Annotated in this window: 43 protein-coding genes (2 of these 43 only partly in view); 28 read left to right on the top strand and 15 right to left on the bottom strand. The window is 75.4% G+C overall.

Annotated features, from left to right (window positions below; translation table 11 throughout):
• The 10 genes in view from LPA42_RS12710 to LPA42_RS12755 are tightly spaced (at most 46 nt apart) and all read left to right on the top strand, a layout consistent with a single transcriptional unit that may run on beyond the window.
• Positions 1-724: the 3' portion of an SDR family NAD(P)-dependent oxidoreductase gene (locus LPA42_RS12710; protein WP_077939774.1), read on the top strand. It extends 17 nt beyond the left edge of the window; the window shows 724 of its 741 coding nt (coding positions 18-741); the start codon falls outside the window, past its left edge; its stop codon occupies positions 722-724.
• A gap of 17 nt (positions 725-741) precedes the next feature.
• Complete coding sequence (locus LPA42_RS12715; RefSeq protein ID WP_077939775.1) at positions 742-2,106, top strand: M20/M25/M40 family metallo-hydrolase; 1,365 nt, start codon at positions 742-744, stop codon at positions 2,104-2,106.
• Positions 2,103-2,927, top strand: a complete 825-nt coding sequence (locus LPA42_RS12720; RefSeq protein ID WP_077939776.1) for an alpha/beta fold hydrolase — start codon at positions 2,103-2,105, stop codon at positions 2,925-2,927. The genes LPA42_RS12715 and LPA42_RS12720 overlap by 4 nt, the downstream gene beginning before the upstream one ends.
• Before the next feature lie 9 nt (positions 2,928-2,936).
• Positions 2,937-3,917, top strand: coding sequence for an EamA family transporter (locus LPA42_RS12725; RefSeq protein ID WP_077939777.1), 981 nt, complete (start codon positions 2,937-2,939; stop codon positions 3,915-3,917).
• A gap of 46 nt (positions 3,918-3,963) precedes the next feature.
• Entirely contained in the window at positions 3,964-4,776 is an 813-nt protein-coding gene (locus tag LPA42_RS12730) for an IclR family transcriptional regulator (protein WP_077939778.1), read from the top strand.
• 5 nt (positions 4,777-4,781) lie between these two features.
• A complete protein-coding gene (locus LPA42_RS12735) occupies positions 4,782-5,996 on the top strand; it encodes a CaiB/BaiF CoA-transferase family protein (protein WP_228986568.1) in 1,215 nt (404 codons plus the stop codon).
• A gap of 33 nt (positions 5,997-6,029) precedes the next feature.
• A complete protein-coding gene (locus LPA42_RS12740; RefSeq protein ID WP_077939782.1) occupies positions 6,030-6,869 on the top strand; it encodes a cyclase family protein in 840 nt (279 codons plus the stop codon).
• Positions 6,862-8,310, top strand: coding sequence for an MmgE/PrpD family protein (locus LPA42_RS12745; RefSeq protein ID WP_228986569.1), 1,449 nt, complete (start codon positions 6,862-6,864; stop codon positions 8,308-8,310). Before LPA42_RS12740 ends, LPA42_RS12745 begins: the two co-directional genes overlap by 8 nt.
• Positions 8,307-9,770 carry a dihydroorotase family protein gene (locus LPA42_RS12750; RefSeq protein ID WP_077939783.1) on the top strand — a complete coding sequence of 488 codons (1,464 nt, stop codon included), beginning with the start codon at positions 8,307-8,309 and terminating at the stop codon, positions 9,768-9,770. The genes LPA42_RS12745 and LPA42_RS12750 overlap by 4 nt, the downstream gene beginning before the upstream one ends.
• A 4-nt stretch (positions 9,771-9,774) precedes the next feature.
• Positions 9,775-10,629, top strand: coding sequence for a CoA ester lyase (locus LPA42_RS12755; RefSeq protein ID WP_077939784.1), 855 nt, complete (start codon positions 9,775-9,777; stop codon positions 10,627-10,629).
• Between the two features lie 13 nt (positions 10,630-10,642).
• On the opposite strand, the gene LPA42_RS12760 is transcribed toward LPA42_RS12755, so the two are convergent.
• Complete coding sequence (locus LPA42_RS12760) at positions 10,643-12,967, bottom strand: glycoside hydrolase family 3 N-terminal domain-containing protein (protein ID WP_228986570.1); 2,325 nt, start codon at positions 12,965-12,967, stop codon at positions 10,643-10,645.
• Positions 12,968-13,109: 142 nt separating this feature from the next.
• Between LPA42_RS12760 and LPA42_RS12765 the strand changes: the two genes are divergently transcribed.
• The 3 genes from LPA42_RS12765 to LPA42_RS12775 all read left to right on the top strand — a co-directional run bounded on the left by LPA42_RS12765 (position 13,110) and on the right by LPA42_RS12775 (position 15,215).
• Complete coding sequence (locus tag LPA42_RS12765; protein WP_158229493.1) at positions 13,110-13,709, top strand: DUF5134 domain-containing protein; 600 nt, start codon at positions 13,110-13,112, stop codon at positions 13,707-13,709.
• 129 nt (positions 13,710-13,838) lie between these two features.
• Positions 13,839-14,672 (top strand): alpha/beta fold hydrolase, encoded by an 834-nt coding sequence (locus LPA42_RS12770; RefSeq protein WP_077939786.1) that lies wholly within the window; start codon positions 13,839-13,841, stop codon positions 14,670-14,672.
• A gap of 75 nt (positions 14,673-14,747) precedes the next feature.
• Positions 14,748-15,215, top strand: a complete 468-nt coding sequence (locus LPA42_RS12775; protein WP_077939787.1) for a Dps family protein — start codon at positions 14,748-14,750, stop codon at positions 15,213-15,215.
• 152 nt (positions 15,216-15,367) lie between these two features.
• Here LPA42_RS12775 and LPA42_RS12780 read toward each other — a convergent pair whose 3' ends face one another.
• Positions 15,368-16,090: a hypothetical protein gene (locus LPA42_RS12780; RefSeq protein ID WP_077939788.1), complete on the bottom strand. Its 723-nt coding sequence runs from the start codon at positions 16,088-16,090 to the stop codon at positions 15,368-15,370.
• A 345-nt stretch (positions 16,091-16,435) separates the two neighbouring features.
• Between LPA42_RS12780 and LPA42_RS12785 the strand changes: the two genes are divergently transcribed.
• The 5 genes from LPA42_RS12785 to LPA42_RS12805 all read left to right on the top strand — a co-directional run bounded on the left by LPA42_RS12785 (position 16,436) and on the right by LPA42_RS12805 (position 21,554).
• The gene (locus tag LPA42_RS12785; RefSeq protein ID WP_198956743.1) at positions 16,436-17,290 is read left to right on the top strand and encodes an ABC transporter permease; all 855 of its coding nucleotides are present in this window, start codon (positions 16,436-16,438) and stop codon (positions 17,288-17,290) included.
• On the top strand, positions 17,287-18,009 hold the full coding sequence (locus LPA42_RS12790) for an ABC transporter ATP-binding protein (RefSeq protein ID WP_077939789.1): 723 nt from the start codon (positions 17,287-17,289) through the stop codon (positions 18,007-18,009). The genes LPA42_RS12785 and LPA42_RS12790 overlap by 4 nt, the downstream gene beginning before the upstream one ends.
• A gap of 88 nt (positions 18,010-18,097) precedes the next feature.
• Positions 18,098-19,120, top strand: coding sequence for an ABC transporter substrate-binding protein (locus LPA42_RS12795; protein WP_158229494.1), 1,023 nt, complete (start codon positions 18,098-18,100; stop codon positions 19,118-19,120).
• Between the two features lie 7 nt (positions 19,121-19,127).
• A complete protein-coding gene (locus LPA42_RS12800; protein WP_077939791.1) occupies positions 19,128-20,615 on the top strand; it encodes an MFS transporter in 1,488 nt (495 codons plus the stop codon).
• 36 nt (positions 20,616-20,651) lie between these two features.
• Positions 20,652-21,554 (top strand): ABC transporter substrate-binding protein, encoded by a 903-nt coding sequence (locus LPA42_RS12805; protein WP_077939792.1) that lies wholly within the window; start codon positions 20,652-20,654, stop codon positions 21,552-21,554.
• A 91-nt stretch (positions 21,555-21,645) separates the two neighbouring features.
• On the opposite strand, the gene LPA42_RS12810 is transcribed toward LPA42_RS12805, so the two are convergent.
• The 12 genes from LPA42_RS12810 to LPA42_RS12865 form a co-directional block, all read right to left on the bottom strand.
• Entirely contained in the window at positions 21,646-23,703 is a 2,058-nt protein-coding gene (locus LPA42_RS12810; RefSeq protein WP_158229495.1) for a hypothetical protein, read from the bottom strand.
• Positions 23,704-23,738: 35 nt separating this feature from the next.
• Positions 23,739-24,809 (bottom strand): glycosidase, encoded by a 1,071-nt coding sequence (locus LPA42_RS12815; protein WP_077939793.1) that lies wholly within the window; start codon positions 24,807-24,809, stop codon positions 23,739-23,741.
• A gap of 2 nt (positions 24,810-24,811) precedes the next feature.
• Positions 24,812-25,672, bottom strand: a complete 861-nt coding sequence (locus LPA42_RS12820; protein ID WP_077939794.1) for a carbohydrate ABC transporter permease — start codon at positions 25,670-25,672, stop codon at positions 24,812-24,814.
• Between the two features lies 1 nt (position 25,673).
• Positions 25,674-26,636, bottom strand: a complete 963-nt coding sequence (locus LPA42_RS12825) for a carbohydrate ABC transporter permease (protein ID WP_077939795.1) — start codon at positions 26,634-26,636, stop codon at positions 25,674-25,676.
• A complete protein-coding gene (locus LPA42_RS12830) occupies positions 26,636-27,919 on the bottom strand; it encodes an extracellular solute-binding protein (protein ID WP_077939796.1) in 1,284 nt (427 codons plus the stop codon). The genes LPA42_RS12825 and LPA42_RS12830 overlap by 1 nt, the downstream gene beginning before the upstream one ends.
• Before the next feature lie 105 nt (positions 27,920-28,024).
• On the bottom strand, positions 28,025-29,056 hold the full coding sequence (locus LPA42_RS12835; protein ID WP_228986571.1) for a LacI family DNA-binding transcriptional regulator: 1,032 nt from the start codon (positions 29,054-29,056) through the stop codon (positions 28,025-28,027).
• A gap of 281 nt (positions 29,057-29,337) precedes the next feature.
• Positions 29,338-29,661, bottom strand: coding sequence for a CU044_2847 family protein (locus tag LPA42_RS12840; protein ID WP_077939801.1), 324 nt, complete (start codon positions 29,659-29,661; stop codon positions 29,338-29,340).
• A 20-nt stretch (positions 29,662-29,681) separates the two neighbouring features.
• Positions 29,682-31,052 (bottom strand): ABC transporter substrate-binding protein, encoded by a 1,371-nt coding sequence (locus LPA42_RS12845; RefSeq protein ID WP_077939802.1) that lies wholly within the window; start codon positions 31,050-31,052, stop codon positions 29,682-29,684.
• Entirely contained in the window at positions 31,049-32,164 is a 1,116-nt protein-coding gene (locus tag LPA42_RS12850) for a hypothetical protein (RefSeq protein ID WP_077939803.1), read from the bottom strand. Before LPA42_RS12850 ends, LPA42_RS12845 begins: the two co-directional genes overlap by 4 nt.
• On the bottom strand, positions 32,161-33,594 hold the full coding sequence (locus LPA42_RS12855; RefSeq protein ID WP_077939804.1) for a VWA domain-containing protein: 1,434 nt from the start codon (positions 33,592-33,594) through the stop codon (positions 32,161-32,163). The genes LPA42_RS12850 and LPA42_RS12855 overlap by 4 nt, the downstream gene beginning before the upstream one ends.
• An 11-nt stretch (positions 33,595-33,605) precedes the next feature.
• A complete protein-coding gene (locus tag LPA42_RS12860; RefSeq protein WP_228986572.1) occupies positions 33,606-35,822 on the bottom strand; it encodes a serine/threonine-protein kinase in 2,217 nt (738 codons plus the stop codon).
• The gene (locus LPA42_RS12865) at positions 35,822-37,483 is read right to left on the bottom strand and encodes a serine protease (protein WP_158229497.1); all 1,662 of its coding nucleotides are present in this window, start codon (positions 37,481-37,483) and stop codon (positions 35,822-35,824) included. Before LPA42_RS12865 ends, LPA42_RS12860 begins: the two co-directional genes overlap by 1 nt.
• A 174-nt stretch (positions 37,484-37,657) precedes the next feature.
• On the opposite strand from LPA42_RS12865, the gene LPA42_RS12870 reads away from it, so the two are divergent.
• The 6 genes from LPA42_RS12870 (at position 37,658) to LPA42_RS12895 (ending at position 46,734) form a co-directional block, all read left to right on the top strand.
• Positions 37,658-38,899, top strand: coding sequence for an MFS transporter (locus tag LPA42_RS12870; protein WP_077939807.1), 1,242 nt, complete (start codon positions 37,658-37,660; stop codon positions 38,897-38,899).
• A 105-nt stretch (positions 38,900-39,004) separates the two neighbouring features.
• The gene (locus LPA42_RS12875; RefSeq protein WP_228986573.1) at positions 39,005-42,967 is read left to right on the top strand and encodes a non-ribosomal peptide synthetase; all 3,963 of its coding nucleotides are present in this window, start codon (positions 39,005-39,007) and stop codon (positions 42,965-42,967) included.
• Positions 42,968-42,969: 2 nt separating this feature from the next.
• Positions 42,970-44,349, top strand: a complete 1,380-nt coding sequence (gene glyA / locus LPA42_RS12880) for a serine hydroxymethyltransferase (protein ID WP_077939809.1) — start codon at positions 42,970-42,972, stop codon at positions 44,347-44,349.
• An 85-nt stretch (positions 44,350-44,434) separates the two neighbouring features.
• A complete protein-coding gene (locus LPA42_RS12885; RefSeq protein WP_077939810.1) occupies positions 44,435-45,118 on the top strand; it encodes a flavodoxin family protein in 684 nt (227 codons plus the stop codon).
• Positions 45,119-45,123: 5 nt separating this feature from the next.
• Positions 45,124-45,888: a thioesterase II family protein gene (locus LPA42_RS12890; protein WP_077939811.1), complete on the top strand. Its 765-nt coding sequence runs from the start codon at positions 45,124-45,126 to the stop codon at positions 45,886-45,888.
• A gap of 300 nt (positions 45,889-46,188) precedes the next feature.
• Positions 46,189-46,734, top strand: a complete 546-nt coding sequence (locus tag LPA42_RS12895) for a peptidase inhibitor family I36 protein (protein WP_158229500.1) — start codon at positions 46,189-46,191, stop codon at positions 46,732-46,734.
• Between the two features lie 111 nt (positions 46,735-46,845).
• Here LPA42_RS12895 and LPA42_RS12900 read toward each other — a convergent pair whose 3' ends face one another.
• A complete protein-coding gene (locus tag LPA42_RS12900) occupies positions 46,846-47,691 on the bottom strand; it encodes an alpha/beta fold hydrolase (protein WP_096761726.1) in 846 nt (281 codons plus the stop codon).
• A gap of 316 nt (positions 47,692-48,007) precedes the next feature.
• On the opposite strand from LPA42_RS12900, the gene LPA42_RS12905 reads away from it, so the two are divergent.
• The 4 genes from LPA42_RS12905 to LPA42_RS12920 all read left to right on the top strand — a co-directional run.
• Complete coding sequence (locus LPA42_RS12905; protein WP_077939814.1) at positions 48,008-53,890, top strand: non-ribosomal peptide synthetase; 5,883 nt, start codon at positions 48,008-48,010, stop codon at positions 53,888-53,890.
• Between the two features lie 100 nt (positions 53,891-53,990).
• The gene (locus tag LPA42_RS12910; RefSeq protein ID WP_144082792.1) at positions 53,991-54,905 is read left to right on the top strand and encodes a VOC family protein; all 915 of its coding nucleotides are present in this window, start codon (positions 53,991-53,993) and stop codon (positions 54,903-54,905) included.
• Positions 54,902-56,965, top strand: a complete 2,064-nt coding sequence (locus LPA42_RS34420; RefSeq protein ID WP_228986574.1) for a prolyl oligopeptidase family serine peptidase — start codon at positions 54,902-54,904, stop codon at positions 56,963-56,965. The genes LPA42_RS12910 and LPA42_RS34420 overlap by 4 nt, the downstream gene beginning before the upstream one ends.
• A 24-nt stretch (positions 56,966-56,989) precedes the next feature.
• On the top strand, positions 56,990-57,671 hold the 5' portion of the coding sequence (locus tag LPA42_RS12920) for an MFS transporter (protein ID WP_077939816.1). The gene runs 665 nt beyond the window's last position; the window shows 682 of its 1,347 coding nt (coding positions 1-682); the start codon lies at positions 56,990-56,992; its stop codon lies beyond the right edge, outside the window.

A 57,671-nucleotide genomic window follows, 5' to 3' on the forward strand; every position in this document is an offset into this window, starting at 1 on the left:
CGTCAACCGCTTCGACGGCCGGGTCGCCCTGGTCACCGGCGCGGCGCGGGGCATCGGCGCGCGGATCGCCGCCACCCTCGCCGCGCGGGGCGCGGTCGTCGCCCACGCCGACCTGGCCGACGTCGACGACCCCGGCGGGCCGCACAGCCGCCACCGGGTCGACATCCGCTCGGCGCGCTCCTGCGCGGGCCTGGTCGCCGGGGTCCTCGACCGGCACGGCCGGCTCGACCTGCTGGTCAACAACGCCGGCGTGGTCCGCCGGGGGCCGGCGGCCACGATGACCGAGGAGGACTTCACCACCGTCCTGGACGTCAACCTCACCGGCACGTTCCGGATGTGCCAGGCGGCGTACCCGGCGCTGCGCGCCGCCCGGGGCGCCGTGGTGAACCTCGGCTCCACCAACGGGCACATCGCCGTGCTGAACACCGTCGGCTACTGCGTCAGCAAGGCCGGGGTGCTGCACCTGACCCGGGTGCTGGCCCTGGAGTGGGCGCGCGACGCCATCCGGGTCAACGCGGTCGGCCCGACCATCGTCCCCACCGACATGACCACCGACGTGCGCGGCGACGCCGCGTACCTCGCCGAGAAGCTGGCCACCATCCCGCTCGGCCGGATGGCGCACCCCGACGACGTCGCCAACGCCGTCGCCTACCTGCTCAGCGACGCCGCCGCGATGGTCACCGGCCAGACCGTCTTCGTCGACGGCGGCGTCACCATCCACTGAGCCCCGCGGAGGAACCCATGCCCCACCCGGACACCGCCGCCGCGCTCGCCGCGGTGGACACCCACTTCGACGAGTTCGTCGCCGAACTCCAGCAGCTCTGCCGCATCCGCAGCCGCCGGCAGGAGCCCGACCAGATGGCGGCCACCGCCCGGTTCATCGCCGACTCCGTGCACCGCTGGGGCGGCCAGGCCGAGATCATCGAGTGGGAGCAGTCCCACCCGTACGTGCTGGCCGAGATCCCCGGCGCGGGGCAGCGCCGGCTGCTGCACTTCACCCACTACGACGTCGAGGTCGAACCGGCCGGCGACGACGCCGACTGGATCAGCCCGCCGTACGCGGCCGAGATCCACGACGGCCGCCTCTACGCCCGGGGCGTCGCCGACGACAAGGGCGCGCTGATGTCGCGCATCCACGCGGTGGCCGCCTGGCGGCTGGCGGGCCTGACCCCGCCGGTGACCAGCCGGTTCATCTTCGAGGGCAAGCAGTGGCTGCACAGCCCCGGCCTCGGCTCGTTCTGCGCGGCGTACGCCGACCGGCTGGCCAGCGACGCGGCGCTGTGGGAGAACTCGTGGCGCGACGGGCAGGACCGGCCGCTGCTCAAGCTCGCCGAGAAGGGCGTGCTCTACCTGCGGCTCACCGTCCGTACCCTGCCCCGCGACCTGACCAGCCAGAACACCGCGCTGCTGCCGGCCGCGACGGCCCGGCTCGCCGCCGCCCTGGCGCAGTTGCAGCGCCCCGACGGCACGGTCACCGTGCCCGGCTTCGCCGACGACGTCCGCCCGCTCACCGACGCCGAGCGTGACCTGCTCGCCGAGGTGGAGTTCGACGGCGACTTCCTGCGCGAGCGGGCCGGCGTGCGCGGCTTCACCGGCGGTCTCGACGACCGGCAGGCCGCCGTGGCGATCCGCACCGTGCCGACGCTGACCGTCGCCGGCATCGCCGGGGGCGACATGCGCGACGACGTCACCCTCGGCATCCCCGCCACCGCCGCCGCGAAGGTCGAGATCCGGCTGGTGCCCGGCCAGGACCCGCAGCGGGTGCTCGCCGCCGTCCGCGACCACCTCGCCGCCACCGGCTTCGGCGACGTCGACATCGAGGTGATGGCGACGAGCCGGCCGAACATGACCGACCACCGCGACCCGTTCGTCGCCCTGGTCGCCGACGCCGCCCGCCGCGCGTACGGCACCGAACCCGTGATCGAGCCGTACACCCAGTGGATCGGCAACCAGGGGGCCCTCGCCGCCCGGCCCATCGTCGGCGTCGGCGTGTCCCGCGCCGACTCCGGGGTGGACGGGCCCAACGAGAACATCCGCCTCGACGACTACCGCGACGGCATCAGGCACGTCATCGAGGTCATGGCCGCCCTGGCGGTGACCGAGTGACCCGGGTGCGGGGCCACGCCACGCGCGGCTACGTCGACCTGCCCTGGGGCCAGGTCCACTACCGCCACGCCGGGACGCCGGGACACCCGACCCTGCTCGTCGTGCACCAGTCGCCGCTGTCGTCGGCGACCTACGACGTGGCGCTGGCCCCGCTGGCCCGGCGCGGGCTGCGCGTCGTCGCCGTGGACACCCCCGGCTTCGGGATGTCCGACGCCCCGCCGCAGCCGTGGACGATCCCGCAGTACGCCGCCGCGCTCTGGCAGACCGCAGACGCCCTCGGCCTGGACCGGGTGCACCTGCTCGGCCAGCACACCGGCGCGGTGATCGCCGCGGAGGCGGCCCTGCGGGCCCCGCACCGGGTCCGCCGGCTCATCCTGCAGGGGCTGCCGCTCTACGACGACGCCGAACGCGCCCAGAAGAAGGCGACGTACGCCCCCGGCTACACGCCGGAGCGCGACGGGTCGCACCTGCGGGTGATCTGGGACCGCGTCTGGGGGCTCTACCCCCGGCTCAGCCCCGACGAGGCGGACCGGCAGGTCGCCGAGTACCTGCTGACCGGGCCGGACTACGCCACCGCGTACCGGGCCGTCTTCGACCACCGGCTGGACACGGCCGCCCTGGCGGCGGTGCCGACCGTGCTGCTGCACGGGGCCGACGACCTGGTCGACCGGATGACGCCGCAGGTGCGGGCCGCCCTGCCGCACGCCCCGCTGGTCACCATTCCCGGCGGCACCGACTTCGTGGCGGACGAGCAGCCCGAGGCGTTCGCCGACGCCGTGGCCGCCCAGTGCGACCTCGACGCCCCGGCGGTGACCCCGTGACCCGGTCCCATGTCCGGCGCTGAACCCGCCGCCGCGGCGGCGCCACCGGTGGTGGGCCCACCACCGGTGGAACCGGCCGCGCTCGCCGCCGGGCTGGGCGCGGTCTACCTGCTGTGGGGCTCCACCTACCTGGGCAACCGGGTGGCCCTGGAGAGCCTGCCGCCGATGGTCTCCACCGCCGGCCGGTTCCTCGCCGCCGGGGCCCTGGTGCTCGCGGTGGTCGCGGCCCGCAACGGAGCGGACCGGCTGCGGCTGCCCCGCGACCGGTGGCCCGGCGTGCTGGCCGGCGGCCTCCTCATGGTCGGGGCGGGCAGTGCCCTGCTCGCCGTCGGCCAGCAGTACGTGTCGTCCGGCCTGGCCTCCCTGCTCGTCGCCGCGATGCCGCTGTGGGTGCTGGCGATCCGCCTCGGCGGCGGGCAGCGCCCCCGGCCGGCGGCCGTGGTGGGGGTCCTCGGCGGACTCGCCGGGCTGGCCCTGCTGGTGCTCGCCGGTGACCAGCGCCTGCACCTGGCCGGGATCGCCACCATCGTGGCGTCCACCATGGTCTGGGCGGCCGGCTCGACGCTGACCCAACGGCTGCCCGCCCCGGCCGACCACCTGGTCGGCACCGGCTGGCAGATGCTCGCCGGCGGCGCGGCCGTGGCGGTGGCCGCCCTGCCCGCCGGCGAGTGGCATCGCCTGCGCCTGGCCGAGGTCACCGGCCGTTCCTGGGTCGCCTGGACCTACCTGATGCTGGTCTGCACCGTCGTCGGGTTCAGCGTCTACACCTGGCTGCTGCGCCGCGCGCCCCTGCAACTCGTGGCCACGTACGCCTACGTGAACCCGGTGATCGCGGTGCTGCTGGGCATGGTGGTGCTCGACGAGCGGCTCACCGGCCGGCAGGTGCTCGCCGGTGCCGTCGTGCTCGCCTCGGTGGCGCTCGTCGTCGCCGTGGAACGGCAGCGGCAGTTGCGAGGATTGCCGCCGGGCACCCCCGCGACACCACCGTGACCGGCGGTGACCCTTCCGCCCGCGTCCGCCCACAGTGAGGACAGACATGACCACCACCCCCCTCGCCGCACCCGATGACCGGCGGGTCCGCTCCGGCCTCGGCCGGGCCCTCGACGTCATCAACATCATCGCCACCCGGGCACCGGAGACCCTCGGGGTGTCCACCATCGCCCGCGAGCTGGGGCTGCCGAAGGCGGTCGCGTACCGGATCCTGAAGGAGCTGGCCGCCGACGAATTCCTCGACTTCGACGAGGACACCAAGCGCTACCGGCTCGGCGCCGGGGCGCTCGCGGTGGGCCTGGCCGCCCTGCGCGCGCTGGACGTCCCGGAGATCGCCCGCCGGTACCTGGTCCGGCTGGTCCGTCGCACCGGCGAGACCGCCACCCTGTCGGTGCGGCAGGGCTCGATCCGGGTCTACATCGACCAGGTGCTCTCCCCGCACGAGGTCCGCATGTCGGTGTCCCTGGGCACCAGCCACCCGCTGCACTCCGGCTCGTCGTCCAAGGCCATCCTCGCGGCGCTGCCCGCCGTGGAGCTCGACGAGTACCTGGCCCAGCCGCTGGAGCGGGTCACCCCCTCGACCATCACCGATCCGGCCGTGCTGCGCGACGAGCTGGCCCACATCCGCCGGCAGGGCTACGCGGTGAGCATCGGGGAGCGGCAGAACGGCGCGGGCAGCGTCGCCGCCGCCATCCGGTACGGCACCGGCCAGGTCTTCGGCTCCATCTCCCTGTGCGGGCCGCAGGACCGGTTCACCCGGCAGGTCTGCGCCGACCACGGGGCGCTGGTGGCCGCCGCAGCCGCCGACATCTCCGCCGAGCTGGGCTACCACCCGCCGGCCGACCGGGCAGAGGGGTGACCGCCGTGACCACACCGACCACGCCCGCCGACGGCCCGCTCGCCGGGCTGCGCGTGCTGGACGCCTCCACGATCCTCGCCGGGCCGCTGTGCTGCCAGATCCTCGGCGACTTCGGCGCCGACGTCGTGAAGATCGAGCACCCGACCGCCGGGGACAGCATGCGCGGGCACGGCAAGGCCAAGGACGGCCACCCGCTGTGGTGGAAGGAGATCTCCCGCAACAAGCGCACGATCGGGCTGAGCCTGTCCGCCCCGGAGGGCGCGGCGCTGCTGCTGCGCCTGGCCGCCCGGGCCGACGTGCTCGTGGAGAACTTCCGCCCCGGCACCCTGGAGCGCTGGGGGATCGGCCCGGCGCAGCTGCACGCGGTCAACCCCGGCCTGGTCATCGCCCGGATCACCGGCTTCGGCCAGACCGGCCCGTACGCCTCCCGCGCCGGCTTCGGCACCCTCGCCGAGGCGATGAGCGGCTTCGCCCACCTCACCGGCGCCGCCGACGGCCCGCCCACCCTGCCCGCGTTCGGCCTGGCCGACAGCATCTGCGGCATCGCCGCCTCCTCGGCGGTGCTGATGGCGCTGCGCCACCGCGACCGCACCGGCGAGGGTCAGGTCGTCGACCTGAGCCTGCTGGAGCCGATCATGACGGCGGTCGGTCCCGGCCCGACCGTCTACGACCAGCTCGGCGTCGTCGAGCAGCGCAACGGCAACCGGTCGGTCAACAACGCGCCCCGCAACACCTACCGCACCAGCGACGGGGCGTGGGTCGCCGTCTCCACCAGCGCCCAGGCCATCGCCGAACGGGTGCTGCGCCTGGTGGGCCACCCCGAGGTCATCGACGAGCCCTGGTTCCGCACCGGCGCCGGCCGCGCCGGGCACGCCGACGAACTCGACGGGTACGTCGGCGGGTGGATCGCCCAGCGCACCCGCGACGAGGTCAGCCGCGCGTTCGCCGAGGCCGGCGCGGCCGTCGCCCCCGTCTACAGCGCCCGCGACATCGCCGAGGACCCGCACGTGCGGGCCACGGAGATGCTCACCACCGTCGACGACGCCGACCTCGGGCCGGTGCGGATGCACAACGTGATGTGGCGGATGTCCGCGACCCCCGGACGGATCCGCTTCACCGGGCGCGCCCTCGGGGCCGACACCGAATCCCTGCTGATCGACGAACTCGGCTGCGACCCGGCCGAGATCGCCGATCTCCGAGCCCGCCACATCGTCGCCTGACGGCGTGGCCGAACCGCTGAAACGTGAGGAACCGTGACGACCACCGCCCGCCACGCCGACCGGCTGCTCGACGCCGTCCGCGCCGGAGTCGAGATCTACGACCTCGGCCGGCTGCTCTCGATCGGCATGCCCCAGTCGCCGAACCACCCGCCGTTCTGGCTGACCATGCCGCGCCGGCACGGTGACATGGTCCGCGCCGACGGCGGCTCGGCGGCCAACGACCTGCTGGTGATGGGCACCCACGTCGGCACGCACGTCGATGCCCTCGCCCACGTCTCCCACGACGGGCTGCTGCACGGCGGCGCGGACGCCGCCGCCGCCCAGTCCGGCGGGCGGTTCACCGAACTCGGCGTGCACACCGTCGCGCCGATGGTCCGCCGGGGCGTCCTGCTCGACGTCCCCGCCGCCCTCGGTCGGCCCGACTGCCCGGCCGGCTACGAGATCACCCCGGCCGACCTGGACGCCGCCGTCGACCGGCAGGGCACCCCCGTGGAGCCCGGCGACGTGGTGCTGATCCGCAGCGGCTGGGGCCGGCACTTCGACGACCCCGACCGCACCCGCTACGTCGGCCACGACTCCGGCGTGCCGGGCGTGGGTGCCGACGGGGCGCGGTGGCTCGCCGCGCACGGCGTGCACGCCGCCGGGGCCGACACCATCGCCTTCGAGTGCCTGCGCCCCGGCCAGGGGCACAGCAGCCTGCCCGCGCACCGGATCCTCCTGGTCGAGCACGGCGTCTACCTGATCGAGGCGATGGCGCTGGAGGAACTCGCCCGCGACGCGGTGCACGAGTTCACCTTCGTGCTGGCCCCGCTGCCCCTGTACGGGGCCACCGGCTCGCCGGTGCGCCCGCTGGCGGTGGTCGGCCGTGGCTGAGCCGACCCTCGGGCGGGCCCTGGCCGCGTTCGCCGCCGACACGCCCGCCGCCGCGCTGCCCGCCGCCGTCGTCGACAGCGTCCGCCAGCGGGTGCTCGACGTCGTCGGGCTCTGCGTGGCCGCCGTCGACCTGCCGAGCAGCCGGGCCGCCCTGGCGTACGTCCGCGACCAGGGCGGGCGGGGGCAGGCCCGGGCGATCGGGGTGGCCGGCCCGGTGCCCGCCGCGCTGGCCGCGTTCGCCAACGGGGTGCTCGCGCACTCGCTGGACTACGACGACACCCACCTGCCGTCGGTGCTGCACCCGAGCGCGTCGGTGGTGCCTGCCGCGCTCGCCGCCGCCGAACTCACCGGCGCGTCCGGCCGGGAGACCGTCGCCGCCGTCGCGGTGGGCCTGGAGGTGTGCGTGCGGCTCGGCATGGCCGGCTACGACCGCGCCGCCGGCAACTCGGTCTTCTTCGAGCACGGCCAGCACGCCACCTCCATCTGCGGCACCCTCGGCGGGGCGGTCGCCGCCGCCCGGCTGTTCGGGCTGGACGCCGGGCGCACCCTCGACGCGCTGGGCGTGGCCGCCTCCATGGCGGCCGGGCTGATCGAGGCCAACCGCACCGGCGGCACCGTCAAGCGGATCCACTGCGGCTGGGCGGCGCACTCGGCGGTGAGCGCGGCGGCCCTGGCCCGGCACGGCATCACCGGCCCGCCCACCGTCCTGGAGGGCCGGTTCGGTTTCTTCGAGGCGTTCCTGCGCGGCGAGTACGACCCGGCGGAGATCACCGCGGGGCTGGGCGTCGACTGGGCCGTGCCGGACATCTTCTTCAAGCCCTACCCGGCCAACCACTTCACCCACGCGGCCATCGACGCGGCCCTGGCGCTGCGGCGACGCGGCGTACGCCCGCCCGACGTCGAGTCGGTCACCCTCGGCGTGCCCACCCCGGTCATCCGCACCATCGGGCAGCCCATCGACCGCAAGCGCCGCCCCACCACCGGCTACGAGGCCCAGTTCAGCGGCCCGTACGCGGTCGCCGCCGGCCTGCACGGCGGCGGGGTGCTCGGCGTCGGCCCGGACGACTTCACCGACGCCCTCGCCGTCGAGGAGTCCCGCCGGGCCGTGATGGCGCGCGTCGACGTGGTGCCCGACGAGCGCTGCGACGCGATCTTCCCGCACCAGTTCCCGGCCGTGCTGCGCGTGGTCACCCGCGACGGCCGGGAGTGGACCGAGGAGGTCCTGGCCAACCGGGGCGGGCCGGCCCGCCCGCTGACCACCGCCGAGCTGGCCCTGAAGTTCCGGCACAACGTCGCCGGCCGGCTGCCCGCCGACGTCGCCGGGGCCGTCGAGCGGGAGATCGCCGCCCTCGACACCGCCACCGACGTGCGACGACTGGCCGACCTGCTCGCCGCCGCCGCGGCACCCGACACCCGACACCCGACAGGAGTGAGCGCATGACCACCTTCGACCTGCTGCTGCGCAACGTGCGCCTGGTCCGGCACGACCGGCCCGACACCGAGACGGTGGACATCGGCGTCACCGCGGGCACGGTCACCCGCGTCGCGCCGGGCCTCGACCCGGCCGACGCCGCGACCGTGCACGACGGGCAGGGGAAGCTCGCCTTCCCCGGCGTCGTCGACGCCCACCAGCACTGGGGCATCTACAACCCGCTCGCCGAGGACACCGCCTCGGAGAGCCGCGCCAGCGCCCAGGGCGGCGTCACCACCGCCCTGACCTACATGCGCACCGGGCAGTACTACCTCAACCGGGGCGGCCGGTACGAGGACTTCTTCCCCGACGTGCTCGCCGCCAGCGCCGGGCGCTCCCACATCGACTACGGCTTCCACCTGGCCCCGATGATGCGCGAGCACATCGACGAGCTGCCCGACCTGGTCGACCGGTTCGGGGTGACCTCCTTCAAGATCTTCATGTTCTACGGCGGGCACGGCCTGCACGGCCGCTCGGCCGACCAGAACTCGTTCCTGATGATCCCCGAGGGCGAACGCTACGACTACGCCCACTTCGAGTTCGTGATGCGCGGCGTGCAGGCGGCCCGGGAACGCTTCCCCGAGCTGGCCGACCAGATCTCCCTGTCGCTGCACTGCGAGACCGCCGAGATCATGAGCGCCTACACCCGACAGGTGGAGCAGGAGGGCCGGCTGCGCGGGCTGGAGGCGTACCACGCCTCCCGGCCGCCGCACTCCGAGGGGCTCGCCGTCTCCATCGCCTCGTACCTGGCCCACGAGACCGGCCTGCCCACCATCAACCTGCTGCACCTGTCCTCGGCCAAGGCGCTCGACGCGGCCCTGCGGATGGCCGAGGCGTTCCCGCACATCGACTTCCGCCGCGAGGTGACCATCGGGCACCTGCTGGCCGACATCACCACCGCGCACGGCCTCGGCGGCAAGGTGAACCCGCCGCTGCGCCCGCGCGCCGACGTCGAGGCGCTCTGGGCCCACCTCCTCGACGGGCACGTCGACTGGGTGGTCAGCGACCACGCCTGCTGCAAGGACGAGGTCAAGTTCGGCGAGCCCCGCGACGACGTCTTCGTCGCCAAGTCCGGCTTTGGCGGGGCCGAGTATCTGCTGCCCGGCCTGCTCACCGAGGGCCGCCGCCGGGGCCTTCCGCTGTCGCGGGTCGCGGAGCTGACCTCGTGGAACCCGGCCCGCCGCTTCGGCCTGGCCGGCAAGGGCGCCGTCGCCGAGGGCTACGACGCCGACCTCTGCCTGGTCGACACCGACCACACCTGGACGGTACGGGCCGCGGACTCCGAGTCCACCCAGGAGTACACGCCGTTCGAGGGCTTCGAGCTGACCGCCCGGGTCACCGACACCTTCGTCCGGGGCGAGCACGTCCTCGTCGACGGCAAGGTCACCGGCAGCCCCCAGGGTCGCTACGTGCCCCGGGCCGGGCGGTAGCGCCGTGGCAGCTGTCGCCCGCAGCTACCTCTACGTCCCCGGGGACCGGGAGGAACTGCTGCGCAAGGCCCCCGGCCGGGGCGCCGACGCGCTCGTGCTCGACCTGGAGGACGCCGTCACCCCGGCCCGCAAGGCCGAGGCCCGCCGCGCGGTCGCCGCCGCGCTGGCCGCCCCGGCCACCACCGAGACCTGGGTACGGATCAACAGCGACCAGGTCGACGCGGACGTCGCGGTGCTTTCCGCGGCGGCGGCCGGGGTGTGGGTGCCGAAGGCGGAACCGGAGCTGCTGGCCGAGGTCGACCGGGCGCTGGCCGGGGCGGAACGCCGGCTCGGGCTGGCCGAGGCCACCTTCGCGGTCGTTGCCCTGATCGAGACCGCCCGGGGGATCCTCACCTGCCCGCAGGTCGCCGCCGCGCCGAGGGTGCTGCGGCTCGGGCTCGGCGAGGCGGACCTGGCGGGGGAACTGGGCCTGCAACCGGGGCCGGACCGGGCCGAACTCGGCCCGATCCGCTCGCAGGTCGTGGTCGCCTCCGCCGGGGCGCGGATCGTCGCGCCGGTCGGCCCCGTCGAGACGACGCTGCGCGACCCGGACCGGCTGGAGGCCGGCACGCGGACGCTGCTGCGCCAGGGCTTCCGGGCGCGCAGCGCCATCCACCCCGGCCAGCTCGCGACCATCAACGCCGTCTTCACGCCCGGCCCGGCGGAGGTGGCCGCCGCCCGGGAGGTGGTCGACGCGCTGGACCGGGCCGCCCGCGACGGCTCCGGCGTGGCGACCGACGCCCACGGCAGGCTGCTGGACCGGGCGGTGATCCGCGCGGCCACGGAGGTGCTGCGCCGCGCCGAGCGGCACGCCGGCTGAACCGCCCCCGGCCTCAGCCCGCCGGCCGCACGGTGAACGGGGCCCGCAGCAGCGTCTCGTCCCGCGACGACGGGCCGACGAGCAGCGTGAAGTCGCCGGGCTCGACCACCCGCACGCCCCGGCCGTCGACGATGGCGCAGTCGGCGACGGGGACGTCGATCCGCACCGTGGCGCTCCGCCCGGGCTCCAGCTCCACCTGCCGGAACGCCTTCAGCTCCTTGTCCGCCCAGCTCACGGAGGTGACGTCGTCGCTGACGTACGCCTGGACGGTCTCCAGGACCGGCCGGGTCCCGGTGTTGCGGACGGTGACCTCGGCGCGGACGGTGTCCGTCGGCGCGAGGTCGCCCGGGGCGACCCGCAGGTCGGCGTACTCGACGGTCGTGTACGACAGGCCGTCGCCGAAGGCGAAGGCGGGGCGCTGGGTCAGGTCGGCGTAGCGGGAGCCGTGCTGGCCACGGATCTGGTTGTAGTAGGTGGGCTGCTGCCCGACGTGCCGGGCGAACGAGATGGGCAGCCGCCCGGCGGGCTCGACGAGGCCGAGCAGCAGCTCGGCGATCGCCCGGCCGCCCCGCATGCCCGGGTTGGCCACCCAGAGCAGGGCGGCGGCGTCGAGCGCCGAGTCGGGCAGCACCAGCGGCTTGGACGCGAGCAGCACGACGACCATCGGCGTGCCGGTCGCGGCGAGGGCGTCCAGCAGGGCGATCTGCCCGCCGACCAGGTTGAGCGTCGCGGTGCTGCACCCCTCGCCGACCAGCTCGATGCGGTCGCCGACGACCGCGACGACGTAGTCGGCCCCCTCGGCGGCGGCGACCGCCTCGGCGATCAGCGCCGTGTCCGGCGGGCAGGGCAGGACGACCTGCGGGCGGGGCTGGCCGTCGGGGAACAGCGCCCCCTCGGGGTCGGGGGCCATGGTGAGGATGTCGGCGCCGCGCGCGTGGGTGACCGCCCAGCCGGCGGGCACGTGGGCGCGCAGCCCGTCGAGGACCGTGGTGATCATGTCGCGGGGCTGGCCGTCGCGCATCCAGTCGGCCTGCCCGGAGGAGCCGGCCCAGTCGCCGAGCTGGGTCTGCGCGTCGTCGGCGAGCGGGCCGACAACCGCGACCGTGCGCGGCGGGCCGCCGTCGCCCCGGGCGCGCCCGGCGTCGTCGGCCGCGAACCCGCCCGCGAGCGGGAGCACTCCGTCGTTGCGCAGCAGCACCAGCGACCGGCGGGCGACCTCCAGGTTGAGCGCGGCGTGCGGCGCGCTGCCGATCACCGCGCGTTGCCGGGCGACGTCGGGCCGGCGGGGGTCCTCGAACAGGCCCAGCTCGAACTTCAGGGCCAGGATGCGGGAGACGGCGTCGTCGAGGTCCGACTCGACCAGCAGGCCCCGCGCGACCGCGTCCTGGGCGCCCTGGAAGAACTGCGGGGTGGTCATGATCATGTTGTTGCCGGCGCGGACGGCCGCGGCGGCGGCGTGCGCGTGGTCGGGCTGCACCCGCTGCTCCCAGACCATCCGGCCCACGTTGTCCCAGTCGGTGACGAGCATGCCCGTCCAGCCCCACTCGCCGCGCAGCACGTCGGTCAGGAGCCAGTCGTTGACGGTGATCGGCACGCCGTCGGTGCTCTGGTAGCCGAGCATGAACGTGCGGCACCCCTCGCGCGCCACCCGCTCGAACGGCGGCAGGAACCACGCGCGCAGCTTGCGCCGCGACAGGTCCGCCTCGGTGGCGTCCCGGCCGCCCTGGGTCTCGGAGTAGCCGGCGAAGTGCTTGGCGGTGGCCAGGACGGCGGTCGGGTCGGCCAGGTCCTCGCCCTGGTAGCCGCGCACCATCGCGGCGGCCAGCTCACCGATCAGGAACGGGTCCTCGCCGAACGTCTCGTCGACCCGGCCCCAGCGCAGGTCCCGGGCGATGCACAGCACGGGGGAGAAGGTCCAGTGCACGCCGGTCGGGGCCACCTCGACGGCGGTGACGCGCCCGACCCGCTCGACGAGCTCCGGCGACCAGGTGGCGGCCATGCCGAGCTGGGTGGGGAAGATCGTCGCGCCGGGGAAGAACGAGTGCCCGTGGATGCAGTCCTCGCCGACCAGCAGCGGGATGCGCAGCCGGGTGCGCGCGGTCAGCTCGTGCGCCTCGACCACCCGCGCGGGGGAGGTGTGCAGGATGGACCCGACGTGCCTGCCCAGGATGTGGTCGGCCAGGTCGCCGTGGGAGTCGAGCTGCATCATCTGGCCGACCTTCTCCGCCAGGCTCATCCGCCCGAGCAGGTGGGCCACCCGCTGCGCGGTCGGCCGGGTCGGGTCCAGGTGGGGCAGGTCGTCGCTGATCGGGTCTGCGATGCTCCGGGACGCGGTCACCGCCCGACCGTACACACCTCGGCCGGTCCCGTGTGGACGCAGAGGGCAACTTCGCGCACAGACGCCGGCTCCCGCGCCGACTACCGTCGGCCCTGACCGCCTGCCCACGGGCCCGGACCGGTCGGACGAGGGGAGCAAGCCCATGGTGTTCCCGGCGCTGCAATGGCCGATGACGCTGGCCCTGATGGCCGTGACGTCCTACCACGGGTTCCGGTTCCTGGGCCCGGCGTCCGCGCGGGCGGGATCGGGTCGGGCCGCCCGGTGCCGGATCGCCGAGGGCGTGCACCTGCTCATGGGCGTGGCGATGACCGCGATGGTGTGGGCGCTCGGGGTGCCGCAGGCGGTGTGGCTCGTCCTGTTCGTGCCGGCCGGGGTCTGGTTCGCGGCGCTGACCGCACGCCGCCCGGCGGCACTCGGCTCGCGGGCGGCCACCGGATACTTCGCCCTCACCTCGGCGGCGATGGTGTGGATGACCGGCCTGCCGGGCGGCCACGCCGGGCCGCACGGCCAGCACGGCGCGGCCACGTCGGCGGGCTGGTGGCCGCCGCTGGTCAGCCTGGCCCTGGGCGGGTACCTGCTGCTCGCCGCGGGCTGGTGGGCGGCCCGGGGCGTACGCCTGACCCCGGCCTGGCGCGACCACGTGCCCGCCGGCCGACCGGGGGTGGCCGGGGCGCGGGCCGAGGGCCTCTGCCACGCCACGATGGGCGTGGTGATGGGCCTCATGCTGCTGGCGACGGTGTAGGCGTGCAGTTCTGCGTGTCTTCTTCGTGGTGTGGGCCGCGCCGCGCCGGTTGACTCGACGGCAGGTCACGCACGGCGCGACGGGGGCGTCGACGGACCCACGGTTCCCACTCAGCACCAGGAGCGGCACATGCCCTACGTCACGGTCGGCGAAGAGAACAGCGGCGACATCGACATCTACTACGAGGACCACGGCACCGGCGCGCCCGTCGTGCTCATCCACGGCTACCCGCTCGACGGGGCGTCCTGGGAGAAGCAGTCGCGGGAGCTGCTCGCGGCCGGCTACCGGGTGATCACGTACGACCGGCGCGGGTTCGGCAAGTCGAGCCAGCCGACCGTCGGCTACGACTACGACACTTTCACCGCCGACCTGCACACCCTGCTGGAGCACCTGGACCTGCGCGACGTCGTGCTGGTCGGCTTCTCGATGGGCACCGGCGAGGTGACCCGCTACCTCGGCACCTACGGTTCGGGCCGGGTGCGCAAGGCGGTGCTGATGGGCGCGGTGCCGCCGTTCCTGCTCAAGACCGACGACAACCCCGAGGGCGTCGACGCGCAGGTCTTCGCCGACATCAAGGCGGCGGTGGTGGCCGACCGGCCCGCGTACTTCAAGAGCTTCCTCGACAACTTCTACAACGTCGACGTGCTGGGCGGCACCCGGATCAGCGACGAGGCCTGGCAGAACAGCTTCATCACCGCGGTCGGCGCGTCGGCGTACGCCGCGTACGCCTGCGTCGACACCTGGCTGACCGACTTCCGCGCCGACCTCGGCAAGATCGACGTGCCGACGCTGCTGCTGCACGGCGACGCCGACCGGATCCTGCCGATCGACGCCACCGCCAACCGGCTGCCGGAGCTGATCGCCGACCTGCGCTACGAGGTGATCCCGGGCGGCCCGCACAACATCGCCTGGACGCACCCGGAGCTGGTCAACCGCTACCTGCTCGACTTCATCGCCGCGTGAGCGGTCCGGCCTCGCCCACGGTGGTGCCGGCGCACGGCGCGTGCGCCGCCCCACTCACCTGAACGGAGAACAACCATGGCCGTTGTCGACGGCATCCTCGACTCCACGGACCGCAAGACCACCGGCGAGGCGCTGCAGCAGGCGCTGGCCGACCTGATCAACCTGGGGATGCTGGCCAAGCAGGCGCACTGGAACCTGGTCGGTCCCCACTTCCGCAGCCTGCACCTGCAACTCGACGAGCTGGCCGACCTCGCCCGCCGGTACGCCGACGAGGTGGCCGAGCGGGCCGCCGCCGTCGGGTTCAACCCCGACGGGCGGGCCGCGACGGTCGCCGCCCAGTCGATGCTGCCGACCCTCGACCACGGCGACGTCGAGGAGGGCACCGCCGTCGAGGTCGTGGTCGACGCGCTGTTCGCCCTGATCCGCACGTTGCGTCAGGCGGTGGCCGACACCGCGACCAGCGACCCGATCTCGCAGGACCTGCTCATCGGGGCCACCGCCGCCGTGGAGCAGCAGCACTGGCTGTTCCGCGCCCAGCGCTGACCCCACCCGCCGCGCCCGCCTCCGCTCCCGGGGGCGGGCGCGGTCGTCGTCAGTCCTCGTCGGCTGGGCTGGGGCGGTTCTGCGCGCGCGGAAACCGGGGTGAATCTTGGAAGATTTCGGCCCCCAGAGGGGCCCATTGCTTCCAAGATCTCCTACCTCCGGCCCGCGCCAGCCCGCGTCGGCGTCGGCGCGGCGTCGGGGTGCGCGGTCGCGCCGGGGCGGGCGGCGTGGGTCTGGCGTCGCCGCAGCACCAGCCACGTGCCGAGGATGATCAGGGAGATCAGCGGCGCCGGGTGGCCGAGCAGCGCGGCGACGGTGAGGTCGGCGGCCACGCCGACGACGGTGGCCACGAAGACCCAGCGCGGCGCGGTCCCGGCGACCTGCCGCCGGTCCGCCGGCATCCAGCGGGTCGTCGACCAGGGCTTGGCCACGGACACCCAGGCCTGGAAGGCGATGGCGCCGGCCATCAGCGCCGAGCCGACGGCCAGCGGCACGGCGGGACCCCGCGCGCCGGTGGTGGCCGCCGCCGCCGAGTCGGCCAGTGCCGAGCCGAGGACGAAGATCCCGAGGTGGAGCTGGACCAGGGTGATCACGAACTTCACCAGCACCCAGCGGTAGCGGAAGAAACCCCAACCGGTGGCGGCGGCGAGCATGAACCCGGTGAACGCCGAGGCGTTGGCCAGCGGCGCGAGCAGGCGTCCGTCGAGCACCTGCGCCATGGACGTGGCGGCGACGGCCACGTCCCGGTCGGGCGTGGTGAGGCTGGTGGTGAGCAGCACGCAGAGGGCGAGGGCCTGCGCCATCCAGCCCACCGACGTCGTCACGTGCAGCCACAGCGCGAGCTGACGCCAGCGCCGTACGGAGAGTGAAGCCATGGGCCCACGCTCGCAGCGGGCCGCTCGCCCGGCCAGGGGAGAAAACCCGGGACCGGTGGGCCGGCCGCCCCGGACCCTCTTCAGGGGACCCCCTACGGAAGTCGGGTGGGGGCGCAGCTCCGGGCGGGGGCGAGCCGGCGCGGCGAGGGCGCGCGGTTGACGGACGGTCACGGCTCACACGCTGTCGGCTACCCGACACCCGCTGTCCCGATGGGTGAGACGCGTCTTGCTACCCTACTAATCCTATCGGCAGGATAGGGAATCGAAGATCGGTGCGTACGCACTGGTCAATGACCTGCCGCGGTCGAGGACGACGCGGCCCGCGTACCGAAAGATGGGATGTCGATGACCGTCACGCACCCTGTCGTCGCCGAGGAGGTCGCGCTCGGCGGCGGGCGGTCGCCCGCCCCGCCGGGCCGCCCGCCCGCCGCCGACGTCGTGGGACGCCTCACCCGGCCGCTGCCCGCGCTGCTGCTCGTCGGCCTGCTCGCGGCCGGCTGGCAGCTCATGGCCGACGCCTCCGGCAGCGCGCTGATCCCCGGCCTCGGCGACGTCGCCCGCAACCTGGTCGACATCGCCGCCAGCGGCGCGCTGTGGGACAACGTCCGGGTCACCCTCACCCGCGTCGCGTTGGGCTTCGCGGCGGCGTTCGTCGTCTCCGTCGCCGCCGGCATCGCGATGGGCCGCAGCGAGTGGCTGCGCCGCTTCCTGGAGCCCGCCGTCCTCATCGGACTGGCCACCCCCGGCCTGGTCAAGGCCCTGCTGTGCGTGATCTGGTTCGGGGTGAGCCTGCTCAACCCGATCCTCACCGTGGCGCTCGCGGCGGCCCCCGCGCTGACCATCAACGTCGCGCAGGGCGTCCGCTCGGTCGACCCGGCGCTGGGCGAGATGGCGCACGTCTACCGCCTCGACGCGCTGACCCGGCTGCGGTACGTGTGGCTGCCCGCCATCGTCCCCGACCTGTTCACCGGGGCGCGGCTGGGCATCGCGATGGCCTGGAAGGTCATCGTGCTGGTGGAGATCTTCGGCCTCGCCGACGGCGTCGGCTACCAGCTCAACCTGGAGTTCTCCCAGCACAACGTGGCCGGCGTGCTCGCCTGGACCGTCGCCTTCGCGCTGGTCATGGCCGCCATCGAGTACGGGCTGCTGCAGACCCTGGAACGGCGCGCGGTGCGCTGGCGGCGGGTGGCGCTGCGATGAGCGTGCGGATCAGCCTCGACGGCGTCGACAAGGCGTTCACCAACCGGCGCACCGGCGAGCGGCAGCAGATCTTCCGCGACTTCTCCCTCACCCTCGCGCCCGACGAGCTGGTCGCCGTCGTCGGCGGCTCCGGCACCGGCAAGACGACCCTGATGCACCTGATCGCCGGCCTGGAACGCCCCGATGCGGGCACCGTCTCCACCGGCGGCGGGCGGCCCCGCCTCGGCATGGTGTTCCAGCAGCCCCGCCTGCTGGACTGGACCTCCGTCGAGACCAACGTGCGGCTCGCCGCGACCGCGGCCGGCGTCGACGCCGCCGAGGTCGCCCCGATCCTCGCCGCCGTCGGCCTGACCGAGTACGCCCGGTCGTACCCGTCGGTGCTCTCCGGCGGGCAGCGCCAGCGCGTCGCCGTGGCCCGCGCGTTCGTCGTACGCCCGGAGGTGCTGCTGCTCGACGAGCCGTTCAGCGCGCTGGACGAGCTGACCGCCCGCCGCCTGCGGCTGCTGCTGCAACAGCTCTGGCTGCGCACCCCGCGCACCGGCCTGCTGGTCACCCACAACGCGCTGGAGGCGGCCTTCCTCGCCGACCGGGTGGTGGTCCTCGGCGGACGCCCCGCCGAGGTGGTGCGGGAGTACCGCATCGACCGCCCGCGCCCCCGCAGCCCCGAGGACCCCGAACTGTTCGACGTGCACCGCCGCATCGTCGCCGCCCTCACCTGAGCCCGCCCCATCCCCGGCGCGGCCACCGGCCCGCCGCCCTCACCCCTCGGGCCGGGCACCCACCTGATCCACCCTGGAAGGAACCACCGTGTCCACGACACCCCTCACCCGACGATCCCTGCTGCGCGCCGCCGGGCTCCTCGCCGGCGGCGCCGGCGCGGCCACCCTGCTGACCGCGTGCGGCGCCGACGAGCCGGCCGCCGCCGGTGGCGGCGGCACCCGCAGCGCCAAGGTGCAGCCCCGCAGCCCCGGCACGGCGGGGGCGATCCGCGACTCCGTCGCCGAGCAGTTCGGCCTGGAGGCCAAGCACGGGCTCCGCCTCGACCGCAAGGCCGGCGGCGGCCCCGGCGCGGGGCAGGAGCAGCTGCTCACCGGCGTGCTCGACATCTACGCGTTCGGCCCGCTGGGCGCGACCGAGGTGAACACCAGCGGCCACGACGTGGTCATCGTCGGGCCGTCGCTGTGGAACCACGGCCGCTGGATCGTCCCGGCCGACAGCCCGTACCAGAGCATCGCCGACCTCAAGGGCAGGAAGGTCGGCGTGCAGCCGCCCAGCAGCGACACCTACCGGGCCGCGGCCCTGGCCTCGGCGGTCAACGGCATCCGCTTCGACCGGGAGTTCAAGCTGTTCACCGGGCAGCCCATCGCCAACCTCGCGCTCTACGAACGCGGCGACCTCGACGCGATCATCGCGATCGAGCCCAACGCCACCCGCCTCGTCGGCTCCGGCAACCGGCAGCTCGCCTCCGTCGGCGAGTTGTGGCAGAAGGGGACCGGCGACAGCAGCCCGCTGTTCCTCAACGGCACCGCCGTGCGCCGCGACTGGCTGGCCGCCAACCGGGAGACCGCGAAGGCGTACGTCGACTTCACCCTGGAGGCCTGGCGGCTGATCAAGCAGGACCCGGCCCTGATCGGGAAGTACCACGCCGACTACGGCGTCCCCGCCGAGGAGAAGAAGGCCATCGAGCTGCTGCCGGAGCGGCTCGCCCCCGTCTACGCCGACGTGTGGGACGACACCGTCTTCGCCAACCTGGAGAAGCAGATCGACCTGGCCATCGAGGTCGGCGTGCTGAAGAAGCGGGCCGACAAGCCGGTGTACGAGAAGCTCTGAGCCGACGATGACCCTCACCTGGCGCAGCCGCGCCGCCCTGCTGGTGTGCTGCGGGACGCTGTTCCTCGGCGTCCTCGACGGCGCGGCGCTGAACCTGGCCCTGCCGTCGGTGCAGCGCGACCTGCGGCTGAGCACGGTCGAGCTGCAGTGGGTGGCGACCAGCAACGCGCTGGTGCGGGCCAGCCTCACCCTGCTGTGCGGCGCGGTCGCCGACCGGTACGGGCGGCGGCGGATGTTCCGGGTCGGGCTGCTGGTGTTCGTCGCGGGGTCGCTGCTGTGCGGGGTGGCCCCGCACGCGCCCGCCCTGATCGCCGCCCGGGGCGTGCAGGGCGTCGGGGGCGCGCTGATGGCCCCGCCCGCCCTCGCCCTCATCGCCAACCTGTTCCCCGACGCGCTGCGGCGCGGCCGGGCGCTGGGCACCTGGAGCGCGACGGCCGGGGTCTCCGCCGCCTGCGGGCCCCTGGTCGGCGGGGTGCTGGTGCAGGCCGCCGGCTGGCGCAGCCTCTTCGCCGTCAGCGTGGCCGGCGCGGCGGTGCTCTACGCGGGCACCCTGCTGCTGCCGCCGGGCGTCGTCGACGGCCCGCCCCGCCGCCTCGACGGGCTGGGCAACACCCTGGCCGCCCTGGTGCTGGTCGGCTTCACGTTCGCGCTGATCGACGGCCCGAGCCGGGGCTGGCTGAGCGGGCCCGTCCTGGTTGCCGTGGCCGTGGCGGTGGCCGCCGCCGTCGGCTACGTGCCGGCCGCCCGCCGCCGCCCCGACCCCGTGCTCGACCCGCGCCACCTGGCGATCCCCGCGCTGCGCGGCGCGGTGCTCACCGCGGTCGTGGCATACCTGGCGCTGGGCGGGTTCACCTTCGTCAACACCTTCTATCTGCAGCAGGTCCGCGGGTTCAGCCCGCTGGCCACCGGCCTGCTCACCCTGCCCACCACCCTCGGCACGCTCGTGCTCGCCAACGTCTCCGGCCGGATCGTCGGCCGGCACGGCGGCCGGCTGCCCGCCACCGTCGGGCACCTGTCGTTCGTGGCGTCGATGACCCTGCTCGCCCTGACCGTCACCACCGACGCGGGCCTGGCCCCGCTGCTCGTCGGCTACCTCCTGCTCGGCGCCGGCATGGGCCTGGTCAACCCGCCGGCCACCAACACGGCCGTGAACAGCCTGCCCCGCGAGCGGGCCGGGGTGGCCAGCGCCATCACCAGCGCCTCCCGGCAGATCGGCACCAACCTCGGGGTCGCCGTCCTCGGCGCGGTGGTGGTGTCGGTGCTGGCCCTGACCGGCCAGCCGACCGACGACATCGCCCGGGTCGCCGCCGAGGCCGGCGACGACTTCACCACCGCCCTGCGCGTCGCGTACGCGCTGGTGGCGGCGACCGCCGCGTACTGCGCGTACGCGACGTGGCGGCTGTTCCGGCCGCCACCCGACCGGCCGGCCGGAGAGGAGGTGGTGGGGATCGAGGACGCGCCGACGGCACCACCGACCGCTACCCCCGCCAGATAACGCACAGCACCAAACAGCACAGAAGGGACCACCCCGGTGACACTCAAGAAGGTCAGGAGCGTCCGCAGCGGCGCCATCTTCACCCTGCCGTACCTCGTCGGCCTGGAACACGGCTACTTCGCCGAGGAGGGCATCGACCTGGAGCTGGTCGCCCCCGGCTCGTACGACGCGGTGCTCAAGCCGATCGAGGAGCACGAGCTGGTCAGCTCGTTCGGCGGCATCTCCACGCCGTTCGAGAGCGGCGACGTCTCCCTCTACCGGGCCTGCGAGTGGGGGCAGATCCGCCGCTCCCACGACAGCGAGCGCGGCGGGCAGATCATCGCCAAGCGCGCCTCCGTGGCCAGCCAGGCGATCTTCGTGCGGCCCGACTCCGACATCAAGCACCCGCAGGGGCTCGCCGGCAAGACCGTCGGCGTCAACTTCCACCACGGCTCGCACTACCTGGCCATCCAGTCCCTCGAAGGCTTCCTGGAACAGGACGAGATCAAGGTGGTGCACGCCGGCGGGCCGGCCGAGCGGTTCCGCAAGCTGCGCGACGGCGAGATCGACGCCGTGGCCCTGATGGAGCCGTGGACCACCGCCGCCGAGAAGCTCGGCTACGTGCTGGTCACCGAGGCGTTCTACGTCGGCTCGGAGATCGCCAGCGCCGACGTCGACCCGGAGACCTTCGCCGCCGTCGACCGGGCCGTCCGCCGGGCCGTCAAGAAGATCAACGAGGACATCCGGCCGTACCTGCACCACTTCGTCGCCGAGGTCCCCGAGGACCTGGTGAAGCTGGAGCCGGCGGACTTCCGGCTCGGCCGGCTGCGCTACATCGACCCCGAGCCCTACCCGGAGGCCGAGTTCGAGCGCACCTACCGGTGGATGGTGAAGTGGGGCCTCATCGCGCCCGAGTCGACGTTCAGCTCCATCGTGGACAACCGCGTCGTCACGGTCTGACCCGCGTGCGGGGGCCGGCCCGGCCGACGACGTCCGGGCCGGCCCCGCGCCACGATCAACAGCGCCGCACGACGGTCAGCGGCTCCGACGGTCAGCGCCGCACGACGGTGAAGCCGCCGGGCAGCACCACCGCCGGCACGGCCGCGCCGGACACCACCGTCCGCGACCGGCGCACCCCCGCCGAGTCGTACGCCTCGACGACGGCCCGCCCCGCGCCGGGCAGGGTGAGCGTGGCCGTGCGGGGCGTGCGGGCGGCGCTGCGCAGCACCGCCGTGGCGTGGCCGTCCCCGGCGACGACGAACCGGGACAGCAGCGGCTCCAGCATGACCGCGTCGACCACCGCGCCGTCCCCGGCGGCCGTGGCCACCAGCGCCGTCGCGCCCGCCGGCAGCTCGCCCGGCCCGGACGGGGTCACCGGCAGCAGCACCCCCGGCGCGGGGGAGGTGCCCTGCGCGCCGGCCTGCCCGTGCCGCACCTGGCCCAGCGGCAGCTCCCGGCCGTCGCCGGACACGCCAGCCCAGCGGGTGACCGCCGACGCGCCCGGGGTCAGGTCGACCACCGGCAGCACAAGCTCCGGCTGGGCCGACGGCGGCAGCTCCCAGCGCACGGTCGACCCGGCGGGCATCCGCACGAGGCTGCCGCCGCTGATCGACGACTCCCCGGTCCACGACGAGGCCGGGGTCACCACGGCGGCCCCGCCGTCGCGCGCGCCCTGCTCCGCCTCGACCACGCGGGTGCCGACCCGCTCGACGATCCGGCCCTGCCGGGCCGCCTGCGCCACCTGCGGCCGGGCGTCCAGGGCGAGCATGCTGAGCAGGCCGTGGATGGTCGACTCGGCCCCGGAGTTGCGGTTGACGGCCCCGTCGCCGGAGATGCCGTCGATCGTGCGCCCCGTCGCCGGGTCGTACGCCGGCACGCCGGCCGCGTTCGCGCCGAAGTACCAGGCCGCGACCACCCCGGCGAGCTGGTCGAAGCCGTCGCGCCCGGTGGCATCGGCGACGGCGAGCAGCGACTGCAGGCGGGAGTCCACGCCGTAGGCGATCTGGCTGCGGTCCACCGGCGTGGGGATCCGCCCGTTGTCCGGGCCGCCGGAGGTGAGCAGCCACGGGGTGAACGTGGCGGAGTCGGCGACCGCCGGGTCGAGCAGCCGCCGGTCGCCGAGCGCCCTGCCGGCGGCGGCCAGCGCCGCCGGCATCTGCGAGCCCCAGCCGTGCCACATCGACCGCGACAGCGCCCACGGGCGCACCGCCCCGAACGGCCAGTGCCGGGCGTCGCCACCGGAGAGGGCGGCGATGCCCTCGGCGAAGCGGCGCAGCGCCCGGCGGGCCGCCGACCCGCCGCCGGCCCGCACGTACGCGGCCAGCCCGAGGACCGCCTCGGCGGTGGCGTCGGCCCCGTCGGCGATCAGCCACGCGGGGGTGCGCTCGCCGTCGACGGTCTGGTAGGTGCCGTACCGGGACAGGACCTGCCGCTCCAGCGCCCCGACGGCCAGGTCGAGCCGCTGGCGCAGGAAACCGGCGAACCCGGCGTCGGCGGTGCGCCAGGCCGCGTACCCCTCGCCGAGCGCCCACAGGGTGCGGGCCAGCCAGTACGACGGGCCGCTGTCGGACGGGTCCGGCAGCTCCACCGGCTCGGCGCTCGGGTTGAGCGTGCCGTCGGGCTGTGCCCACAGCACCACGTTGCCGGCGTGCGGCCCGGTCGTCGTCTGCAGGTAGGTCAGGCCGCGCAGCAGCTCCCGGGAGGCGTCCCGGCTGCCCGCCGCCCCGGTCTGCGCCCAGTGCCGCAGGTAGACCACGGCGGCCCGGGACACGTCGTCGGCGTTGTACGCGCCCTGCCCCCAGGTGTCGGTGGCCGCGTCGTACGCGCCGCCGCCGACGCGGCGCAGGTCGCCGTCCGGCCCCGGCTCCGCGTACGTCCACAGCATGCCGACCTCGGGGGACTCGGCGAGCCGGTAGGTGGTGTGCCCGTCCTGGGCGGGCGGGGCGACGGCCTGGCGCAGGAAGTCCAGGTGCGCCAGGTTCGTCAGCGGCCCGCCGGCCGGGCCCGTGGCGGTGGACGGCGCGGCGGCGGGGGCGGCCCCGGCGGGGGAGCCGGCGAGCAGGGGAGTGGTCAGGGCGAGCCCGCCCAGCATCAGGGTGCGGCGCTTCACGGTGGCTCCTCGGTGCGGTCGGGACAGGGGTGTCGTCACGGGAGCCGGTCCAGCCGGGCCACGCCGATGCGGGAGTCGGCCATGCCGTAGAAGACGTAATGGACGCCGTCGACCTCCTCGATGGCGGTCGGGAAGACCACGTTCGGCACGGTGCCGCTGCGCTCCTCGGCCAGCTCCGGCACGAGGATCGGCTCGGCGGTGCGGGCCAGCACCCGCGACGGTTCGGCCGGGTCGAGCAGCATCGCCCCGGCGGCGTACTCGACGCGCTGGGTGGTGGGGTCGAAGCCCTCGGGGATCTCGCCGGTGACCCCGTGGTGGATCAGCAGCCAGCCCTCGGGCACCCGCAGCGGCGGCGGGCCCGCGCCGATCTTCAGCTCCTCGTACGGGAATTCCGACAGCGCCACGCAGCGGTGCCCGCGCAGCCGCACGAGCGCCCCGACGTCGGCGCGCACCTCGTCGACCGGCACGTAGGAGATCCAGATGCCGGGCCGCTCGTCGGTGACGCCAGCGGGCAGGTGCACCCCCTCGCCGGGGCGGAACCAGCCCAGGTCCCACATCGGCCGGTGCAGCATCGCGAAGCAGTCCCGCCCGTCCGGGCCGGGCACCGGCTCGGGGAAGAACACGGCGTCCTTGTTGGGGAACATGTTCAGGTCGGTGTCCAGGTCGGGCTGGTAGCCGAACTGCACCGGCCCGAGCCGCCGCCAGTGCCGCAGGTCCTCCGACACCGCCAGGGCCAGGCGCGGGCCCAGCGGCCCGTACGCGACGTACGTCATCAGGTGCTTGCCGAGGTCCGGCACCCAGGTCGTGCGGGGGTCCTCGACCCCGGCGTTGTTCTTGCCCCGCTCCCAGCCCTCGTCGGGGGCCAGGACGACGCCCTCGCGGCGGACCCCGGCCGGCACGCCGTCGCGCAGCTCGACCTCGGCGAGGCCGACGCGGGACACGTTGCCCTCGGCCACGAGGCGGGGCAGCAGGTGCAGCCGCCCGTCGGGGGTGCGGCCGCTGGCCGGGTTCAACACCCCCTCGGCCTCCAGAAGCTGGCCGGGCTCGGGCGTCATCACGACGCCGACCCTGGTCAGGGTGTAGGGGACGGTGGTGGAGACAGTCATCGTCAACCTTTCACGCCGGAACCGATGTCGGTGGAGACGAAGTGCTTCTGGAAGGCCAGGAACAGGCCGACCGCCGGGGCGGCCAGGACGCACGCCCCGGCCAGCACCGCCCCGTACGGGTTGGCGGCGCGGGCCGCCACGTTGCTGATGTAGTTGGCCAGCGAGACCGCCAGCGGCTGCATGTCCGCCTGCTTGGTCACCAGGAACGGCCACAGGAATTCGTTCCACGGGCCGATGAACGTCAGCAGGACGACGGTCAGCAGCGCCGGGCGCACCAGCGGCAGCGCCACCGACCAGAGCACCCGCAGCTCGCCCGCGCCGTCGACGCGGGCAGCGGCGAACAGCTCGTCGGGCAGCTGCAGGAAGAACTGCCGGAACACGAACACGGCCGTGGTGTTGATCGCGAACGGCAGGATCATCCCGAGGTACGAGTCGGCCAGCCCGTAGCCGCGCACGATCAGCACGTACAGCGGGATCAGCAGGAGCTGGAACGGGATCACCTGCACCAGCAGCACGAGCGCGAACAGCGTGCCCCGGCCGCGGAAGCGCAGCCGGGCCAGCGCGTAGCCGGCGAGGACGCCGAAGACGACCGTGCAGGCGATCACCCCGCCGGTGAAGATCCCCGAGTTGACCAGGGAGCCGAGCAGGTCGACCCGGGCGTTGATGTCCCGGTAGTTGTCCAGGGTCAGCCCCGAGGTGGGGAACGCCCCGGCCGGGGAGGTGTCCGGTTCGGCCTGCAACGAGCCGACGAACATGTAGTAGAAGGGGAACAGGAAGACCAGCGCGCCGCCGAACAGCGCGACGGCGCGCAGCGCCGTGGCCAGCCGGCCGGCGACGGGCCGCTTCTCGGGTGTGCGTGCCATGTCAGTCCCTCTCCAGCAGCCGCCGGTTGATCGCCGAGACCACCAGCACGCCGATCACCAGCAGCACGCCGATGGCGGCGGCCACGTCGGGCTGGCCCTGCTGGATGCCGCGCTGGTACATGACCAGCACCGGCGACGCCGACGACCCGTTCGGCCCCCCGCCGCCGGTGAGCAGGTACGGCTCGGTGAACAGGTTCGCGCCGGTGATGGTGGCCAGGATGACCACCAGGGCGGTCGCCGGGCGCACCGCCGGCACGGTCACCGACCGGAACCGGGCCCACGCCGACGCCCCGTCCACGGCCGCCGACTCGTACAGCTCCTTCGGCACGTTCTGCAGCGCGGCGAGGTAGAGCAGGATGAAGAAGCCGAGCTGCTTCCAGGCCACGAACACGGCGATCACCGGCATCGCGAGGCCCTCGTTGACCAGCCAGGACGGGTCGGGCGCCAGCGGACCGAGCACCCGGTTGACCAGCCCGTCGGAGTTGAACAGGAACAGCCACACCCCGACGACGGCGACGCTCGCGGTGACGTACGGGACGTAGAAGGCGACCCGCAGGAACGTCCGCGCCCGCACCACCTTGTTCAGCGCCACCGCCAGCAGCAGCGCCAGCCCGGCGGTGAGCGGCACGTTGATGACGAGGAAGACGCCGATGTTGCCGAACGCCTGGCGCACCTGCGGGTCGGTCAGCACCGCGCGGTAGTTGTCGAGCCCGACGAAGGGCCGGTCCACCACCGCGCCGGGGGCGGCGAAGAAGTAGTCGTGGAAGCTCATCCAGACCGCGAACCCGAGCGGGTAGGCGAAGACCGCGGCGACGAAAACGGCGTACGGCGCGGCCAGGAGCAGGCCCACCGGGTGGCGGCCGAGCACCGCCGCCACCCGGCCGCGCGGGGCGCGGCGTCCGGCGCCGTCGCCGCCGGCCACCGGCCCGGCCTTGGCGGCGGCTGCGGCGTGGGCGGCGGCCATCAGGAGGCGGCGAGCTGCTCGGCCTTCTCCGCGGCGGCGGAGAGGGCGTCGGGCACCGGCTTCTTACCGAAGATCACCGACTCGGTGTACGCGTCGCGGAACGCCTGCCAGATCGCCACCGAGTTCGGCACGTTGGGCACCTCGACGGTGCGCGCGGCCTGCTGGGCGAAGCCCTGGTAGGCCGGGTTCTTCGCGAAGTAGTCGGGGTAGGCGGCCGGCAGGTCGGCCCGCAGCGGCATCTGGCCGGTGGCGGTGAGCAGCGCGCCGTCCTGCTCCTTGCTGGTGGCGAACGTCAGCACGTCCCAGGCGGTGGCGCGGTTCTGGCAGGCCGAGTACATGGCGACGTTCTTGGCGTCGCTGAACGTCCGCACCTGGTCGGCGGGGATGCCGGTGGAGGTGGGCACCGGCACGGCGCCCCAGGAGACCTTGTCCCGGTAGACCGAGATGGCCCACGGGCCGACGATGGCCATGGCGGCCTTGCCGTCGGCGAAGGAGTCGCCGTTGTACTTCTCCCTGGGGGCGAGGCCCTCGGCGTAGAGGGTCTTCCAGAACTCCGCGACCCGCTGCCCCTCCGGGGAGTTGAACTGTGGCTTGCCGCCGTCGAGGAGTTGCCTGCCGCCGGTCTCGGCGGCGAACAGCGGGTAGAAGTCGAACCAGGACTGGAAGAACTCGCTGGTCGGCGCGGGGTAGATGGCGGCCGGGGCGGCGCCGGACGACTTGATCTTGCGGGCGGCGGCGAGGAACTGGTCGTACGTGGCCAGCTGCGGCTTCTCCGGGTCGAGGCCCGCCTTGGCGAAGACCTTCTTGTTGTAGAAGATCATCACCGGGTTCGACTTCCACGGCAGCTGGTAGAACTTGCCGTCCGGCGACTTGTACTGCCCGGCCGTCTCGCCCGTGCGTTCGGTGATGTAGTCGGTGGCGCCGGCGAAGGAGTCGAGCGCGACGAGGCCGCCCTGCTTCTGGAACTGCGGCACGGCGGCGGGGGCGGTGTTGAAGATCAGGCACGGGGCGTTGCCGGCGGTGATGGCCGCCCCGATGACCTCCTCGGAGCTGGTGCCGGCCGGGATCTCCTGGGCGGTGATCGTCTGGTCGGCGTGCTGGGCGTTCCACGCCTGCACCATCGCCTTGCCCCAGGCGACCTCCTCGGCGTTGTTGGACAGCCAGATGGTGATCGGGCCGCGGGCGGCGTTGGCCTTGCCGGCGTCGCCGCCGCCGGAGTCGCCGCAGCCGGCGGTGGCGGCCAGGGCGACGGTCAGCAGGGCGGCGGGAAGGGTCCGTCTCATGTCTTCTCCGATCCGGGACGGGGTCAGGTTCGTCCGCCCGCCGGGCCGGTGGCCGTCGGCGGTGCGGGTGAGGCGGTGCTGGGTCGGGGGTGTGGTGGGCTCTGTTCAGGGGTGTCGGGTGGGCGGTGGCGCCGTCGATCCGCGCACGACCAGCGGCGCGGGTGGGGTGGGGATGTCCGCGCCGGGCCGGCCGTCGATGAGGTCGAGCAGGGCGTCCGCGGCGGCCCGGCCCCAGCCGAAGGGGTCGGTGCGGACGGTGGTGAGGGTGGGGGTGACGTAGCCGGCGAGCTCCGTGTCGTCGAAGCCGGTGATCGACAGCTCGTCGGGCACCCTGATGCCGAGCTGGACGGCGACCGAGAGGCCGGCGATCGCCATCAGGTCGTTGCCGTAGACGATCGCGGTGGGCGGGTCGTCGGTGTCCAGTAGCGCGCGGGTGGCCTGCGCGCCGCCGGCCGCCGAGAAGTCCGACTCGACGCACGGGCCGGCGGTCAGGCCGGCGTCGGCGAGGGCCTGCTCCCACGCCTGGCGGCGCACGGAGCCGTGCAGGAAGTGCAGCGGCCCCGAGACGTGGGCGATGCGGCGGTGCCCGAGCCCCGCCAGGTGGGTCACGGCCGCCGTGACCCCGGGCCGGTCGTCGACCAGCAGCGCGGGATGGTTGCTGGGCACGTCCGGCCGGCCGATGGTGACCGCCGGCAGCCCCAGCTCGGCCAGCAGGGCGATCCGCGGGTCGCCGAGCCGCAGGTCGAGCACGAACACCCCGTCGACCCGCTCGGCCGTGGCGAGCCGGCGGTAGCTGGCCTCCTCCACCGACAGGTCCGGCACCACCTGGAGCACCAGCGACTGCCCCCGGTCGGACAGGGTCCGCTCCACGCCGGCGATGAACGACGGGTAGAACGGGTCGGCCCCGAGCAGCTCGGGCGGCCGCGCGATCACCATGCCGACGCTGAACGCCCGCGACGCGGACAGGGCCCGGGCCCGGTGGCTCGGGGTCCAGCCCAGCGACGCGGCCACGGCCAGGATGCGGGCGCGGGTCTCCTCGGCCACCCCGGGACGCCCGTTGAGGGCGAAGGACACCGCGCCCTTGGACACTCCGGCCGCCTTCGCGACGTCGGTGATGGTCGGTCGGCTCGGTCCCACGCGCGGCATCCTCTCGGCCATAGTCCGGCAATGCTCGGTTCACACCGCTGCAACAAACGCCCCCCGTTGGAGAGGGACGCTAGACCGGTTTAGTAGCCCGCGCAAGCCCAGCGCCGATCCCGTTCGCCCGGTCCCGACGCGCTCACGCAGCGTCGCCGGGATGGACTCCGAGCACGCGAAGGGCCGCCCGGCGGATCGCCGGGCGGCCCGATGTTGCCGCGTACGCGCAGGTCAGGACGGGGTGTGAGCGCCGGCGGACGACGTCACCCCGACGGCGCCGCTCAGGCGCTCGGCTCCCGGTGCCAGCGCACGGTCACCTGGAGCTGCCCCTGCACGCCGGTGCGGGCGATCAGCGCGCCCGCGTCGGCCGTCAGCTGGATCCCGAAGCTGATCTCCACCTCGTCCGGCCGGTCCACCATGGAGCGGAACTCGGTCAGCGCGGCCGACGCGGCGTCCCGCGCCTGGCCGATCGCCTTGTTGAAGCTCACCCCGGCCCGGCGGAGCACGTCGTCGGCGACGGACGCCGGGGCGATCCCCGGCGTCTCGTCCACGGCCACGAGCACGGTCCCCCCGCCGTCGAGGGCGAACTCGACCACCTCGCTCATCCACTGTCCCTTCTCGATGGCTACCCCGGTGGGCTGAGGCACGGCAGCCCCAGCCACTCCTGCGGCGGTGTCCGCTTCCGCACGCTATCCAACTCCCTCAACAGGCTGCCGAGCAGCGTGGGATCCGCCAGGTACTGCAGGACGGCCGAGTGGAACGCGGCGGTCATCGCCGCCGGCATCATGTCCGAGGCGTCCCGGCACAGCGTGCCGGTGGCGAGGGTCCGCGCGATGCGGCGCGGCAGACCGTCCGAATACGCCGCCGCGTCGGTGGCCGCGTTCAGGGTGAACGCCAGGTGGCCGCTCGCCTCCCGCCACACCCGGCGGGCCGGCTCGCCGGCCAGGAAACGGATCAGCGCCCGGGCCTGCGGCGAGTCGGCGAACATGCCCACCACGTCCTCGGAGACCTCCCGCACCGGCGCGTCCGTCGCGCCGAACGCCGGTGAGGGGAAGAAGTCGAACTCCGGCGACGGGCCCGGCTCGGACCTCTCGGGGTGCTCGGCCAGGAACTTCCGGTAGGACCCGACGATGAACGAGGCCTGATGGTCGAGGAAGCACCTCGGGGGCGAGACGAGCATCCCCGGCCCCGCCACGTCGAAGTTGGTCAGCAACGGGTTGGGGGTGCTCCGCCCGGCGCCCACCAGCGCACCCCACTCCTGCCAGGCGCCCCGCACCTCCGGCGACGTCCACGCCTGCTGCCCGGCCGCCCACCGCTGGTAGACGGTCTGCCCGGAGCGGTGCAGCAGGATGTCCTCGATCCAGTCGGTGCCCGGCCACCCGGACTGCGGCTGCGACCCCATCCCGAGGCACCACGGCGCGCCCCCACGGGTGTCGAGGGCGCGGGTCAGCGCCACCAGCTCCGCCCACGTCGCCGGCGGTGACGTCACGGTGGGACCGCCCGGTGCGTTCGTGCGGTACCAGATCAGGCTCTTGGCGTGCACGGCGACGGACAACCCGTACACCCGGGCATCCGTGGCCCCCGGGGGCGGCAGCCGGAGCAGCTGCGGGTCGAGACCCGCCTCGTCGGCCGGGACGACGTCGTCGAGCGGGAACAGGTCGCCGCTGCGCACGTACGCCTTCAGGTCGTTGAGCCGGGGCAGCACCGCCACGTCGGGCGGCCGGCCCCGGTCGACCCCGGACCGCAGCACCTGGCTGACGTCCCGGGTGCCCTGGTAGCTGACCTCGATCCCGGTCTCCGCCGTGAAGGCGTCCAGCACCGCCAGGAAGGGCCAGGCCTCGCTGCGCCGCCTGCGCTCCTGCGCGGTGTCGCCGACGCCGTCCTCCGACCAGGACGCGACGACGCTCAGGGCGCGCGGCCGTGGAGGATCGGCGCAGGCGGCCGGGCCGGCGCCGACGAGCAGGACCGGGATCAGGGCGAGCGCGCCGCGTCTCATCGCTGCCGATACCTGTATTCCTCTAGTCGGGGCAGGAAACCGACGACCACCAGCGCGGCGGCGAGCAGGGCCGCCGCCGGCAGGACGACCTCGCCGCCGCGACTGTTCGCGGCCCGCGCCGCGAGCCCGGTGGCGTCCTGGCCGTGCCGCCACGCCGTGCGACCGGCGGCCCCGACCTGGTCCGCCGCCTCGGCCGGCCCCCGATCGCCGTCGCGCTGGGCGAGGACCTGCTCGATCGTGTCCGTGCACGGCGTCGGGGTGCAGGCGGTGGTGAGCAGGCCGGCCAACTGCGTGGCGTTGCGGTCGGCCAGCGCCGCCAGTTGGAGCCCCCGGGCGTCGGCCGCCCGGTCCGTCGCGGCCCGGGCGTCGCCGAGCTGGCCCGTCGAGTGCAGGCTCGTCGCCGTCGTGCCGCCCAGCGCCAGCACCGCGAGCGTCGCCAGCAGCAACGGCGCGTTCAGCGCCCGCCGGAACCGGCGACGCAGGAACAGCTGGGCGGCGACCAGCAGCGCGCCGAGGACGAGCACCGGCAGCAGCCAGAGCAGGATCGTCGCCCGGCCCGTCCAGGCCCCGTCGACCTGCCGGTCCAGCGCCGCGTCCTGCTTCCCCACCAGCCCGTCGAGGCGCACCAGGATCTCCTCCAGCAGGCCCGACGCGTCGCGCAGCGCGGCGGCGCCCAGCGCCCCGCCGCCGGGCTGGGCGAAGTGCGCGTGGGCCCGCTCGATCAGACCGGTGTAGGTGACCAGCGACGCCTCGACGACCTGGATGTCGCGACTGCCCTCGTCGCCGGCGGCGTTGTCCTCCGCGACCTCGGCCAGGTGCTGGCCCGCGCGGGCGATCTGGTTCTGGTAGTCCTCGCCCGGGCCGGCGAGCAGCCGGGTGCCGGCGGCGAAGCTGGCCACCGCCGCGCCGTGGGCCTCCCGCAGGGCGACCTGGGTGTCGTACACGGCCAGGATCGCCGGCACGGAACGGTCGTACGCGGCCTCCGTGGTGCGTTGCACCCCGAGGAAGACCGCGAGGCAGCCGGCCAGCGCGACCGCGTTCGCGGCGAGCAGCGCCCACAGCAGCCGCAGCAGCGTCCGCCGGGTGGTGCTGGTCAGCGCCGTGCCGCTCACGTCGGCACCGGGCCGGCGTCGGCGGGGTCGGTGAACTCGTGGCGGCACCGCTGGCAGAACCGGGCGTCCGGCGGCGAGCGGTGGCCGGCCGGGCAGACCCGGGGCGGGGCGTCGGCGGCCGGCACGGGCCCCGACGCCGCCCGCGGCCCCTGGTCGCGCACCGTGACCGACGACCGCACGGCCACGCTGATCACGTCGAGCCGGGGCAGGTCGTCGCGCAGGCGTACCGAGGTGGCGTCGACGTCCTCGACGAGCAGCCGAAGCTGCTCCAGGTGGAACGCGTCACCGGCGGCGGTGGCCAGCTCCACCGCGCGGCCGAGCAGCTGCGCGGCGGTCGCCCGGTCGCCCGTGTCGTACGCGTCGCAGCCGTCGGCGATGAGCCGGCTCAGCTCCTCCTGCCCCGTGTAGTGGGCCACCCGCGGGTCGATCCGGCTGGACAGGGCCAGGTCCTCCGTCCAGTGCGCCAGGACGTTCACCGGCCGGGCGGCCGGGGCGTCGTCCACCAGCAGGTCGACGCGGGCGACCCGCAGGTCCTCGCCCGTCGGCCGGCCCGCCGGGTCCACCTCGAGGCACAGGTGGTATTCCCGGCTTTCCGCCCCCCAGGAGCCGGTCGCGCAGGCCACGGACCGGTCGTCGACCGGCGTCACGGGCAGCTCCATGATCGTGGGATGCACCTGCCGGCAGGACAGCACCCGCGCCGGCGGCACCACGGCGATCCGCAGGCCCGCCCGGGCCACCCGCTTGGCCATCGTGGCCCGCATGGTCGCCCGGAAGTCGGCCTCCAACTCCTCGGGCCGACGGACCGCGTCGGCGGTGCCGTGCAGCGCCTCGGCGACGCGCGTCAGCTCGCGGGGCTCCCAGGCGTCGCCGACGCCCCGGGCGTCGCAGACGAACTGCCCCGCGCAGGCCGCCAGCACCTCCGCCAGCCGCTGCGGCGTCTCGTGCTCGTTGCGGCCGTCGGTGAGCAGCAGGGCGTGCCGGATCGCCTCGGGGTGCTCCGCCAGCAGCTCCCGGGCCAGCTCCAGCCAGCTGCCGATCGCCGTGCCGCCGGCCGCGGCGAGCCGGCCCAGCTCGCGCCGGGCCGCGTCCCGGGTGGCCGGTGCGGCGGCGGCCAGGCCCCGGTGGGCGGGGTAGACCATCCGGGCCTCGTGGGTGCCCTCCACCACGGCGAAACGGACCCCGTCCGGCAGCATCTCGACGGCCGCGGCGGTGGCCCGCCGGGCCGCGCCGAGCTTCGTCGGCGGGTGCGCCATGGACCCGGAGCAGTCGACGACGATCACCTCCGCGTAGCGGGCCCCGTCGACCTCCGCCGGGGCGTCGCCCGCCCCGGCGGACGCGGTGACGGTGAGGATCGCGTGCAACTGGCGGTCTCCCGTGGACAGGAAGCGGTCGTGGTCGATCCGCAGGTCGAAGTCGAGCGCGCTGGACACCGGGTCGCTCCTCACCGTGATCGCAGGAAGGTCAGTGGCCGGACCGCGTTCGCCCGGTCGACGAGGACACCGTGGTCGTTGGCCGTGCGCGCCTGCCGGGCCAGGTCCCGCAGGGAGCTCTCCAGCAGCCGCCGCAGGGACCGCTCCGACGGCGCGTCGCCCAGCGTCTCGCCGCCGGCCAGGCCGGCGGTGCCGTGCACGAGGACCCGGCCCAGGGCGGCCTGCCGGAGCACCGCCGTCATCCGGTCGCGGGCCTCCCCGTGCCGGGCGCCCCCGTCCAGCCGCAGCCGGCCGAGGCGGCGCACCGCCTCGTTGAGGTGCTCCGCGCCGGGCGGGTCGTCGCCGAGCCGGGCGGCCAGCACCCGCACGGCCGCGACCTGGGCGGCGTCGTAGTGCCGGGACACGCGGGGGACGCCGTCGAGGAACCGCACCGCCGCCGCCCGGTCGCCGTCGGGCAGCCGCAGCCGGGCCAGCCCGAACGCGGCGCTGGCGGCCGACCGGTCCCGACGCCACACCGCCCGGTAGTAGCGGGTCGCCTCGCCGGCGTCGCCCCGCTGCTCCGCGCAGTAGCCGAGCGCCAGCTTCGGAGCCACCTCGCCCGGCAGCTCCGCGTACGCCCGGTCGAACCGCTCGGTGGCCTCGGCCACGGCGGACCGGGCGAGCGCCAGCAGGCCGTGGTGCCAGACCAGCCGCCAGTCGGCCACCGCGTCCTCGGCCAGCAGCCCGGCCGCGACGGCCAGGGCCTCCTCGGCCGGGCCCGCCCCGGCCAGCTCCAGGTGCGCCCGGCAGCGCGACAGCTGGACCTCGACCGAGGCCGTCTCGAACGCCGCGAGCCGGGCCAGCAGGCTGCGGGGGTCGAGCGCGCCGATCAGGTGCAGGGCGGGGGTGGCGGGGTCGCCGGCCGCGGGGCGGGGCACCGGCAGGCCGGTGGCCACCGAGGGCGGCGCCGGGCGGCCGTGGTGCGGCAGGTCGGCGGCGGCCGGGTCCGTCCAGGCGGCCAGCCCCGGCACCGCGCCGAGCCCGGCGTCGAGCAGCGCCGCCGTGGGGGCGAACACGGTCGACGGTTCCTGGCCACGGTCGGCCGGGGGAGCCGGCAACAGCTCCCGCAGCACGCCCTTGAGCTGCTCGGACATCTCGGAGGCGGACGCGAAGCGGCGACGCCACTCGGGATGGGCGGCCCGGGTGACCAGCCGCCCGAAGGACTCCGCCCCGAGGTCGGGCTCGCGGCCGGGGGAGTCGAGCGGGGGGCGGCTCAGCTCCCGCAGCATGACCCCGACCGCGTAGAGGTCCGAGCGCACCGTGAACCCGTGCGCGGCCAGCTCCGTGGGGCTGACCCCGTAGGTCTCGGTGCGCACTCTCGGGCTGTGCCGGTCGTCGGCCCGGCGCACCCCGCCGAGGTCGATCAGCTTGACCCGGTCGGCGGTGCGGATGACGTTGCCCGGGTGCAGGTCGGTGTAGAGCAGCCCCTTGCCGTGCAGGTGGTCCAGCGCGGTCAGGATCTCGTGGCCGTACGCCAGCACCTCCACCAGGGGCAGCGTGACCGCCGGCCGGGCCGGGTCGACCGCCGCCTGCCACAGCTCGTGCAGCGGCATCCCCTCCAGGTATTCCATCACGATGTAGCTGGTCTGCCCGCCGAAGAGGCGGTCCTCCGCGCTGACGAAGTTGAAGATCCGGACGATGTTCGGGTGGTCCAGGGTGGTCAGGAACTGCCGTTCGGAGACCTCGATCGCCAGGGCGTCGGGTTCGGTCTTGTTGATCAGCCGCTTCAGGGCCATGGGCTTGCGGTCGAGGTGGACGTCCTCGGCGAGGTAGACCTGCCCCAGGCCGCCCCGGGCCAGGTAGCCGACCACTTCGTACTGGCCGGCCACCACGTCGCCGGGCGCGAGGGCGGAGACGAACGCGAAGGGCGTGCCGCAGTGCGGGCAGTAGCCGTGGTCGAGCCGCTCGGCCCCGCCCCGGCCGACCTCCCGCCGGCAGGCGGGGTTGGCGCAGAACCGCTCGTGCTCGGGCACCGTCAGGCCGGCCGTCGTGCGCCGGTGGCCGGTGAAGTCGCGCACCGGCAGGGACACCAGGCCCGCCACCGGCCAGGTCTCGTGCCCGACCGGCGCACCGGCCGTCGGCGTCGCGGCGCGCGCCGGCCGCGTCGGCCAGGGCGCGAGGCCGCAGACCTCGCAGAAGCCGTCGGCGTCGACGACGCCCGGACAGTCCGGGGTACGCGCACAGCGCATCAGGACGGCGCCCCTTCCCGCCGGTCGTCGAGGGCACGGCGGACCGCCTCGGCGTAGGCGTGCACGGCGTCGGCGGCGTCGGCGAGGTCGCAGGGGCCGGCCCAGAGCAGGTCGTGGGCCCGCCGGTAGAACCGCCCGATACCCCGGTGCTCGGTCAACCCGCCGGCGACGGCGCGGGCCCGGTGCGCGTCCAGCAGCCCCCGCAGCTGCTGGTGCTCGGTGGCCCGCGCGGTCAGCTCGTGTCGCAGCGCGGTCACCTCGTGCAGGGCCCGGTCGGTGCCCTGCTCCATGGCGGCCAGGTGCTCCAGCAACGGGCCGGGGTCGGGCTCCCGGGCCGCGGCCAGCAGCGCGGTGAGCCGGATCCGCAGCTGGCTGGCCCGCGGCTTCGCCGGTGGCAGCCCGCGCACGCGTGCCTCGATCCGGCGGCGGTGCTCGCGGGCCAGGTGTTCGGCCTCGCGCAGCCCGGCGATCCGGCGGGCCAGCAGCGCGAGCCGCAGGCCGACCGCCGGGCTGCGGAAGCCCACCAGGATCCGCAGGTCGCGTTCGGCGGCACGGTCGACGATCGGGCCGACGACGTCGTCGACCAGCGCCTTGGGGTCGCTCGACTCGTCCACGCCGTCGATCAGCAGCGACCGGGGCGACGCGTCGCCGAGCAGGTCGCCCGCCGCGGCCTCCGCCGGGGGCCCGGTGGAGCCGACGAAGCCCAGGATCCGCGCGGCCAGCTCCCGTGGTGGCTTGCCGGCGGCGTCCAGCGCCAGGTCGATGCTGCCCAGCGGCGGCAGCGACGGGTCCCGTTCGGCGGCGGCCGGATCGACCGACGACGGCCGGAGCTGCCGGTTGGACAGCACCACGGCCCGGCGCACGGTGGCCGAGGCCGTCGACGTGGGCGGACCGGTGACGACCACCAGGACGTTCTGCGGTGAGCGGCGGGCGAAGAACTCGGCCGTGCGCCGGGCGACCTCGCCGTCCTCCCGGCCGCCGCCCACCGACGTCAACTCCCGGTCGACGGAGGAGTCGCCGACCACCCACGCCTGGAGCAGGGGCAGATGGTTGAGCAGTGTCTCCACGGGGATCATGAACGAACGGCCGGAGGCGGGGCCGCTGTAGTAGGAGACCACCATGCCCACCACGTAGCCGGTCTCGTTGTCGACCGCCGCCGCGCCGCTGAACCCGCTGCGCACCCGGAGCCCGGGGGTCGCCGGGCTCGGATCCATCTGCATCCACTCGTTGGCCGGGCCCGTGCCCCCGTGCAGGACGGCGTGGACGGTCTCGCCGTCGCGGAACTCCTTGGGAAAGCCGAAGGCGTAGACGTGCTTCTCCCACAGCGGCAGCCGCCGCAGCTCGGCGCCCGGGCGGCCGGGGACCGGATCGGAGAGTTCGAGCAGGGCGATGTCGCCCTGGCCCTCCTTGCCCGCCGGCACCCAGCCGCCGGCCACGACCCCGGCGGACCGGGCGGGCAGCCGGGGCAGGCGGACCAGCTCGACCTGGACCCGGTCGGCGGGCGGGTCAGCCCCGGCCGCCGCGCGGCCGACCGCACGGTCGACGACGTGGGCGCAGGTGAGGACGTGCCGGTCGCCCAGCAGCGTCCCGCTGCCGAAAATCACGCCGCGGGCGCCACGGATGCGCACCACCCATGGCTGACGGCCGTGATTCTCCTTCACCTGTGCATGGTATTCGCAGATCCTTTCGGGGGTGGGGCACGGAATTGACCATTGTGAGAAAGACGACTCGGCCGCGAAACGTGAAGGCGACGGCGGTCGACACCATTCGGGAATTGCCGCCACCGCGATTCCCAGGGCCCGCGCGGCCCCTCCCGGTGGGCTACCCTCTGCCCGGTGACGGCGACCACGGGGACGTCGGTCGCGCCCGCGCCGCCGGGGCGCAGCCGGGGCTTCCGCGCGCTCTGGGCGGCGCAGGTCCTCTCCGTGCTCGGCGACTCGTTCTCCCAGCTCGCGGTGCCGTTGCTGGTGCTCGACGCGACCGGGTCGATCGCCACGGCCGGCCTGCTCACCGGCGCGTCCGGCGCGGCCGCGGTGGTCGCCGGCCTGTTCGCCGGCGTCGTCGCGGACCGCTTCGACCGGCGGGCGCTGCTGGTCGGCGCGGACGCGGCGCGGATGCTGCTGTTCGCGGTGGTCCCGCTGGTGTGGTGGCTGGCCCCGACCCCACCGGTCTGGCCGCTGTTCGTGCTGCTGCCGCTGGCCGCGGCGATCGGGATGGTGTTCCAGGTCGCCGCCGTCACGGCGGTGCGCGGCCTGGTCGACGGCCCGGAGCTGACCCGGGCGAACGGCCGGCTGCACGCCGGCACCGCCCTCGCGGCGGTCGCGGGGCCCGCGCTGGCCGGCGCCGTGTCCGGCTGGTGGGGCCCGGCCGGCGCGCTCGCCGTCGACGCCGCCAGCTTCGGCGTCTCCGGGGCGCTGCTGACGCTGGTACGGCTTCCCGCCCGTCGCGCCGCGACCGCCGACGCGGCGGGCCGCGCCGGGCCGTGGGCGGAGTTCCTCGCCGGGGCGCGGTTCCTGTGGCGTCACCGGGTGCTGCGCCCGCTGACCGCGCTGCTGACCGTCTTCCTCCTGCTCATCTACGGCATGGACGACGTGGTCGTCTACCACCTCAAGCACGGCCTGCACCAGCCCGACGGCACGGTCGGCCTGGTGCTCGCCGCCGGCGCCGCGGGCACGGTCACCGGGTCGCTGGTCGTCGCGCGGCTGCGCCGGCGGTTCGGTTTCGGGGCGTGCTGGATCGGCGCGACCGCGGCCACCGGCGGCGCGGTCGCGGCCCTCGCGTCGACCCGCCGGCCCGCCGAGGTCGGCGCGCTCGTGGCCGTCTACTTCGGCTGCCTCAGCGTCGGCGGCATCTGCTCGCTGTCGCTGCGCCAGGAGGTGACGCCGGAGCACCTGCTCGGCCGGGTCACCGCCGCGTTCTGGACGATCCACTTCTCCCTCGGCGGCGTCGGCGCGGCGGCGTTCACCTGGCTGGCCCAGCGCCACGGCGCGCCGGTGACCTTCGTCGTGGCCGGGGCCGGCGGGGTCGCGGTGGCGGTCGCCGCCCTGTGTACCGCCGTGCGCCGGGCCGGCGCGTAACCCGACGCGAACCGGCGCTTCCTACCGTCGCCCCACTCACATCCGACCGGTCCGATGGTGCCCAACCGCCGTGCGGAGATCCAGGGAGTGGAGGTCGCGACAGACATGACTGAGGTGTACGAACCGACGCGTCAGCCGGCCCGGTCCGGCCCCGACCCGGACGGGTCCCGCCGGGCCCCCACCTCGTTCGCCCAGGGGCGGCTGTGGCTGCTCAGCCAGCTGGAGGGGGAGCGCAGCGCGTACAACGTGCTGGTGCCGCTGCGGTTCCGGGGTGACCTCGACGCGGCGGCCCTGACCGACGCGGTCACCGCGCTGGTCGCCCGGCACGAGGTGCTGCGCACGGTCTACCGGGCCGAGGCCGGCGAGCCGGTGCAGGTGGTCCGTCCCGCCGAGCCGGTGCCGGTGCCGCTGACCGACCTGTCCGCGCTGACCGACGACGACCGCGAGGAGGCCCTCGACGCCGCCTTCGAGGACGCCGAGACCCGCCCCTTCGACCTGGCCGAGGGCCCGGTGCTGCGCGCCCGGCTGCTGCGCGTCGCCGCCGACGAGCACGTCCTGCTGCTGAGCGTGCACCACATCGCCATCGACGCCCCGTCCACCCCGGTGCTCTACCGCGACCTCGCGGCCCTCTACCGGGCCGCCGCGACCGGTGCGCCGGCCGACCTGCCGCCGCTGGCCGTCCAGTACGCCGACCACGCCGCGCGGGAACGGGCGGCGCTGGCCGGCCCGCTGCGCGAACGGCAGCTCGCGTACTGGCGGGAGCGGCTGCGCGACCTGCCGGCCCTGGACCTGCCGACGGACCGGCCCGCCGGCGACGCCTCCACCGACGGCGGCTTCCGGCGCGTCGCCGTCGACCCGGCCCTGCTGCGCCGGGTCCGCGCCCTCGCCGACGCGTGCGGCGCGACCCTCCTCGACGCCGTGGTGGCCGGGGCAGGGCTGCTCATGCAGCGCTACGGCAGCCAGGACGACATCGCCCTCGGCACCGTGCACTCGCCCCGCGACCGCGCCGAGCTGGCCGACCTGATCGGCTTCTTCCCCAACACGGTGGTCCTGCGCGCCGACCTGTCCGGCGCGCCCTCGTTCACCGACCTGCTGCGCCGGGCCGCCGCGACCACCCGCGACGCGTTCGCCCACGCCGACCTGCCGTTCGACGTGCTCGTCCAGGAACTGGCCCCGGCCCGCGAGGCCGGCCGGGCGCCGTTCTTCCGGGTGTACGTCAACGTCGACGACGCCACCGAGGGGCTGCCGGAGTTCGCCGGCCTGACCGCCGAGGCGATCCAGCCGGAGTTCACCACCGCCCGGTTCGACCTCGGCTTCGTGCTGCGCAGCGGCGGCGCCGAACCCGAGGTCGACAGCGTCTACCGCAGCGACCTGTTCGACGACGACACGATCGCCCGGATGCTCGACCACCTGGTGCGGCTCTGGGCGGCGGCGGTCGCCGAGCCCGACCGGCCGGTGACCGAGCTGACCATGCTCACCGACGCCGAGATCGACGACGCCGTGTGGCGGTGGAACGACACCGCCACCGACCTGCCCACCGACCGCTGCCTGCACCACCTGTTCGAGGAGCGCGTCGGCCGGCAGCCCGACCACCCCGCCGTCGTCTGCGGCGACACCACCCTCAGCTACGCCGAGCTGGAGCGGCGGGCCAACCGGCTCGCCCACCGGCTCGTCGCCGCCGGCGTGGGACCCGACACCCTGGTCGGCATCTGCCTGCGTCGCAGCCCGGCCCAGCCGGTGGCGGTGCTCGCCGTGCTCAAGGCCGGCGCGGCGTTCGTGCCGCTGGACCCGGACTACCCGGCGCGGCGGCTGGAGTTCATGTGCCGCGACGCCGGCCTGTGGGGCGTCGTCACCGAGCCCGACCTCACCGACCGGCTCGCCGCCGCCGAGCTCGACGCGGCCCGCCTCGTCGACGTGCACGACGACTCCGGCGACTGGCCGGCGACCCGCCCCGACACCCGCGTCACCCCGGACAACCTCGCGTACGTCATCTACACCTCCGGCTCCACCGGCGACCCGAAGGGCATCGCCCTGCGGCACCGGGGCGCGGTCAACAACTTCACCGACTTCAACACCCGCTTCGCCGTCGGCACCGGCGACGCCCTGCTCGCCGTCTCCTCGCCCAGCTTCGACATGTCCGTCTACGACCTGCTCGGCACCGTCGGCGCGGGCGGCACCACCGTGCTGCCCACCCCCGACGAGATCCGCCAGCCGGCGGCCTGGGCGCGGCTGGTCCGCGACCACCGGGTCACCGTGTGGCACTCCGCCCCGGCCCTGCTCGACCTGCTGCTGGAGCACCTGGAACGGCACGGCGAGGCGGTGCCGACGGTGCGGCTGGCCCTGCTCGGCGGCGACTGGATCCCCGTCGGCCAGCCGGCCCGGCTGCGCGCCGTCGCCCCCGACGTGCGGTTCGTCGCCCTCGGCGGGGCCACCGAGGCGTCCATGGACTCGATCATCTTCGAGGTCGACGAGGTCGACCCGGCGTGGGCCAGCATCCCGTACGGCCGGCCCATGGCCAACCAGCGGGCGTACGTGCTGGACCGGTTCGGCCACCCGCAGCCCGTCGGCGTCCCCGGCGAGCTGCACCTGGCCGGGGCGGGCCTGGCCCGCGGCTACCTGGACCGGCCGGAGCTGACCGCCGAGCGGTTCGTCGTCCGCGACCTGGCCGGCGGCCGCCGCGAGCGGCTCTACCGCACCGGCGACCTGGCCCGGTACCGCCGCGACGGGGTGATCGAGCTGCTCGGCCGGATGGACTTCCAGGTGAAGATCCACGGGCTGCGGATCGAGGCCGGCGAGATCGAGTCGGCGCTGCGCCGCTGCCCGGAGGTCACCGAGGCGGTCGTGGTGGCCCGGGGCACCCCCGGCCACACCACCCTCGCCGCGTACCTCACCGCCGCCGGGCCGGTGGACACCGAGGCCCTGCGCGCGGCGCTCGGGGAGCGGCTGCCCGCCCACATGGTGCCCGCCGCCATCGTCGTGCTCGACGCGTTCCCCACCACCCCCAACGGCAAGGTCGACCGCCGGGCCCTCGCCACCCGGGACGTCGCCGGCCCGGCCACCGGGGGCGGCGAGGCGCCGCGCGACGACTGCGAGCGGCGCATCGCCGCCGTGTGGCGCGACGTCCTCGGCGTCGACGACGTCACCATCGACGACAGCTTCTTCGCCCTCGGCGGGGACTCCTTCGCCGCCGTGCGCACCATGGTCGCCCTGGACAACCCGGTGCCCGTGGTGGAGCTGTTCAAGCACCCGACGATCCGGGGTCTCGCCGAGCGGATCCGCACCGGCACCGGCGGCGGCGCCGGCGAGCTGCTGCACGAGCTGACCCCGCCCGGCCGCCCCGCCACCACCACCGTGGTCTGCCTGCCCTACGGCGGGGGCAACGCGATCGCGTACCGGCCGCTGGCGCAGGCGCTGCCCGAGCGGTTCCGGCTGCTCGCCCTCAACCAGCCCGGCTACGACACCGGCGGCGACCCGGCCGACTTCCTCGACTTCGACGAGGTGGTGCGGCGGTGCGTCGACGAGGTCACCCGCCGCGTCGACGGTCCCGTCGTCGTCTACGGCCACTGCGCCGGCACGGTCATGGCCACCGCCGTGGCCCGGGGCCTGGAGGCCGCCGGGGCGGACCTGCGCGGGCTGTACCTGGCCGCATCGCTGCCCGCCGAGGACCCCGACGCCGCCCTCGCCGCCGAGCGGGCCACCTCCGACGAGGAGTGGGCCGGCTACCTGACCCGCCTCGGCGGGTTCTCCGGCGCGCTGGACTGGGCGGCCGTGGAACACATGATGACCGCCGGCCGGCACGACCACGTCGGCGCGATGAACCACCTGCGCCGCTGCCGGGCCGAGCCCCCCGCCCCCGTACGGGCCCCCACCGTCGCCATCTTCGGCGACGCCGACCCCGCCACCGAGGGCTTCACCGAGCGCCACCGCGACTGGTGCCGCCTCGTGCGCGACGTCTCCGTGGCGGTCGTCCCCGGCGGGGAGCACTACTTCGTCCGGGACCGGGCCCCGGAGATCGCCGCGCTCATCGACCGCGACCACCCGGCCACCGGCCGGACCGAGGAGGTCTGAGAATGTCCACCACCGACCCGATGGGCGAGCTGCTCGACGCCGGGCTGCACCAGCTCGCCACCACCGACCCCCGGCTGCACGAGGTGCTCGTCGGCGAGCAGCTGCGCCAGGCCGGCACCCTGTCCCTCGTCGCGTCCTGCTCCCCGGTCGACCCGTCGGTGCTGGCCAGCCAGGCGTCCGCCGCCGTCAACGTCACCGCCGAGGGCTACCCGGGCCGCCGCTACCACGCCGGCTGCGAGGTGATCGACGGCATCGAGCAGCTCGCCATCGACCGGGCCCGGCGGGCCTTCGGCGCGCGCTACGCCAACGTGCAGCCGCACTCGGCGACGACCGCCAACTACGCGGTGCTGTCCAGCCTCCTGGAGCCCGGCGACACCCTGCTCGGCATGGCCCTCGACAAGGGCGGCCATCTCACCCACGGCAGCCCCGCCGCGTACGCGGGCCGGTACTTCCGGGCCGTCGGGTACGGCCTCGACGACGCCGGCCTCATCGACTACGCCGAGGTGGAACGCCTCGCCCGGGAGCACCGGCCGAAGGTGATCGTGTGCGGGGCGACCGCGTACCCCCGGCAGATCGACTTCGCCCGGTTCCGTCGCATCGCCGACCGGGTCGGCGCGTACCTGCTGGCCGACATCTCGCACACCGCCGGGCTGGTCGTCGCCGGGCTGCACCCCAGCCCGATCGACCACGCCCATCTGACCACCACCTGCACCCACAAGCAGCTGTACGGCCCGCGCGGGGGGCTGATCCTCGCCGGCCGGGACGCCGACGCCCCCGCCCCCCGGGGCAAGGGGACCCTCGCCCAGTTCGTCCAGCGCACCGTGTTCCCGTACTTCCAGGGGGCCCCGGTGCTCAACGCCATCGCGGCGAAGGCCCGCGCCCTGGACATCGCCACCGGCCCCGGGTTCGCCGCCACCGCCCGGCGGATCGTCGCCGACGCCCGGGCGATGGCGGCGGCCCTGGCCGACCTCGGCTACGCGGTGGTCTCCGGCGGCACCGACAACCACATCGTCCTGATCGACCTGTCCGCCCGCCGGATGACCGGCCTGGTGGCCGAGCTGGCGCTGGAGGAGTGCCACATCGTCGTCAACAAGAACCGGGTGCCCCGGGACACCACCCCGGCGCTGGTCACCGCCGGCCTGCGGCTGGGCACCAACAGCATCGCCGCCCGGGGCATGGGCACCGACGCGGCCGTCGCGTGCGCCGAGCTGATCGACCTGGTGCTGTCGGCCGTCGAGCCGTACTCCGACCGCGAGTACCACCTGCCGGCGGCCGTGCGGGAGCTGGCCCGGCAGCGGGTGGCGCGGCTCTGCGCCGCCCACCCCATCCCCGGCTACCCGGTCCCGGCCCCGCAGCGGGAGCTGAGCGTCGCCGGCCGCTGAGCGGCCCCCGGGCGGGGGGGCGGGCCCGTACGTCGAACCCCGGCCGGCCCGCCGCCACCCCACGCCCTACGGAAGGAGAGTCGAGATGCACAAGCAGATGAGGTTCGTGGCCGTCAACGGCTCGGAGCGCACCGACGGCAACACCCGCGAGGTGCTGGGCCACGCCGCCGAGCTGCTGGCCGGCCACGGCGTCGACCTGGAGGTGATCAACCTCGGCGAGAAGAAGCTGACCGGCTGCGGCCCCTGCGGCGACTGCAACTCCCGCTGCGAGCCGTGCGTCGTCACCGGTGACGACGTGCCCGAGATCGTCGACCGGATGGCGCTGGCCGACGGGATCATCTGGGCCGCGCCCGTGCACGGCTTCGGCCCGGCCACCACCATGCAGGCGTTCATCGAGCGGGCCGGGGTCGGCTACCTGCGGTTCCAGCGCCCCCTGACCAACAAGGTCGGCGGGGTGGTGGTGATCGGCCGCCGGTACAGCCACACCGAGGTCTACAACCAGCTCGTCGCCAACGTGCTGCTCAATCGGATGATCATGGTGGGAAGCGGCTTCCCGGCCATCCTCTACGGCAACCACCGGGGCGAGGCGCTCGCCGACACCGAGGGTGTGGAGATGCTCGACCGGATGCTGCACCGGATGGTGGCGATGGCCCGGCTGCTCGCCGAGCACCGCGAGCTGACCGGCCGCGACGCGCTCGCCACCGACCACGCCAACGAGCGCGACGACCGCTGGTTCGCCCGCCGCTACGCCACCGCGGGGCAGGCGTGAGGACCATGGCGCCGCCCCGGTGCTGGGCCTCCTGCGCCCGGCGCCGGCCCACCGCGCGGGTCCGGCTCTACTGCTTCCCGTACGCGGGGGGCGGGTTGGCCGCGTACCAGCCGTGGGCGGCCCGGCTGCCCGACGCGGTCGAGGTGTGGACGGTCTGCCTGCCGGGGCGGGAACACCGCCTCGACGAGGCCGCCCGCACCGACCTGACCGGCCTCGTCGACGAGCTGCGCGCGGCGCTCGCCCCGCAGCTCGCCGGGTCGCCCGCCCCGGTGGCGTTCTTCGGGCACAGCCTCGGGGCGCTGCTGGCGTACGAGCTGGCCCGCGCCCTGCGCGCGCACGGCGGGCGGGAACCGGCGGCGCTGGTGCTCTCCGGCCGCGCCGCCGCCCACCATCCGCCCCGGCGGCGCATGCACACCCTCGACGACGACGCCTTCGTCGTCGCCGTGCGGTCGCTCGGCGGGGCGCCCTCGGCGGCCCTGGAGCACCCGGAGCTGCGCGAGTTGTGCCTGCCGACGCTGCGCGCGGACATCACCGCCGCCGAGACGTACCGGCACCGGCCCGGCCCGCCGCTGGACTGCGCGATCACGAGCTGGGCCGGGGACGCCGACGAGGGGGTGCCGCCGGACGCGGTCGCCGAGTGGGCCCGGCACACCCGGGGGCCGACCCGGCACCGGCTGTTCCCCGGCGGCCACTTCTTCCCCTGGTCCGCCCCCGGGGTCCTGGCCGCGCTCGCCGAGGACATCGGCCTGCAAGGAAGGGCCCCCTGTTAACGCCTACGGTAGAGAAGGGTCCCCTTCTCACGCGAGTTCTCACGCGAGCTGGACGTCATGGTGTCGCTGAGCACCCGACACCCTAGAGCGCGCCGGCTGACAGTTGGCCGACAGTTGCCTCAACACCTCGTGATCTATAGATAGTCTTCCATTTCCTGCTACGTGTTGCGGGGTGTGGGGCGAGATAAGGCACAGCCTGCCCTCGTGCGGGGATCTCCAGGGGGAATGACTCTGCCGCGAACGTGTGAGGAAGGAAGTGGGCGGATGCACCTCGGACGGGTCGTGCGTACCGTCGTGGCCATGGGGGTGGCGCTCACCGCCGCATCGGCCATCACCGCGACGCCTGCATCGGCGGCTCCTTCTCCTGCCCGGGCAGCAGCATCGGCGTCGACCAACTCAACGGACAGGCCGTCCCTGCTGAGCCGGCAGGCCCGCTCGGATGCGGAGCTGCGTGAACAGATCGCACTTCAGATGACGATCGCCCCGGGGGGCAAGCGGGTGAGCCGCAACGAGGTCTCCTATGACAACGGCAGGTTCGTGGTGACCTACGCGCTGCCTGGGCAGGTCGCCCTCGGCGTCGCCGACTGTCCGTCCGGGTGGTTCTGCTTCTACGAGAACATCAATTTCGGCTACCCGCGAGGCAGGCTCTCGGACTGCGGCCAGCAATATCTCGGGGACTATGGCTGGAACAACCGCGTGTCCTCGGCTGACAACAGCACCACCACCCCGATCAGCTACCACGACATCTCCCACTTCTACCTTTTCACCAACTACAACCCCGGGGCGATCGCTTATGTCGGGGACGCCGCGAACGACAAGGCGGCGTTCGTGTACCGATACTGCTGACCTCGCTGCGGGCTCCCATCCTGGGCAGGTCAGGCCGACAAGCGGTCACCACCACGCCCGGGCGTGGGCTCCCCCGAGGGGTCCGGCAGCCTCCCCGAGGGGACGGCTGATTCACGTGGTCTGCGTGCGAACGGACAGGAACTCCTCGACGAGGGCGTGAAAGCAGGCCGGGCGGTCGATCTCGACGTGGTGTCCGGCGCCGGGCAGCACCGCCACCCGCGCCGACGGCAGGCCCGCGCCGAACGCCGCCATCCGGTCGCCGGCCAGCAGCGTGCCCGCGACGTCCGGGTCGCCGGCCACGGCGAGGGTGGGGGTGGCGATCCGCCGCAGCAGGCCGACCCAGTCGACCTCGCCCTGCTCGGCGTCCACCATCGCCCGGAACACCCCGTCGGCGGTGCCCGCGAGGGACTCGGCGATCATCCGTCGCCAGCCCGGGGTGCGGGTCGCGGTGGCCGGCAGCGCGGCGACGATCTCGTCCAGCGGCCGGCGGGCCAGCCGCCAGGACCGGGCCATGTCGGCGCGCACGGGCGGCCAGTCGTCGGGCAGCAGCACCGGCGGCTCCACGGCCACCAGCCGCCGGATCCGGGCCGGCCGGCCCGCGTCGCCCCCGCCGGTCGTCCCGGCGGCGACGTGCAGCGCCACCGCCGCGCCGAGGGAGTGCCCCAGCAGGTCCACCTCCGGCCCGATCGCGGCCAGCGCCACCCGTACGTCCGCCGCGTAGTCGACGAACCGGTATCCGGTCGACGGGCGGTCGCTGTCGCCGTGTCCCCGCAGGTCGAGGCAGTAGACGGTGCGGTCGGCGGACCAGCGGCGGGCGCAGTCGGCGAACGTGCGCCACGACTCCCAGATGCCGTGCAGCACCACCAGGGGTGGTCGGTGCTCCGGCCCCGGCCAGCGCGCGGCGTGCAGCCGTACGCCCGCGCCGGGCAGGCGCACGTGTCTCGTCCCGTCAGCCATCGGTTTCTCCTTCGCCTCGGTTCCGCCGGGCCGCCGCGCGGTCGCGCTCAGCCGCGCGGGGCGGTCGCGGTTCGCCGCGCGGGACACCTGCCCGCGCGGTGCGTCAGGGTGCCCCCGCCGGGTGCGCCACCGGTTACGTGGCCGGCCCGGGGCCCGGCAGCCGGCCAGGTCAACCGGCCCCGGGGCGGCAGGCGAGCGCACACCGCGCGGGCGTAACCGGGGCCTAACTGCCCCTGCCTACCGTGGCCGGATCATCCGCACCGGTGCGTGCACCCACGCCTTCCGGCCCGGCCGGCGAGGCGAGAGAGGAGTTACGGTGACGACTTCGCTGCCCATCGGCGACACGTCCCCCGGTCGTCCGGGGACCGAGCGGCCCGGGACGGCGGCCGGGTCGGCCCGCGAGCTTTGGCGACAGCACCTGGCCGGCGCCACCGCCGCCGTGGAGCTGCCGCTGGACCGGCTACGCCCACCCGAGCGGGAGTACACCCCCGCCCGGGTGCCGGTGCCGGTCGCCCCGCGTACCCGCGCCGCGCTGGCCGACCTCGACGTCACACCGCCGGTCGGCTGGCTCGCGGCGCTCGTCGCGCTGCTGGTCCGCTACGGCGCCGAGACCGACATGGTCGTGGGGATGCCCGCCGGCGACACGGAGGCGACGGCCCGTCGGGTGCGCGTCCCGGTCGGCGCGAGCTACCGGGCCCTCATCCGGCAGGTCGAGTCCGCCGAGGCCAACGCCAACCGGCTGCCGCCCCTGCCGCTGGCCGAGGTGGGCCGGCTGGTCCGGCCCGACGACGTGCCCGGCGCCGCGGCCCCGTTCCCGGTCGGCTTCCACCCCGCCGCCGCGGGCGGTCCGGGCCGGATCTGGCCGGGCGCGGACCTGACCCTGGCGCTCGGCCCGGACGGCGCGCCGAGCCTGCACTACGACGCGACGCTGTTCACCGCCGCCACCGCCGGCCGGCTCGCCGACCACCTGGCGACCCTGCTCGGCTCCCTGGTGGCCGCCCCCGACCGCCCGGTGTCCCGGGCCACCCTGCTGCCCGCCGCCGAACGCCGCCGGATGCTCGTCGACTGGAACGACACCCGCGTCGACTTCACCGACGAGCGGCCGTGGGCCGACCGGGTCGCCGACCTGGCGGCCCGCCGACCGGACGCGCCGGCCGTGCGCGACCGGGGCGTACGCCTCAGCTTCGCCCAGCTCGACGCGGCGGCGAACCGGCTCGCCCGGCACCTGCGCGCCACCGGCCTGCCCGACGGCGGCCGGGTCGGGCTCTACCTGGAGCGCGGCACCGCCGCCGTGGTCGCCACCCTGGCCGCGCACCGCGCCGCCGCAGCGGTGGTGCTGCTCGACCCCGGGCAGCCGGGCAGCCGCATCGAGCTGATGCTCGCCGAGACCCGCCCCGACGTCGTGGTCACCCTCGACGGCCTCCTCGACGACCTGCCCGGCCAGGTGGCCCGGCGGGCCGTGTGCCTGGACCGCGACGCCGCCGACATCGACGCCCGGGAGGCGACCGCCCCGGAGGTGGCCGCCCCGGGGCCCGACGCGGTGTGCCAGATCGCCTACACCTCCGGCTCCACGGGCGCGCCGAAGGCCGTCCGGCAGCGCCACCGCACCCTGGTCAACCTGGCCAACTGGACGTGCCGGGCGTACGGGGTGGGCCCCGAGGACCGGGCCAGCTGGGTCTCCGCGCCCGGCTTCGGCATCGGCCTGCTGGAGTGGATGCCGTTCCTCGCCTGCGGCGCGGAGATCACCATCGCCGACGCGCGCACCACGGCCAGCCCCACCCGGCTGCGGGACTGGCTGGTGGCCCGGGGCGTCACCCACGCCCTGGTGCTCAACCGGCTGGCCGAGCGCCTCGCCGGGCTGTTCTGGCCCGACCGGTCCGCGCTGCGGTTCCTCGTCGCGGTCGGCGAGCCGCTGCGCCACTGGCCGAGCCCGGCGCTGCCGTTCGAGGTGGTCGCCTGCTACGGGGCCACCGAGGTCGGCGCGGCCACCAGCTGCTACGACCGGGGCTCCGGGGTGCGGTGCACCTCCCGCGGCGTCGCCGAGGACGAGCGGGCCGTCCGGCTGCCCAGCGCCGGCCGCCCCATCGCCAACGTGCGGCTGTACGTGCTGGACCGGCACCGCGAGCCCGTGCCCGCCGGTGTGGCCGGCGAGCTGTACGTGGCCGGCGCCGGCCTGGCCGCCGGCTACCTGGCCCGCCCCGAGTGCGACGCCGAGGCGTTCGTGCGCAACCCGCTGCCGGAGGAGCCGGAGCCGGTGCTGTACCGCACCGGCGACCTGGCCCGCTACCGGCCCGACGGCACCGTGGAGATCCTCGGCCGGGCCGACGCCGTGGTCCGCGTCGCCGGCCGCCGGGTGACCCTCACCGAGGTGGAGGCCGCGCTGACCGCCGACGGGACGGTCCGGGAGGCGGCCGTGCTGGCCCGCCCCGGCCGGGACGGGCGACCCCAGCTCGTCGCGTACGTCGTGCCCGCCGACGAGGCCGCGTTCTCCACCCGGGAGCTGCGCGAGGGGCTGGCCAACCGGCTCCCGTCGCACCTGCTGCCGGGCGCGATCGTGCGGCTCGCCGGCCTGCCCTGCCTGCCCAACGGCAAGCTGGACCGGGCCGCCCTGCCGGCCCCGCCCGCCCCGGTCAGCGACGCCCCGTACGTGGCGCCGCGCAGCGAGCTGGAACGCGACCTCGCCGACCTGTGCGCGGAGGTGCTCGGCGTGGAGCGGATCGGCGTCGAGGACGACCTGACCGGCGCGGCCACGCCGCAGCGGCTCCGCCAGGCGGTGTCCGCCCTGGCCGCCAGCCGGTACGGCGTCGACCTCGCGCCCGACCGGGTCGCCTCGGTGGCCCGCGCGGCGGCGCTGATCGAAGCCGCCCGGGTCGACCAGCCGACCGACGGCGGAGACGACGACGGACACGACGGCGACGACGACGGATACGACGACGAACCGTTCGGCGACCTGCCGCCGATGGCCCACCACCCCGACGACCGGTACGAGCCGTTCCCGCTCACCGACACGCAGCAGGCGTACTGGATCGGCCGCAGCGACGCCGTCGAGCTGGGCAGCGTCGGCTGCCACGGCTACTGGGAGTGGTGCAGCGGCGACCTGGACGTCGACCGGTTCCGGGCGGCGTGGGCGCGGGTGCTGCAACGGCACGACATGCTGCGCGCGGTGATCCGCCCCGACGGCACCCAGCGGGTGCTGGCCGACCCGCCGGCGTACGAGATCCCGGTGCTGGACCTGCGCGACCGTGACCCGGCCGACGCCGACCGGGCGGTGGCCGAGCTGCGCGAGCACCTGTCCCACCACGTCGCCCCGGCGGACACGTTCCCGCTGTGGGACGTGCGGCTCACCCTGCTGCCCGACGGGCGGGGGCTGATCCACCTCAGCCTGGACCTGCTCATCATCGACGCCTGGAGCTACTTCCAGATCCTGGTGCCCGACCTGGTCACGTGCTACGAGGACCCGGCGGCCGAGCTGCCCGAGCCGAGGTTGTCCTTCCGCGACTACGTGCTCGCCGCCGAGGTGGCGCTGGAGCGGTCCGAGGCGTACCAGCGGTCGAAGCGGTACTGGCTGGACCGGATCGAGCGGGGCCTGCCGGCCGCGCCGGAGCTGCCCCGCGCCGCCGGGGCGGCCGAGGTGACCGACGTGCGGTTCACCCGCCGGGAGCACCGGCTCGACCCGGCCGCCTGGGCGACGCTGAAGGAGCGGGCGCACGCCGCCGGGGCCACCCCGTCGGGCGTCGTCGTCGCCGCGTTCACCGAGGTGCTGCGGGCGTGGAGCGGCAACGACCGGTTCACGATCAACTTCCCGCTGTTCAACCGGTTGCCGCTGCACCCCGACGTGGACAAGCTGATCGGCGACTTCACCACCACCAGCCTGCTGGCCGTGGAGAAGGTCGACGGCACGTTCGCCGACCGGGCCCGCTCCCTGCAGCAGCAGCTCTTCGAGGACCTGGAGCACCGCCACTTCGGCGGCGTACGGGTGATGCGGGAGCTGGCCCGACGCCAGCGCGGTCAGGTGCGGGCCGCGTTCCCGGTCGTGGTGACCAGCCTGCTGGGGCAGCCGCCCCGGCACTTCACCACCGCCCTCGGCGAGGCCAGCCACACCAGCACCCAGACCCCGCAGGTGACGCTGGACTTCCAGGTCTCCGAGGTGGCCGGGGCGCTGCACTTCAGCTGGGACACCATCGACGAGGTGTTCCCCGCCGGGATGCTCGCGGACATGTTCGGCGCGTACTGCCGGCTGCTGGACCGGCTCGTCGCCGAGCCGGGCAGCTGGCGCAGCGAGCGGTTCGCGCTGGTGCCCGAGCACCAGCTCGCCGTGCGGCGGGAGGTCAACCGCACCGACGCGCCGGTGCCGGACACGCTGCTGCACGCACCGGTCGCCGCGCACGCCGCCGCCCGCCCCGACGCCCCGGCGGTGATCTGCGGCGACACCGTGCTCACCTACCGGGAGCTGGACCGGCGGGTCAACCAGGTCGGCCGCCTGCTGCGCGACGGCGGGGCCCGGCCGAACGAGCTGGTCGCCGTCGTGATGGAGAAGGGCTGGGAGCAGATCGTCGCCGCGCACGGCGTGCTCGCCGCCGGGGCGGCTTACCTGCCGATCGACGCGCAGGTGCCCACCGAGCGGCTGCACCACCTGCTGCGCGACGGCGAGGTGTCCACCGTGCTCACCCAGGCCGCCGTCGACCCGGGCGTCGAGTGGCCCGACGGGGTGCGCCGGCTGCGCGTCGACGCCGACTTCGACGACGTCGACCCGACCCCGCTCGCCCCCGTCCAGGCGGTCACCGACCTGGCGTACGTCATCTACACCTCCGGCTCCACGGGGAAGCCGAAGGGGGTGATGGTCGACCACCGGGGCGCGGCGAACACCATCTGCGACGTCAACCGCCGCTTCGGCGTCGGCCCGGACGACCGGTGCCTGGCCGTGTCCGGCCTGCACTTCGACCTGTCCGTCTACGACGTGTTCGGCATCGTCGCGGCCGGCGGCACGGTGGTCGTGCCCACGCCGACGCCGAACCCCGACCCGCAGCAGTGGGCCGAGTTGGTCCGCCGGCACGGGGTCACCTTCTGGAACTCGGTGCCGGCCCTGCTGGAGATCCTGGTCAGCCACGTCGAGGGCACCGGGGAGACCCTGGCCCCGCTGGCGCTGACCGTGCTGGCCGGCGACTGGATCCCGCTGACCCTGCCCGACCGGGTGCGCGCCGTCGCACCGGGCATCCGGGTGATCGGCTCCGGCGGGCCGACGGAGACCTGCGTCTGGTCGGTGATCAACCCGATCGGCGAGGTCGACCCGGCCTGGCCGAGCATCCCGTACGGGCGGCCGATGAGCAATCAGCGCTACCACGTGCTGGACGCCCGTGGCGACCACCGTCCCGTGTGGGTGCCCGGGGAGATCCACATCGCCAGCGAGGTCGGCCTGGCGCGCGGCTACTGGCGCGACCCGGAGCGCACCGACGCCCAGTTCCTCCGGGACCCGGCCACCGGGGAACGCAGGTACGCCTCCGGGGACCTCGGCCGCTACCTGCCCGACGGCAGCATCGAGATCCTCGGCCGCACCGACTTCCAGGTGAAGATCCAGGGCCACCGGATCGAGCTGGGCGAGGTCGAGGCGGCGCTGGCCGAGCATCCGGCGGTGGACCGGGCGGTCGCCGTGGCCGCCGGGGCCACCCCGCAGACGCTGCGGCTGGTCGCGTACGTGACCCCGGCGCGGCCGGACGCGCCGCCGGAGCCGGCGGACGTGCTGGCCCACGTCGGCGCGAAGCTGCCCCGGTACATGGTGCCGGGCGCCCTGACCGTGCTGGAGCGGCTGCCGCTGACCGGCAACGGCAAGGTGGACCGGCGGGCGCTGACCGAGGCGACCGTCGGCCGCGACGACGAGCAGGACTTCACCGCCCCCGAGGGGCCGGTCGAGCAGCTGCTCGCCGAGGTGTGGGCCGAGCTGCTCGGCGTCGACCGGGTCGGCCGGCACGACCACTTCTTCGCCCTCGGCGGCAACTCCGTCATCGCCACCCAGCTGGTGTCCCGGATCCGGGAGCTGACCGGCGGCGAGCTGCCGCTGCGGGCCGTGTTCACCGGCCCGACGGTGGCCGAGGTGGCCGCCACCCTGCTCGACGACCCGGAGCAGGGCGAGGGGGTGGCCGCCGCCGCGCGGCTGCTCGCCGAGCTGGGCGAGGCCGACGACCTGACCGAGTTCCTGGAGTGACCGCCCGGGGCGGGCGCGCCGCGCCGGCGGCGCGTCCGCCCCGGGTCCGTCGTACCCACCCCTGCCGGCCCACGGCCGGCCGACCAGCCTGGAGCGACCCATGCCCATCACCGGCGTCGACCACGTCATGCTCGCCGTACCCGACCTCGACGCGGCCCGGGCCGCGTTCACCGCCTGCTTCGACCGGCCGTCGCGCCCCGGCAGCCGTCACCCCGGCTGGGGTACGACCAACGCGGTCCTCCGGTTCGCCGGCAGCTACCTCGAACTGATCACCGTCGTGGACCGCGCCGAGGCGGCGGGCCGGCCGGCGAGCCGGCGGATGACCGGGGTGAGCGACGCCGGCGGCGGCTGGGTGTCCGCCGTCCTGGCCGCCGAGGACCTGCCGACGACCTGCGCCGCCCTGGCCGGCCGGGGCGTGCCGGTCTCCCCGCCCCTGGACGGCGTGTCGGTGCGCCCCGACGGCCGGCGTCGCCGCTGGCGGGTCGGCGCGCACGGGGAGGAGTTCCGCACCGGCCGGCTGCCGTCGCTCATCGAGTACCTCGACCCGTGGCCCGAGGCGGACCCCGACCCGGCCGAGCTGCGCCGTGGCGGCGTGCACGGCGTGGCCGGGGTGGACATCGCCGTCACCGACCTGCCCGCCGCCGCGGCCGAGTACGCCGTCCTGCTCGGCGGCCCGCCCGCCCTCGGCGACCGGTCCGCGACGTGGACGCTGCCCGACGGGCGGGTGCTGCGGCTGCTCGCCCCCGCCGGTTCTGCCACCCCCGCCGGTTCTGTCGGACCCGCCGGTGTCGGCGACCCGGTCGTCGCCCACCTCGACCGGCTCGGCCCCGGCCTGTGCGCCGTCGCCCTCGCCGTCGACTCGCCCGCCGCCGTGGCCGGTCGCGGCGTCGCCGTGCGGGCCGGCGTCGACGGGGAGCCCGTGGTCGACCCGGCGGGGTGCGCCCCGATCCGGCTGGTCGCCGCCCGCCCCGCCCCGTCGCGGGGACCCGTCGTGACCGCCGGGGCGACCCGGTGACCGCCCCCACGGCGGCCGAGGCGTACTCCGCCGCCACCGGCGCCCCGCCCTCCACCTGCGCGCCCGCCGCCACCGGCACGCCGCCGCCCGGCGAGTGGCCCTCGCCGTTCCGCCCGCAGGACGCGGCGGCGGCCGGCGGGGAGCCCCGCTGGCTGATCGAGCAGTGGGTGGTCGCCCACGGCGACACCGTCTGGTTCACCGACCTGCGCCCCGCCGAGGGCGGCCGGGCCGTGCTGTGCCGGTGGACCGCCGCGACCGGCGTCGCCGACGCCGTCCCCGCCGGGTTCAGCGCCCGCAGCCGCTTCCAGGAGTACGGCGGCCGACCGTTCACCGTCGTCTCCGCCGACGCGGCCGTCGTCTCCCGCGACACCGACCAGCGGCTGTACCTGGTGACCGCCGGCCCCGACGCGGCGCCGCCGCGCCCGCTCACCCCGCTGTCGGGCGGCCGCCACCGGTACGCCGAGGGCACCGTCGTCGGCGACGAGGTGTGGTGTGTGCGGGAGCGACGCACCGGCCCCCGCACCACCGACGTGCTCCGCGACCTCGTCGCGGTGCCGCTGACCGGCCACGGCGACGCCGAGCCCCGGGTGCTGGGCGGCGGCGGCCACCGGTTCCTCGCCGGCCTGCGGGTCGCCCCGGACGGCCGGCACGCCGTCTGGCTCGGCTGGGACCACCCCGACATGCCGTGGGACGCGGCCCGGCTGCGGGTCGCCCCGATCGTCGACGGGCGGCTCGGCGAGCACCGGGTGCTGGCCGGCGGGGACGCCGAGGCGGTCTGCCAGGCCGAGTGGCTCGACGCCGGCACCCTGCTGGCGCTCACCGACCCCGACGGCTGGTGGAACCCGTACGCCATCGGGCTGGCCGGCGACCGCCGGCCGCTGTGGCGCGGCGACCGCGAGGCCGGCGGCGCGCTGTGGCGGCCCGGGCAGACGTGGGCCGCGCCGCTGGCCGACGGCCGGATCGCCCTGGCCGTCACCGGCTGGTACGCAGCCGGGGCCCGGCGACCCGACCCGGCCGCCCCGCGACCGGACGGAGACGGGGCGGCCCGGCACGGCACCCGGCTCGCGGTGCTCGACCCGGCCCGGGGCGTCCTCGACGAGCTGGACCTGCCGTACACGGTGTGGGGGCCCGTCAGCGCCGCCGGCACGACGGTGGCCGCGATGGCCGCCTCACCCGACCGGCAGCCCGCCCTGGTCCGCGTCGACACCGCGACCGGGCGGGCCGGCGCGGTGACCGGCGACCGCTACCGCACCCCCGGCCCCGGCTGGCTGCCCGCCGGGGAGCACCGCCGGTTCCCGGTGCCCGGCGGTGAGGTGCACGCCGTCGTCTACCCGCCCCGCAACCCCGCCGTCGCCGCCGACCCGGGACACCGGCCGCCGCTGCTCGTCGTCGCCCACGGCGGCCCCACCGGGCGGGTCACCGACGCCCTCGACCCCGAGACGCTCCTGTTCACCAGCCGCGGGTACGCGGTCGCGCTGGTCGACTACGGCGGCTCCACCGGCTTCGGGCGGGCCTGGCGGGACCGGCTGCGCGGCGGCTGGGGCGTCGTCGACGTGGCCGACTGCGCGGCCGTCGCCCGAGCGCTCGCCGCGGAGGGGACGGTCGACGGCGACCGGGTCGCCCTGCGCGGCGGCTCGGCCGGCGGCTGGACCACCTGCGCGGCGCTGACCAGCGTCGACACGTTCCGCTGCGGGGCCGCGTACTTCCCCGTGCTGGACCCGCTGGCGTGGGCCGAGGGGGAGACCCACGACCTGGAGTCGCACTACCTGCACGGCCTGATCGGGCCGCTGCCGGCCGCCCGGCCCACCTACGCCGACCGCGCGCCCGTCCACCGCGCCGCCCGCCTCGCCGGGCCGCTGCTGCTGCTTCAGGGAGAGGAGGACACCGTCTGCCCGCTCGCGCCGGCCGAACGGTTCGTCGCCGCGCTGACCGACGCCGGGGCGCCCCACACCTACCTGCGGTTCCCCGGGGAGGGGCACGTGTTCCGGCAGGTCGGCTCGATCACCCGCGCCCTCGACGCCGAGCTGGCCCTGTACGCCTCGGCCCTGCGACCCCGCTGAGCCGACCCATCCGGAGGTACGACCATGACCACTCACGCGGTACCGACCGCCACCACGCCCCGACGGCGGGCGCGCACCGTCGCCACCACCGTCGCCGGGAACTTCATCGAGTACTTCGACTGGCTGATCTTCGGCCTGTACGCGCCGCTGATCGCCCAGCACTTCTTCCCCTCCGCCGACCCGCTCACCGCCCTGCTCGCGGTCTTCGTCGCGTACGCGACGGGCATGCTGTTCCGCCCGCTCGGCGGCATCCTGATGGGCGCGCTGGCCGACCGGCGGGGCCGCCGCCTCGCCCTGCTGCTGTCGATCACGCTGATGGGCGGCGGCAGCCTGGTCATCGGCCTGCTGCCCACGTACGCCGCCATCGGGGTGGCCGCCCCCGTGCTGCTGTTCCTCGCGCGGGCCGCCCAGGGGCTGTCGGCCGGCGGCGAGTGGCCGGCCGCCGTGTCGTACCTGATGGAGTTGGCCCCGCGCAGCCGGCGCTGCCTGTTCGGCAGCATCTTCGCGGTCAGCTCCGCCGCCGGCGGCCTCGCGGCGTCGGCGCTCGGCCTGGCGCTCAGCGCGACCGTCGGGTCGCAGGCCATGGCCGACTGGGCGTGGCGGGTCCCGTTCCTGGCCGGGGCGGCCCTGTCGGCGGTGCTGCTGGTGCTGCGCCGCCAGCTCGGGGAGAGCGAGGCGTTCGTCCGGGCCCGGCGCAGCGGCCCGC

The organism is Micromonospora sp. DH13 (assembly GCF_020873825.1).
GTDB lineage: Bacteria > Actinomycetota > Actinomycetes > Mycobacteriales > Micromonosporaceae > Micromonospora > Micromonospora haikouensis.

Excerpts from the sequence above, each read along its gene's own strand:
- LPA42_RS12715 (WP_077939775.1), top strand. The coding sequence starts at position 742 with ATGCCCCACCCGGACACCGCCGCCGCGCTCGCCGCGGTGGACACCCAC.
- LPA42_RS12725 (WP_077939777.1), top strand. The coding sequence starts at position 2,937 with ATGTCCGGCGCTGAACCCGCCGCCGCGGCGGCGCCACCGGTGGTGGGC.
- LPA42_RS12730 (WP_077939778.1), top strand. The coding sequence starts at position 3,964 with ATGACCACCACCCCCCTCGCCGCACCCGATGACCGGCGGGTCCGCTCC.
- LPA42_RS12750 (WP_077939783.1), top strand. The coding sequence starts at position 8,307 with ATGACCACCTTCGACCTGCTGCTGCGCAACGTGCGCCTGGTCCGGCAC.
- LPA42_RS12765 (WP_158229493.1), top strand. The coding sequence starts at position 13,110 with ATGGTGTTCCCGGCGCTGCAATGGCCGATGACGCTGGCCCTGATGGCC.
- LPA42_RS12770 (WP_077939786.1), top strand. The coding sequence starts at position 13,839 with ATGCCCTACGTCACGGTCGGCGAAGAGAACAGCGGCGACATCGACATC.
- LPA42_RS12775 (WP_077939787.1), top strand. The coding sequence starts at position 14,748 with ATGGCCGTTGTCGACGGCATCCTCGACTCCACGGACCGCAAGACCACC.
- LPA42_RS12780 (WP_077939788.1), bottom strand. The coding sequence starts at position 16,090 with ATGGCTTCACTCTCCGTACGGCGCTGGCGTCAGCTCGCGCTGTGGCTG.
- LPA42_RS12785 (WP_198956743.1), top strand. The coding sequence starts at position 16,436 with ATGACCGTCACGCACCCTGTCGTCGCCGAGGAGGTCGCGCTCGGCGGC.
- LPA42_RS12790 (WP_077939789.1), top strand. The coding sequence starts at position 17,287 with ATGAGCGTGCGGATCAGCCTCGACGGCGTCGACAAGGCGTTCACCAAC.
- LPA42_RS12800 (WP_077939791.1), top strand. The coding sequence starts at position 19,128 with ATGACCCTCACCTGGCGCAGCCGCGCCGCCCTGCTGGTGTGCTGCGGG.
- LPA42_RS12815 (WP_077939793.1), bottom strand. The coding sequence starts at position 24,809 with ATGACTGTCTCCACCACCGTCCCCTACACCCTGACCAGGGTCGGCGTC.
- LPA42_RS12820 (WP_077939794.1), bottom strand. The coding sequence starts at position 25,672 with ATGGCACGCACACCCGAGAAGCGGCCCGTCGCCGGCCGGCTGGCCACG.
- LPA42_RS12825 (WP_077939795.1), bottom strand. The coding sequence starts at position 26,636 with ATGGCCGCCGCCCACGCCGCAGCCGCCGCCAAGGCCGGGCCGGTGGCC.
- LPA42_RS12830 (WP_077939796.1), bottom strand. The coding sequence starts at position 27,919 with ATGAGACGGACCCTTCCCGCCGCCCTGCTGACCGTCGCCCTGGCCGCC.
- LPA42_RS12840 (WP_077939801.1), bottom strand. The coding sequence starts at position 29,661 with ATGAGCGAGGTGGTCGAGTTCGCCCTCGACGGCGGGGGGACCGTGCTC.
- LPA42_RS12845 (WP_077939802.1), bottom strand. The coding sequence starts at position 31,052 with ATGAGACGCGGCGCGCTCGCCCTGATCCCGGTCCTGCTCGTCGGCGCC.
- LPA42_RS12860 (WP_228986572.1), bottom strand. The coding sequence starts at position 35,822 with ATGCGCTGTGCGCGTACCCCGGACTGTCCGGGCGTCGTCGACGCCGAC.
- LPA42_RS12875 (WP_228986573.1), top strand. The coding sequence starts at position 39,005 with ATGACTGAGGTGTACGAACCGACGCGTCAGCCGGCCCGGTCCGGCCCC.
- glyA (WP_077939809.1), top strand. The coding sequence starts at position 42,970 with ATGTCCACCACCGACCCGATGGGCGAGCTGCTCGACGCCGGGCTGCAC.
- LPA42_RS12885 (WP_077939810.1), top strand. The coding sequence starts at position 44,435 with ATGCACAAGCAGATGAGGTTCGTGGCCGTCAACGGCTCGGAGCGCACC.
- LPA42_RS12890 (WP_077939811.1), top strand. The coding sequence starts at position 45,124 with ATGGCGCCGCCCCGGTGCTGGGCCTCCTGCGCCCGGCGCCGGCCCACC.
- LPA42_RS12895 (WP_158229500.1), top strand. The coding sequence starts at position 46,189 with ATGGGGGTGGCGCTCACCGCCGCATCGGCCATCACCGCGACGCCTGCA.
- LPA42_RS12900 (WP_096761726.1), bottom strand. The coding sequence starts at position 47,691 with ATGGCTGACGGGACGAGACACGTGCGCCTGCCCGGCGCGGGCGTACGG.
- LPA42_RS12910 (WP_144082792.1), top strand. The coding sequence starts at position 53,991 with ATGCCCATCACCGGCGTCGACCACGTCATGCTCGCCGTACCCGACCTC.